Source organism: Idiomarina sp. (assembly GCF_048260185.1).
Lineage (GTDB): Bacteria > Pseudomonadota > Gammaproteobacteria > Enterobacterales > Alteromonadaceae > Idiomarina.
Genome location: NZ_JBLXHB010000001.1, coordinates 1093428 through 1150252 on the forward strand (window position 1 = coordinate 1093428; position 56825 = coordinate 1150252).

Below are 56825 nucleotides of genomic sequence, written 5' to 3' on the forward strand. Positions count from 1 at the left end.
GAAACCAAAGCCAGCACTTGCTTATTATTGTGCGTAGTACTGTAAATAATCATACTGCCATTTGGCGCCACGCTAGGCGACTCATCTAATGCCGTTTTCGTTAAAACTTGCATATTTCCACGTGGAAACTCTTGCTTAGCTATATGATAGTTACCCCGTGTACGGTTCACTAAAATCATATCTTCGCCAGACGGTAATAAGGTACCACCTAAATTCTGTTCACCATCAAAGGTTAACCGACGAACCTGACCTGATGATAAATTTACGCTATATAGTTGCGGTCTGCCACCTCTTTCTGAGGTAAACACTAAAGATTCACCATCTGGTGTCCAATTCGGCTCTGTATCAATCGTACGATTACGAGTAACACGTTGCAAGTCCTTAGTTTTAATATCAAAGACATAAAGCTCAGGATTTCCATCCTTAGATAAAACCATAGCTAACTTTTTACCATCTGGCGAGAAAACCGGACTACCATTTATCCCCGGGAAGGACGTAAGCTTCTCACGGCGGGTGGTATAAATATCCTGCATGAATATTTCTGCCGTTTTATTCTCGAAACTAACGTAAGCCAATTTATTACCATCTGGAGACCAGGCCGGAGACATCAGTGGCTCTGGTGAACGTAACAATATTTTCTCGTTCGCTCCGTCATAATCGGCAACCGCAAGTTTATAGGGATAACGGTCATCGTGGTTTACCGTGACATAAGCGATTTTTGTCATGAAAGCACCACGCTCGCCGGTTAATGCTTCATACGCCACGTCAGAAATTCGGTGTGCATAAGAGCGAAATTGATCACCATCAATAACACTGGAGCGTGAATCAAGAACATGGTCATTACTCTGCACCAACTCACCGTTGCGTAACATCTGCGAGTTACCACCGGTAATTTGTCCCCGGAGCACATCAATAATTTCAAACTTAACCATATAGCGGTCGACTGAATACGGTTCTATTGAGCCAACCAAAATGGCTTCTACGCCCATTTTTGCCCAGGCCGAATAATCGATCTCATCATCAGCAGCCGGACGTTGCGGCATAGCACTTGTGGGAATCGGATTAAATTTACCGCTACGCATAAGATCTGCAGCAATAACATCGGTAATTTCGCTTGGCGCCTCTCCTTCCCCTTTCCACTGAAAAGGCACAACAGCAATCGGCCGCGCGGTATCAATACCTTCCGTGATGACGATTTCCAGTACCCCGGCACGCGCAAAAGCGGTTAGCGCAACAAAGAGTAAAATGCTTTTAATTAATAGATTTTTCATCGGTCACCTTGTTACAACTGCGGTTTTACAGTCAGTTTAATTGTACTCATTTGTTCGTAAATTTCCGGATCTTCAGAAACCGGCAGCGTTGTAGCTTTTAATACGGCATTTTGAGCTGAACGACAAACGTTCGCATCGCCACTGCCGGTGTCTACTGACTTAACGAATCCGCTTGGAGCTACTCGTATGGTTAACTCACATGACTTGCCACGCATTGAGTCATCAACATTCCAGTTTCGCTGAATAGTTTGCTGAATAAGCGCCTGATACTTTTCAACTTCACTGAGTACCTGTTGACGGCGAGCTGCCTGCCGGCGTGCACGCTCTTCTTCCATTTCTTTTTGCAGCTGAGCTTCTCGTTCCGCAGCTTTACGTTCCGCTTCTTCACGCTTACGGCGTTCTTCTTCGCGTTTTCTGCGCTCCTCTTCAGCACGCCGCTCGGCTTCTTCGGCTTCGCGTTTACGACGTTCGGCTTCTTTCGCTGCCGCTTCGGCTTTAGCCCGTTCTTCAGCTAAACGTTCCGCCTCTCTTTTCTCTTGTTGAGCTTGTTTACGTGCTTCTTCGGCTTGCTGCTTTTCAAGCTCCTGTTGACGTTCAATTTCTTTCTTGCGCTGTTCTTCTCTTTCTCTCGCTTTACGCGCTTCGGCAGCTCTTTGCTCAAGTCTTTCAATACGGCGCTGTTCGGCCGCCTCTTGCTCAGCTTTCTTTTGACGAATTTTATCCGCCTGTTGCTGAACTTTGGATTTATCAACGGTGACCGCGCTAACAATCTCTTCTGACATATCCAGTTCGCTCTGATCTAAATTCACCTCCATCGCCTCCGGCGTTGAGGGGGTAAATTCAAAGCTAATCAATAACACACCTGCAATCGCAGCGTGTATGACAATCGAATATATCAGCGGTAAGGTTAAGCTATCTGATTTTGCCACAACTAATTATCCGACGAATCTGTCATTAAACCGACTGAAGGCACACCCGCTCGTTGCAGTAACACCATCAGTTGCACAATTTGATTATAAGACACCGCTCCATCACCATTGACCATAACAGGAGTATCTGGTTCAACTTGCAAGTGAGCAGCAACCAGAGTTGCGAGTTCATCAGCCTGCATGGGCGTATCCTGAGAATCTCCCTGATTTAAATAGTAACGCCCTTCAGCATCAACCGATGCAACCAAAGGTGGTTTACTCTCTTCAGCAAGAGGCTCGGCCGTTGCTTCCGGTAAGTCAACTTTAACCCCCTGAGTGATTAAAGGAGCTGTTACCATAAAGATGATCAGCAGAACCAGCATCACGTCGATGTAAGGTACTACGTTAATTTCCGCAACCGGCTTACGACGCTTGCGCGGCATTACCATCATACCGTTTCGCCCTCTACTTTACTTTTGCCAGCCTGAGCCGACGACTGTCGCTGTAAAATCGAGATGAATTCATCAATAAAGTTCATGTATTGATTATCAACTTTTTCCACACTGGTGGTGAATCGGTTGTAAGCAATAACAGCCGGTATCGCTGCGAAAAGACCCATCGCAGTTGCAATCAGTGCTTCGGCGATACCCGGTGCAACCATAGCCAGCGTAGCCTGTTGCACGGCACCTAAAGCGATAAAGGCATTCATTATTCCCCATACCGTTCCAAACAAACCAATATAAGGGCTTATAGAACCAATAGTGGCCAAAATACCTAAGTTGTTATCCAGCTTTTCGGTTTCTCTAGCGTGCGCCACGCGCATTGCACGAAAGGCGCCTTCAAGCATAGTTTGTGTATTTGTTGTTGAGTGGTTACGCAGCCGGGCATACTCTTTAAAGCCAGCGTGAAACAGTAACTCCATTCCCCGCGCATTCTTGGCGCGAGCAGAAATTTCCTGATAAAGACGTGCAAGATCAACGCCTGACCAGAATCTATCTTCAAATTTTAGCGCGTCATTTCGAGCCTGCTTCAACACTTTTTTGCGCTGAAAAATTAACACCCAGCCCCATACCGACATCGCCAGTAACATAACCATCACCAGCTTGACCAAGAAACTGGCTTGCATGAATAAATCAATAAACGATAGTTCTGCTTCCACGCTTTAAACCCCTGACTGAATACGCGATATTATCGGTTCCGGAATAGCGACAGCTTTCATCGCCTGATTATCAACACAGGCTGCTAACACTGTTGCCTGGCAATGCACACTGCCATCCTTCGCCAAAACTTGTTGTTCGAAAGCCAAAGAGGCTTTCTTAATCTTTGTAACTTTGACAGTAACTCTTAGTTCAGCATTAAACTTAGCCGCCTGCCGTAAATCCAGTTCTACCTTGCGAACCACAAAGGCTATATTGTGAGCTAACCAGGTATCCTGTTCAATCCCTAATGATCTTAACCACTCGGTTCGTGCTCTTTCAATGAACTTGAGATAATTAGCATAATAAACAATACCACCTGCATCCGTGTCTTCGTAGTAAACCCGGATAGGCCATTTAAATTCATAATGAGACATTACCACCTCAAGTAAAGTTCCGAAAAGTTACCTTTGTGTAATATTTTGTAAAGAAGCCCTTAAAACCACAACTGATTACTTTATCAGCAGACTTTTTTTTATAACAGGACGAAAAAAACAAAATATCAAAACCATGATTTTTAGAGCTTTTTCTTTTTTGTTACAAATATGTTGCGCTTTTTTTGTACAAAGAACACAACTTCCAGATTAGTTATTATAATGCGAACATCTAATTTTTCTTGTTTGATCAGAATCAGATTAACTTTATAATACCCAGCATATCAAAGACGAAGAGATTGGTTGTCACTTTTTCTGAGATTGTTTATTCAGCAATAGTTCCCTGGATTTAACTTCCTTCTTGTTGTTCTGTTTGCCCGCACATTGTGCGGGCTTTTTTTTACCTATTTTTCGGGCTTTAAGCCAAAATGCTGATAAGCTCTGGGAGTCGCTATACGTCCTCGCGGCGTGCGTTGTAAAAAGCCCTGCTGAATCAAATAAGGTTCCAGAACATCCTCAATGGTATCTTTTTCTTCGCCTATGGCTGCTGCCAGGTTATCTAACCCCACAGGCCCACCCATGAACTTTTCCATAATGGCTAATAACAGCTTCCGGTCCATATAATCAAAACCAGCCTGATCAACATCCACCATGGTCAACGCTGCATTGGCTGTTGCTTCGTCAACGTCGCCATTGCCTCTGACTTCGGCGTAGTCGCGTACCCGACGCAATAAACGGTTAGCTATGCGTGGCGTTCCTCTTGAGCGGCGTGCTATTTCCCGGGCTCCACCGTCAAGCATCCGGACATTCATAAAGTGAGCCGACCGCGCCACAATGTCGGTTAATTCGTTAACATCGTAAAATTCAAGACGCTGCACAATACCAAAGCGGTCACGTAGCGGTGACGTCAGCGCGCCAGCACGGGTGGTGGCTCCAATAAGAGTAAAAGGTGGTAAGTCTAATTTAATCGAACGCGCGGCCGGACCCTCACCAATCATAATATCCAGTTGATAGTCTTCCATAGCCGGATAAAGAATTTCTTCGACAACCGGGCTCAAACGATGAATTTCATCAATAAATAAAACATCGTGTGCTTCAAGGTTAGTCAGCAATGCCGCTAAGTCACCGGCTTTTTCCAGAACCGGACCGGAAGTTGTTTTAATACTCACATCCAGCTCATTCGCCACAATGTTCGCCAGCGTCGTTTTACCCAACCCCGGAGGACCAAAAATTAAAAGATGATCCAGGGCTTCCTGACGTTTACGCGCGGCCTCAATGAAAATTCCCATCTGTTCAACGACATGCTTCTGCCCAGTATAATCCGCCAGAGTTTTAGGCCGTATGGCACGATCAACAGCCTCATCTTCACCCTGTACGTCGGGTTCAATGAGCCGTTGAGTTGGTATTTGATCGGCTTCTATCATGGGGTTTCCTTACGACAGCTGTTTTAGTGCCAGTCGAATCAAGGTCTCACTGTTATGTTCTGCAGAGTACACTTTTTGCAAGGCTTTTTCAGCTTGATTTTCTTTATAGCCAAGTGACTGCAAGGCGCTAATAGCATCGGTTCTTGCATCGGCCGGATGCTCTCCCGCATCCATACCCTGACTATCCAACGGTGCCCGGTCAGTAAATGGCGTAGACGACTGCCAGTCCTTGAGACGGTCACGCATTTCAATCACCAGGCGTTCTGCGGTCTTTTTGCCTACACCCGGTAATTTTACCAAACGAGTAACGTCGTTTTGATTCACCGCCATGACAAACTCATCTGCTGACATGCCGGATAAAATAGCCAAAGCCAGTTTCGGGCCAACTCCCTGAGTTTTCAGTAGTAGTCGGAACAGCGAACGTTCTGAAGCAGAAATAAAACCATACAATAGTTGCGCATCTTCGCGCACCACAAAATGCGTGATTAACTTAATGGTTTCCCCTATCGGCGGCAATTGATAGAAGCAGGTCATTGGCAACTGAATTTCATAACCAATGCCCTGTACATCTAATACCACTTCCGGCGGTTGCTTGCTGGTAAGTACGCCCTGAATATGACCTATCACTTTTTTACTCCATTAACGCAAACGGCCGCGCACAGTTTTACGCGCGGCGCCTGCCATTTTAATCAGGTTTTGTGAACTGTGAGCATGACATAAGGCAATAGCAAGTGCATCTGCGGCATCTTCCTGAGGGCAACGCTGCAAATTCAGTAAAGCCATCACCATATGCTGAACCTGAGACTTTTCTGCCCCGCCGTTACCCACCACAGATTGTTTAATTTGGCGCGCTGAATATTCTGCTACCGGAAGCTCTGCACACGCCGCAGCCACAATCGCCGCTCCACGCGCCTGCCCAAGCTTTAAGGCAGAATCCGGGTTCTTTGCCATAAACACTTGCTCTATTGCAAATTCGTTTGGCTTAAACTGAGTAATGAGTTCACTGACGCTGTCATGAATGCGACGCAGTTTTTCCGCCAGGGTCAAAGGCTCTTTAGTGGTACCAATAACCTTTATACAGCCACTACCAAGGTAATTCAGTTGCCGTCCGCGCTGCTCTATAACGCCGTAGCCGGTCAGTCTCGAACCCGGGTCGATACCCAGAATAATCGCCACTTAGTCGTCCAGTCGCGCAATGATCTCATCAGAGATATCGGCATTGTGATAAACGTTTTGCACGTCATCTAAGTCTTCCAGCGCATCCAGCAGTTTTAAAAAGGTTCGTGCGGATTCCTCGTCCAAATCAACCCGGGTATCAGGCACCTGGGTCACTTCCGCGTTTCCGGCTTCCAACCCTTTTGCATCCAGAGCATCTTTAACGGCACCGAAGTTCTCCGGCGATGTGATGACATCGATACTCCCTTCATCATAAGCAAGAATATCTTCCGCGCCGGCTTCCAGCGCCGGTTCCATAACCTGCTCTTCGGTCACACCGTCAGCATAGCTAATAACGCCCTTCTTATTAAATAAGTAGGCAACAGAGCCGTCGGTACCTAAGTTACCACCTAACTTACTGAACGCGTGGCGAACATCGGACACCGTCCGGTTACGGTTATCGGTCATGCATTCCAGCAAGACAGCCACCCCGTTGGGGCCATAACCTTCATAAGTCAGTTCATCAACATTATCGCCTTCGAGATCACCCGAGCCGCGTTTGACCGCAGTATCTATGGTGTCGCGCTTCATATTATTGGATAAGGCTTTATCGATAGCCGCACGTAAACGCGGGTTGGTTTCAGGGTCTCCGCCACCTTCGCGGGCAGAGACCGTTATTTCACGAATTAACTTGGTAAAGATTTTGCCGCGCTTAGCGTCCTGCGCGGCTTTCCGGTGCTTAATATTAGACCATTTGGAATGACCAGCCATTTTTCACCTCTGTTGATTACTCGTCTTCCTTCACAATACTTTTTACGCCCAGCTCTTGCAATGCTGCCGGGTTCGCTGCACCCGGCGCGTCGGTCAGAACACAAGCCGCAGTGGTTGTTTTCGGGAAGGCAATAACGTCGCGAATGGAGCTTGCGCCAACCATTAGCATTACCAGGCGGTCTAAACCAAAAGCTAAACCAGCATGTGGCGGCGTGCCGTACTTCAATGCTTCAAGCAGGAAGCCGAATTTTTCCTGCGCTTCGTCTTTTTCAATACCTAAAACTTCAAACACCGCCTGCTGCATTGCGTTTTCGTGGATACGAACCGAACCACCACCTAACTCTACACCATTCAACACCATATCGTAGGCGTTTGAAATAGCAGCTGCCGGGTTAGCTTTTAGCTCCTCAGGAGTCACATTGACCGGCGCGGTGAACGGGTGGTGTAACGCGGCCAGACTTCCGTCGTCTGCAACTTCGAACATTGGGAAGTCGACAACCCATAGCGGTTTCCACTCGTTACTGACCAGTTCAAAGTCTTTACCTAACTTCAGGCGTAAAGCCCCCAGAGCTTCAGCAACAACGTTCGCTTTATCGGCACCAAAGAACAGAACATCGCCCGTTTGCGCTTCAGTGCGCTCTAACAATGGCTCAATCACTTCGTCCGGCAGGAACTTAAGAACAGGTGACTGCAACCCTTCCCTGCCTGCACTGCGGTCGTTTACTTTGATCCAGGCTAAACCTTTTGCGCCATAAATGCTGACAAATTGTGTGTATTCGTCAATCATCTTGCGTGAAACGTTTTCAGCCTGCCCCGGTAAACGAATAGCAGCAACACGGCCTTCTTCGTCATTCGCCGGGCCTGAAAATACTTTGAACTCAACATCTTTTAAGACGTCGGCAACATCTACCAACTCCAACGGGTTACGCAGGTCAGGCTTGTCACTGCCAAAGCGGCGCATGGCTTCATGCCAGGTCATGCTCGGGAATTCACCCAGGTCCACATCAAGTAGCTGCTTGAAGAGGTCACGAGCCATTTGCTCGGTAATTTGCATGACCTGTTCAGCAGTCATAAAAGAGGTTTCAATATCTATCTGAGTAAATTCAGGTTGACGGTCAGCACGTAAGTCTTCGTCGCGGAAGCACTTAACAATTTGATAGTAACGGTCAAAGCCCGACATCATCAGCAACTGTTTAAACAGCTGAGGACTTTGTGGCAACGCGAAAAAGCGACCTTTGTGGGTACGGCTTGGCACCAGATAATCACGCGCACCTTCCGGCGTTGCGCGGGTCAGCATTGGCGTTTCAATATCGAGGAAACCGCTGTCATCCAGAAAACGACGTACCGCGCTGGTTACTTTAGCGCGGAACTGAAGTTTTTCGTTCATTTGCGGACGACGTAAATCAAGGTAGCGATAACGCAGTCGCGCTTCTTCGCTCACTTGCTGATTAAAGTCGATTGGAAGCGGTTCTGAACGACTTAGAATTTCTAAATCGGTTGCCAGCAGTTCGACTTCGCCGGTTGCCATGTTTTTGTTTACCTGACTTTCCGGACGACGATTAACCTTGCCGCTTAAGCGTACGCAGAATTCCTGACGCAGACTGTTTGCTGTCTCAAATAACGCTTTTTGATCCGGGTCGAAAACGACCTGCAGCATCCCTTCACGGTCACGCAGATCAATAAAAATTAAGCCGCCTAAGTCCCGGCGTTTATTGACCCAACCACATAGCGTGACTTCTTGTCCCGCCAATTCAGCATTTATTTGTCCACAGTAATGAGTTCGCATGCGCGTTAATCCTGCCAGCTGTTGCAATGAATGTTTTTACGAAGCGCAACATTATAGCGGACTGACGCCGAATGTCATCCGTCGTCTCCCGCCAGACGCACATCATTTTTACCAGCGGCTTTTGCCCGGTACATGGCTTTGTCCGCAGAGCGCAGTAGCTCCTCTGCGTTTACCCCATGTTTTGGGTAAATAGCAATACCAATAGATACGCTAATTTCTAGCGATTTCTTTTTAATTTTATATGGCTTTGCTAACTGCACCACCAGCTTGCGGGATACCGCTAGTGCAGAGCCAACGTTATTTGCTGTCGGCAATATAATTACAAACTCGTCGCCGCCATGACGACAGACAGTGTCTGAACGGCGCAACAGGCTGCCCATTCTGTGAGCTGCATGTATTAAGAGCTCATCACCATAATTGTGACCATGGTCGTCATTTATTTTTTTAAAACCATCTAAATCAAGAAACAGAACGGCAAAAGGTTTCCCCGCTCTTTCGTTCTGACTCAAGACCTGCTCCAGGCGATCCTGCATTAAATTTCGATTAGGTAGTCCTGTCAGTTCGTCGTGGGTCGCAATATGCCGAATTCGTCTCTCCGCGGCCTTACGTAACTTAATTTCTTTTCTCAGTCGACTGTTCCATATAACGAAACCAACAATAATAAGCAGCACGATAGAACCAGCTTTGGCCAGAACCCCAAGTAACTCCTCGTTACTCCAGCCTCGCTCCAACTCAAATCCATACCACTTATTTTTAAGCTTATTGCGTTCACTAACCGTAACTGAATCAATACCACGATTCAGCGCCGTGACTAAAGGCTGCCAGTCATCTCGTACGGCAAGGTATAAAGCTTCGCCTTCAGCCTTATCAATAACGGATAAACTAGAGCCGGGAACCGGGCGTATCTGCAGCTCATTAACCAATACAGGCAAGCTGTCGACATAATAATCAATAACGCCATTTCTCAATAAGTTCATCCCCTCCCGGATATTATTAACCGGTAAGGTATGTATGCTGCTGAGTTGTGACAATTCAGGTTCAATACTATAACCTTTTACTACACCAACTTTGCTATTATTCAATTGCTCTAACGCAACGCTACCATCACTTTTTCGCATATTATCCAGCGAAACAACGGCCCATGGCATAGACCAGTAGCTTTGGGTAAAATCCATAAACTGGTTACGTTCAACCGAATAAGAAACGCTGGTTAAGACATCAATATCTTTATTCTTTAACGCATCAAGGCATTCCTGCCAATGACCACAAGGCTTCCAGACAACATCAATAGATAATCCCCGGGTAAATTGATTCACTAAGTCGACGTCCAGTCCTTTAGCTTTATCTCCCTCTATAGAAACTAAAGGTTCCAGTTGCTCAGGCACACCTACACGTATCTTGTCATAGTCTTCAAGCCAGCCTTCCGGCTGACTTGCGTAACTACAAGATAAAAAGGCAGAATAAACAGCAAAAATAACACTTGCTATACCCAAAGCTCGTTTCAATGTTTTACCCTCCACAGCAATAGCGCGGATTTTAGTCGAATATTGCCTGTGCGTCAGTAGCATTTATCGGTAAAATGCCCATTAATCTGAACTCTTATCGAATAAAAGTAGCTTCTATGACGCAACATGACACGATATTTTCAAAGCCTTTGCCCAGCATCTCTGACTTCTGTTTTGACCAGCAGGTTGTCGAAGTATTCCCCGACATGATTAACCGGTCGGTTCCGGGCTACTCCAGTATCCTACAGACGTTGCCACAAATTGTTAGCCGCTATGTTCAGCCTAATAGTCACTTGTACGATTTGGGTTGTTCATTAGGAGCAGCGACGCTTGCTATGCGTAAAGGCTGCGAGCAGACAGAAAACTGCAAAATTATTGGAATAGACAACTCTCAACCCATGATAGAACGCGCGCAACTGCATCTGGATGGTTTCAAAAGCCAAATCCCGGTTGAGCTTCACTGTCAGGATCTAGCCGACACCAAAATTAAAAATGCGTCAGTGGTGGTGCTAAATTTCACTTTGCAATTTATTAGCCAGGATAAAAGAGACGCCGTTATACAGAACATTTTTAATGGTATGAATAAAGGTGCCGCGTTATTAGTCGCCGAAAAAGTACGTCATCCGGATGAATCTATGAATGACCTGCTCATTGAACTGCACCACAATTTTAAGCGAGCCAATGGTTACAGTGAACTTGAGATTAGCCAAAAGCGAGCGGCAATCGAAAACGTGATGAAAGTTGATACATTGCAGGCTCATCAACAGCGTTTTCAAAAAGCCGGTTTTCAGCACAGCTCGGTTTGGTTTCAGTGCTTTAACTTTGCCGCCATGCTGGCCGTTAAATAAGGGATATTATGGTTGATTTCAGTAAAGAACTTCGCGCACTTGTGCAAAGTCCGCACAGCCAGTGGCTGGATACTCTGGCGCCTCAACTTACGGCCTTTAAGAATAACCCTCACGGGAACTTAAAACGCTGGCAGCGGGTTCTAACACAATTGCCAGACTTGACCGCAAAACACGTTAAATTGTCCGATACCGTGCAGATAGGCGAAGCAGATGAGGCCTCTGATGCCGACAGGGCTCGCTTAACCGGCCTACTCCAGCAGTTACAGCCCTGGCGTAAAGGCCCCTTTGATTTATTCGGCGTTTTTATCGATACAGAATGGCGCTCTGACTGGAAATGGCAACGCGTAGCACCACATTTAGATGACCTAAACGGCCGTCAGGTGCTGGACGTTGGCTGTGGGAGCGGGTATCACTTATGGCGGATGCTGGAAGCCGGTGCTGAACACGTTTGGGGAATTGACCCGGGCGAGCTTTTTCTCATGCAATTCAGAGCCATTAGTCAGTTAATGCCTTTGTCCTGGCAGCAACGGGCACACTTTTTCCCGGTTGGTATTGAACATATGCCGGAACTTAAAAGCTTCGATACCGTATTCAGTATGGGTGTGCTTTATCATCGTCGTTCACCTGTTGAATTTTTACAGCAACTCAAGTCTTTAATCCGCCCGGGCGGTCAGTTGGTGTTAGAAACCATTGTTGTGGAAGGTGATGAAACCACCGTCATGATGCCTGGTGAGCGTTACGCGCAAATGCGTAACGTCTGGTTTTTGCCCAGCGCCAGTGCGTTGTCCGTCTGGTTAGAAAGATTAGGGTTCAAAGACATCTCTGTGGTTGACCATAATACTACCTCAATAGATGAACAACGGCGCACAGATTGGATGACCGGCGAGTCGTTAGCCGATTTTCTTGATCCAAATGACACAAATAAGACTATTGAAGGTTACCAGGCACCGATTCGAGCAGTGATTACCGCTCGGGTTTAGCCCCACCGGAGTGGAATCAAGATGAGTGTTTACCGACCGAAATCGACCATTGAGCAATGGCGTATCCTGCAGGCAGTTGTTGACTGTGGCGGTTACGCGCATGCGGCTGAAGCACTGAACAAGAGCCAGTCGTCGCTCAACCACGCTGTTGCCAAACTGCAACAAGTGGTAGGTGTACAGTTATTGGAAGTCAGAGGCCGAAAAGCTCACCTAACCGCGGCGGGTGAAGTTTTGCTTCGCCGCTCTCGTCAGTTAACCAATCTGACCGAAGAAATAGAGCAACTGGCGGATAACCTCGAGCAAGGCTGGGAGCCGGAAGTTAAACTTGCGTTAGAAATGGTATTTGACCGCAGTCTGCTAATTCCTGTGCTGGATGAATTCCAACAGCTTAGTCGGGGCAGTCGACTGATTATCAACGATACCGTGCTTACCGGCACCGTCGAGCAAATTCAGGAACAAACAGCTGATGTCGTTATTACACACCACCTGCCCCGCGGCTTTATCGGAGAGCCTATAGGTCAGTACAGTATGGATTTGGTTTGTCACCCTGAACACCCGTTGGCAAAGCTGGAACAACCTATTAACCAGAACGAGCTGTCTCAATATTTGCAAATAGTCATTCAGGATACCGGCAGCCAGCCGGTAGAAGACGAAGGCTGGTTAAAAGCCGAGCAACGCTGGACGGTAAGCCACTTTGATGAAGCTCTCAGACTCATTCGTAACGGATTAGGTTTTTGCTGGTTGCCAGGCTACATCGCTCAGGAAGATTTAGATTCTGGCAGACTGGCTAAAATAGAAGTTGAGGGAAGCAGTTCGCGCAAAGGCAGTTTGTATATGGTATTACCCAAAGCAGAACTAACCGGACCTTGTGCAAAAACTTTGTCGGAACTGATACTTAAGTACCAGTCCCGTTAAAAGACCTTTATTTCAGAGACTGAATGTAGGCTTTCATGTCGGCACCCAAGTCCGAGTGTCGCAAAGCATGTTCAACAAAAGCCTGAGCGTAGCCTAGTTTGTTGCCACAGTCGTGGCTCTTGCCTTTCATGTAATAAGCATTAACCGGTTGTTTTTCCAACAGCATTGCCATGGCATCAGTCAACTGAATTTCATTGCCTGCCCCCACCGGAGTCTTCTCCAACAGCGGCCATAAATCAGCTGAAAAGACATAGCGACCAACTACGGCTAAATCTGACGGTGCATCTTCAACTGACGGCTTTTCAACCAGTTGAGTAATACCAGCCTGTTCACCCGGACTCAACTCCGCGCCATTAATATCGGCTATGCCATACTTATTGACGTCTTGCTGCGGCACTTTTTCGACCATGACTTGTGAATGCCCGCTTGCTTCAAAGTTTTTCACCATTTCAGCTAAGTTATCGCGATTCAGTTTACAACTGGCTTCATCAACCAGGACGTCAGGTAATACGACGGCAAAAGGCTCATCTCCAATTAATGGACGCGCGCACAGAACGGCATGCCCCAGACCTTTTGCAACACCCTGACGAACATGCATAATTGTGGTTTTTTCAGGACAAATAGCTTTTACTTCAGCCAGCAATTGGCGCTTTACCCTCTGCTCCAGAGTCGTTTCCAGCTCAAAGCTGGTGTCAAAGTGGTTTTCTATCGAGTTCTTACTTGAGTGAGTGACCAGAATGACATCGGTCAAACCTGCAGCGGCGCATTCCTCAACAATGTATTGAATAAGGGGGCGATCGACCAACGGCAACATTTCTTTGGGAATGGCTTTGGTAGCAGGTAACATCCGAGTTCCGAGCCCGGCTACTGGAATAACGACTTTTTTGACCATAACAGCTGTCCTTAAATTCTGTTCACTTCAGAAGCGCAAGTTTATAACCTTTTCCCATGTTATAATGCAACCCAATTAACAAAATTCAAATGAAAGACTGACTATGGCTTTATATTTTTCTTCGCGTCACATTCCGCAACTGTCTAACTACAGCTTTACTCAGCGAGCTATGATTTTATCAATGGCACAGGAAAAAATGCCGGTGCCGCGCCGCCTCATTTGTAATATGGCTAAATTGGTGCCTATTTGTCTTATTTTCTTCTTTATTGTAGAAGTCGAAGGTTGGTGGAAAGTTCCGGCTTTACTAGCGGCAGGTATTGGTTACCCACTATTTACACAACCCATTAATTTGAATATGTCACTGCCATACCTTGATAAAGCCATCAAACAGTTTGAGGCACAGCAGTCACAGTAAGCTCCGTGTTCTCGTGCCCGCAATGCAACTTATGTAAATGTTCTATTCGGTGCTCACGAAAATTGGCGTGCTGCCAGATACCTAACGCCAGGTCGGGTTTTGCTCCCGGCTCTGGCTCAAATTTATCTCCAGCCTGAGCCCATAGCCAACTATGCTTAGTCGTATCCACAATGCCCACCAGAGCATCAAAAGCGGTTCTCACCTGTGAATGACAAAGCTCGTGATTCAAATGCTGTAATAACAACCCAGGTGCAAGCAAGGTATTATCGTGTCCGGACAAATGCTGGCGAATAAGCGGGTCAATAAGAGTTTTTAATACCAGTAAGGGCAGCAGATTCTGCTCAGTAGCATTTTGCGCAGCAGCCATAATGACTAAAACTCTTCCCTCGGTTAAAGGCCGATAGTCAATCCAGATGGGAGCCTTTTCAGAGTCATTAATCGAACAATTAAATTGGTAGCCATTAAGGTTTAATGGCCCGTCCGGCAGCAACTCCTCAACCAGCCGCCCAATGATAACGTCGTCCTGATACAAAATATCAATATGTGCGTCCAGCTCCCACACATCGTGCAGGTAAGTTTCTTCCAATTGGTAACGTTGCAGACAATTCTCGATAGCGTTTTCAATCACACTAAGGTCTTGCACAGGTTTAACCAAATAATCCCAGGCACCAAGGCGAACCGCCTCACGGATATCGGACATCTTTTCAGACGCGGAGATGACAATAATTGGAATTTGAGTACAAACTTTAAGCAGTTGCTCAATGACTTCAAGGCCATCAATGTCGGGTAGTTTTAAATCGCACAGCACAATGTCCGGGCATTCTTCCTGACAAAGCTTAATACCTTGCTTACCATCATCAGCACAACACACATCATAACCGCTATTTACCAGATACTGTCTGACGACAGACTGAAATACCGGATCGTCTTCAATTAATGCGATGTGTGCTCGGGGCATTGTCACTTCTTAGTTATGACTCATGCCCTAAGCATTGTTCAGGAATGGCTAATCGTCAATAAGACTCGTCGACTCATTCGTCGTAATCATCGAAGTCTTCGTCGAAGTCATCGTCAAAGTCATCAAAGTTTTCTTCTTCAATCGGCGGGTTACCATCAAACACTTGATCCTGCCAGCGCTGATAATAAACGTCTTTAACAAAAGAGTAAGGGTCGAGAGAGTTTTCCAGTACTTGTTCCTGATCACGCAGGCGCAAGCGTGTTTCCAGACCTTTTATTGCGTAACGAGCCACGTCTACCGGCCAGCTCAACAGTGGGTACGGAAAATACTGACCGTCGGCATAGTCACCACCCCGGTCTACCACAACGGTTGGGCCTAAAAGCGGCAACATTAAATAAGGGCCTTCAGGCACGCCCCATACCGCTAATGTCTGACCAAAGCTTTCTTCACGTCTGGTGAGACCCATTGGGGTTGCTACATCAAACAGACCGACCAGGCCAACCGTCGAGTTAACCACAAACCGTCCCAGTGAAATGCCGGCATCGGCCACTTTCCATTGCAACAGATTGTTTACAAAAGACGAGGGTTCATCGAGGTTCTCTACTGCATTGTATAACGATGAACGAATTGGCTGAGGAATATATTCGTAAGTTTCAGCGGCTGGTTTTAGCACCGCTTTATCAACATCGCGGTTAAATTCCCACATATCACGGTTAAAATCTTCAAACGGGTCACGTGGATCGGCATAAGGGTCTTCAGGTGTCGATGAACACCCAACCATAAACAGGGAAAGTAGTATTAAAAAACCATATTTTTTCATTCGTCAATCCGGGTCGATAAAGTCAAAGTTAATTCAGTTGATCCTTCAGCTTGTATAGCGACAGTCTCAGCTTCCAGATCACCCACCTGGCGATCGATTTTCTCATCTTGCGAAATACGCGCATGCACCAACCACTCGTCGAGGTCACTCAACTTGTAGTCCGGTAACATAGCATTATTATTCGATAAGGTTACCGTAATGGGGAACTCACTGACAGGCTGGCGTACAACCGCCGCCGGCATGGGCTGTTCAGAACCTGTGACATAAACAAAAACTGTACCGTCAGCAGGTAAATGATGGCGCATATTGTCACTTATTTCGACAGTAATCTGTAATTGAATCTCAGCATTTTCCTGCTGGCTTTTTGCGTTTTCCAGTGCATTAACAACCGCCTGGTATCTACTGGAACTTTCCGGTAAACGCTCTTTTAATAATTGCCACGCATTAATAGCCTGCTCCCAGTCCTGACGCTCGAAGGCCACAAACCCCAGTAATGACAAGGCTTCGATATTGTCAGGTTCCTGCTGCAGTGCATGGGCTAGCATGCGAGCCGCTTTAGGCTGCCCGCCTTCTGTTCCGGACATTAATAAAAACCGGCTGTAACTGACTAAGGTGTTTACTCTGTCAGGCTCAAGCTCCAGGGCTTTTTGAAAAGCTTCATCGGCGTCTTCAGCGGCTCCCAGATCAACCATTAATCCAGCATAAATCCACCAGGCAACTGCGTCATCTGGTTCCCGCATCAGCTTTTGCCGTAAACCCAACGCAAAGGTATTTAAGTCTTCGCGGCTGGCCTGCTGGTTCTGTTGCTGCAAAAGGGTTTTTCCTAACTCCGGCAACTGTTTGCGCGCATCTTCCGCCTGCAGTTGCAGCTGCCAGCTACCAAAAGCCCAATAAAGCCCTGCTGACATCACCACCAATAATACAATTGGCACAATAAGCGGGGCCCGACGCCAGGTAACGCTTTCTTCAACGTCCTGACTGTCATTCAGAAAGGTCTTATCCAGCTCCTGCTTTGCATGCTGATAATCTTCTTCCGGCAGCCCATGTTGAGAACGCTCATCTTCAAGCTCTGAAAGGCGTTGTTCATACCAGCGCTGATTCTCATCCTGACGTCTCTGATAACGGCGCTGCTTTCCTGTAGCCAAAAATACGAATACCACAGCAACGAGCAACATCAACACCATTAGTAACCATAAACTACTCATCGCCCGACTTCCTCAATTGCTGTAAACGTTCACGTTCTTCCGGTGTTAATTCAACTGCCGCTTTTTTCTTGCGGGTTAAGCCAATGGCAACGCCAATACCAATAACAACAATCAGCAAAGGCCCCCACCAAAGAACACTGGTGACCGTTGTAAAAGGTGGCTGGTAATGCACAAAATCACCATAACGGGCGACCATAAACTGGATAATTTCTTCCCGTGACTTGCCCTCTTTTAGCATCTGATAGCTACGGTCCCGCATATCTTCAGCTAAAGGCGCATTAGAGTCAGCAATATTTTGATTCTGACACTTAGGGCAACGCAGCTCTTTGGTCAGCTGTTGGTAGGTTGCACGCTGTTGTTCATTATCAAACTGATAACTGTTTTCATTTTCTGCCGACGCTGCAGAAATCAATACAAACACAGCGGCAACAGTCACTAGCAATGAGCGGATCATTCGGCCTCCTCCAGCAATTGCTGGTATATGCCTTGCAGTTTATTTGACCAGTTGCGTTCATTCACGTCACCCACATGGCGGTAACGTACTACCCCTTTATGGTCAATAAAATAGGTTTCTGGTGCGCCATAAACACCAAATTCAAACGCAACCTCGCCTTTCGGGTCGAATAAATTAACGATATAGGGGTCACCCAGCGTATTCAGCCAGTTAACGGCCTTTTCCCGGGAGTCGTCTTTATAATTGAGACCCACAATAGGCACATCTCTTGATGCTAACTCATTGAGAAACTCGTGCTCGGCGCGGCAGGTAGGACACCAGGTCGCCCATACGTTAAGCAGCAGCGGGCCCTCGTGTAACACCGACTGGTCGTAAGTTACCTCGGTTTCGTACAAATCGCGTGCCTTAAACTGGGGTACGGGCTCATTTATCAGTGCTGAATCCAGCTCGGTCGGATCGCTGCCAAGGCCTTTAAGTAAAAAGACCACCAAACCAGCGAATAAAACCAGCGGACCAAATAGGATCAACCAACGAAACTTAGTCATTGGTTATCTCCTTTTTACCGCGCTTCCGATACCGTTTGTCGGCCAATGCCATAGCACCACCTATTGCCATAATAATAGCCCCCAGCCAAATCCAGCGGACAAAAGGCTTGATATAGAAACGAATGGCCCAGGTTTCATCATCCAGCGGCTCGCCCATAGCAATATAGATATCGCGCAGTAAGCTCGCATCCAGTCCTACTTCCGTCATACTGGTGCGTTGTACCCGGTAAAAACGTTTCTCGCTGGTTAACTGCGTTACTTTCTGCCCGTCTTTGTAAACCGTAAATAATCCCTCGTCGGCATCGTAGTTAGGTCCTTCCCGATGCTGCAGGCTTTCGAACGCCACTTTATAACCGATAACTTCAACCGATTGCCCCGGAGCAAGCGCAATATCACGTTCCTGTTCATAATTTGAAACCAGCGTAATACCAATGAGCGTTACAGCAAAACCTAAATGCCCCAGAACCATTCCCCAGTGGCTACCCGATATTTTGGTCAGCCCGGCCCAGCCCTGTTTCTGTTGTTTTACTGTTTGCTGCACTTCGGTCAATGTAGCCAGAGCCACCCAAAATGCCAGAAACAGAGCGATAACCACTAATGCAGGTAATTCGTCTGCCCAAATCTTAGGAAGGGTGTAAGCCAGAATCAGCGCCAAAGAAAGCGCTAAGGCCAGTGGCTTCAGAAGTGGTTTCATAGCTTGTCTGCGCCAACGCATTAAAGGACCAAGGCCCAGCATTAATGCAAACGGGATAACCAGCCAGCTATAAATTCCATTGAAGAAGGGTTCACCAATAGAAATGGTACCCAGACCGATCTCTTTATGAACCAGAGGTAACATGGTTCCCAGGAACACAACCACCATGGCAGCCATTAATAAGACATTGTTACCCAGCAGCATAACTTCTCGTGACAGCAGTTCATAACGGCTGTAACTTTGCATTTTGCCTGCACGCAGGCCATACAAAATAAGCGAGCCACCGACAACCAGCCCCAGCAGTATCAGAATAAACAAGCCGCGGGTGGGGTCGGATGCAAACGCGTGCACCGAAACCAAAACACCAGAACGCACCAAAAAGGTGCCCAACAAGCTTAAACTGAAAGCTGATATAGCCAGCAATACTGTCCAGGACTTAAAACTGCCCCGTTTTTCGGTTACGGCAAGGGAATGCAGTAATGCCGTTCCTACCAGCCATGGCATAAAGCTCGCGTTTTCAACCGGGTCCCAGAACCACCAGCCACCCCAGCCAAGTTCGTAATATGCCCACCAGCTACCAATGGCTATACCCAGGGTCAGGAAAATCCATGCAGCGAGAGTCCAGGGCCGCGACCAGCGTGCCCAGGCAGCATCAAGCTTGCCGGACAATAAAGCAGCAATAGCAAAAGCGAAAGCGACGGAGAACCCGACGTAGCCCATATACAGCAACGGCGGATGAATGATCATGCCGGGATCTTGCAGTAGTGGATTAAGGTCGCGCCCGTCCACCGGTATTAACGGCAAGCTCCGGTCAAACGGATTCGAAACCGTTAGCATAAACAAATAGAAGCCAATACTGACCAGGCCCAGAATAGCAAGTACTCGGGCTATCATCGGCAATGGCATTGAGCGGGAGAATATCGCGACTGCCGCTATCCAACCTGCCTGCATTAGCATCCATAGAAGAAAAGAGCCTTCATGTGAGCCCCAGACAGCCGTCACCCTATACGCAACTGGCAGCTGAGTATTCGAGTTTGCCGCAACATAAGCGATACTAAAGTCGTTGCTGACAAAGCCCCAGACTAATAAAGCAAAAGCAATAGCAGTAAAGAAAAACTGCCCGTAAGCAAACGGCCGGGCTAATGCCATCATGCCGCCGTTGCCTTTTGCCGCACCCCATAAAGGATAAACCGCCAGTAGTACAGAAAAAGCCAGCGCAATGGCTATGGCAAGATGTCCTGCTTCAGCAATCATTGCCCTTCACCTTCTTCAACTGTATTTGGGTTTACATGTTTGATGCCTTTCATCTGCTCTGCCAATTCCGGCGGCATATATTCTTCGTCGTGCTTAGCCAGAACTTCACTGGCTTTTAACACGGTAGGCTCAATCAGTTCACCCTGAGCGACAATGCCTTGCCCCTCGCGGAATAAGTCCGGCAAAATCCCCTGATATAACACGGTAACTTCAGGCCCGATATCTGTGACTTTAAAAGAAACTTCCAGAGTTTCTCTGTTGCGCTCTACTGAACCTTCAACCACCATGCCGCCAACTCGCATTCGCTGGCCAACCTGAGGCTTTTGTTTATCCTTGCCCTTACCTTCAACCAGCTCAGAGGGGGTATAAAACAGATCGATACTTTGGCTTAATGCATACAACATCAGTCCCGTTGCTACCGAAACCCCAATCACTAAAATAGCGACCCAGGTTAAGCGTTGTTTACGTCTTGGGTTCATTACCGTCTCCTACTGCTGCACGGTTGGCTGTGCGTCTGGCTAAGCGCTGTTGACGCTGTTGTAACTGCCGGCTTTTCTTAACCAACTGTCGTTTTGCCAATAAAGTTTCTAACGCAACTCCGGCAAGAACAACAAAACTCAAAAAGAATGACAACCAAACATAAAGTCCGTAACCACCCATAGCGACGAAGTCAGTAAAACTATCAAAAGCCATTAGTCTTGCTCCAGCCGTTGCTGTGCCCAGGGGCGGTGTAATTCGTGTCTTAGTATCTCATTTTTTAACCGCATCATCACTAAGGATACGGTTAAAAACGCAAAGCCGGCCAAACAGATTAATAACGGAATTAACATACTGGTTGCTATCGAAGGTCGTTCAAACTTGGTAATGGTCGCGCCCTGATGCAGAGTGTTCCACCATTCCACCGAAAAATGGATGATGGGCAAATTGATAACCCCCACTAAAGATAAAATAGCCGCGGCCTTGGCACCGGTTCTGGCGTCATCGAAAGCAAAATACAAAGCCATAACGCCGACATAAAGAAACAACAAAATCAGTTCAGAGGTCAGTCTTGCATCCCACACCCACCAGGTGCCCCACATGGGTTTGCCCCAAATAGCCCCGGTTAATAAGGCAACAATGGTTAGTGCCGCCCCGACAGGCGCAATTGCTGGAATAGCCCATTCCGCTGTTTTTATCTGCCAGATGAGCGCAATGCCTCCCATAATGGCCATGCCCATATAAGCACCCATAGAAAAAATTGCCGCCGGTACATGCAGGAAAATAATTCGGTAACTGTCGCCCTGCTGATAATCTCCCGGAGCAAATGCCAGTCCCCAAATTACGCCGGTAATAAGGGTTACAAGTGTTAATGCCACAAACCATGGCAGCAGCTTTTGCAACAGATTATAAGTTGCTTCGGGTTTTGCGTAAGGATGTAACCATCGCCACATATCAATTCACACTCATTCTAATGCCAGCTGCTACAGCCAGCGGAGCCAATGTTACGGTTAAAACTGAAATTGCCGCCAGTATCGCTAACTGACCATGAACTGCAAGCCCCATTGAGGCATTTTCGACTGCTGCCGTGGCAAATATCAATAAGGGAATAAAAAGCGGGATTAAAATTAAACTGACCAGCGAACTTCCACGCTGAACCTGCAGAGTTAATGCCGCACCAATAGCTCCCAACGCACTTAATGCCGGAGTTCCCAGCAACAAAGTTAGCGCCAGTGCCCACCACCCCTGTAACGGTAAACTCAACAGCAAAGCCAGAACGGGCGACAGAATAACCAGCGGTAAACCACTTAACAGCCAGTGCGCCGTCATTTTCGCCGTAACCGTAAAGGCCAGAGGCTGCGGCAATAAACACAGCTGCTCCAGGGTGCCGTCCTGAAAATCATCGCGAAACAAACGTTCAAGCCCCAGCAAGCTGGCAAGTAAAGCGGCTACCCAAATAATTCCGGGGGCAATACGAGCCAAAATATCGGGACCAGGGCCAATGCCTAGCGGAAACAACGTCACAACCATTAATAAAAAGAGCAAAGGGTTTAAGGCATCGCTGCGTCGCCGTGCGGCTATTCTAAGATCCCGCTTCAGCAGAGTTAACCAGGTTTGTCTGTTGGAAAGTTGGCTCATAGCGCCTCGCCCCGGTATTCCAGAGACAGTTTTTCAGGCGTTAAACCTGACAAAGTCAGTGACTGATGCGAGGTAAAAATAATGGTGCCACCTGCATCTAAATGCTCGACAAAGCGTTGTTGTAATAAAGCGATTCCCTGTACATCCAACGCGGTAAAGGGCTCGTCTAATATCCACAGCGAAGCCTGCGTCGCCCATAACCGAGTTAATGCAACTCGGCGTTGCTGCCCGGCAGACAGTCGCGTGGTTAATTCGTCTTCTAAACCCAGCAACCCAAGCTTCTCGAGCAAGTCCCAGGCATCAACGTCTTGCACAGAGGATAACTGTTGCTGCCAGTGAAAGTTCTCCAGCGCACTTAGCTCGCCTTTAACCGCGGCTTTGTGCCCGATAAATAGTAACTGCTGACAATACTCTGACCAATTTTGGTTGAGCGGCTGACCGTCAAAATATACGACGCCGTTGGAGGGTCCCAACAATCCGGTGAGAATTCGCAGTAACGACGATTTTCCGGCACCATTAGGCCCGCTAACCTGCCACAGCTGGCCCGCACTCACTGAAAAGTCGAGATTTTCAAATAATACTCGCCCGCCACGGATTGAGCTTAGCTGCTCTGCGTGCAATAGTGGGCTGTTGGTGGAAGCAACTTGTGTCATGCGGATTTTACAACCGGAACCTTACTGGTAAGCTGACGCAAATGCCCAAGATTCTACCATAAAAATTAGGTAAAGCGCATGGCTGATATTAAGCAACTGTTACAACAAATGATGGCTTCTCCGGAACGAACTTTAGCTCGTGCCGAGCAGCAGCAATTGTCCAGTCTAATGCGTATTTTCAGCGGCTCAGCCTCTAGTGGCAATTCAGCCGCAGCCACAACTCAGGCTCCACAACAGAGCAATATTCCGACGCCCTCGATAAATGCAGGCTCGCTTAATCAGGCAAATACAACCCGGTTACTCGCCCAATTATTGGTTCAGATCAGTTTACCGGTAACTTTTGAGCCCGCGAAAGGCCAGCAACCACCTCGTATTCAGGGTAACAACTGGCAATGGCCTAACCCGCCCAAAAGTATTCAGCCGCCACTAACGGTGGCAACGAAATTGCAACTGACAATAACTCAGCCAGATCCCAAACAGCCGATAGTTCGTGTAGCCCTTAGCACTGGTGCAACAAAACCAGTGGCTGTTGCAGAGGTGCCGGTAACCCAACTGCCACATAAGTTGATTAAAGCCTTTGTTGAGCAAGGTCGGGTTGCTACGGTGCAACCGACACCGCAACAGCCGCTAACAGCAAAGCCAGGTACCCAGCCAGTTAACCCGCCAGTGAGTCAACCAAACACCGCTGCCCAGCCCTCGCCAGCGCAAAAAGTGTCGATACCCACGGCAACCGGGTTAGCAATAAAACAGGCTCAGCAAATAACACCCAAACAATTTCAACAGGCATTGCAGAACTTTATACCGCAAAGCCTGCGGCCTTCGCCCTCCTCAACGAGCACGACTGAAAGCGTTCAGCAGCCGACGGCCCGATTGTCAGCGGAAGCAGCAAGAGAAGCAGTTCAGTCGCCACCTAAGGCTTTACAACAGCTTTTAGTCAGAGTACTTCAGCAAATGCCAACACCGGATTCCATGCAGCGCCCCCAGGCCTTGCAGAGCTGGGTCAGCGACTGGTTTGCGGCGCGCCCGGTCAGCGCTCAACCCAGTCAGCAAATGGGAGGATTAGGGCAAATGCTAATGACGCTGCTGGGCCTTGCAATGCAGCAGCAACCGGAAACGACCAGCAGTAGTAGTGCTGCAAGAACCTCACCAAATCAGTTTACTCAGGCCTTTATTCAGCAGGTGCTTAACCCTGCCCCTGAAAATGCAGGCGAAGTGCGCGAGCGCATTAATGCCCTGTTGCAACAATTACCGCAACAACAGTTGCAGCGACTATTACAGCTCTTTACCGGCATCCTCAACTCGGCGCAAAGCAGTCAGGCCAGATTGCAGGATTCACCTCCTCAACAACCGGAATATTACATTCTGCTACCCGCTGATACACAAAAACCACAGCAGCATGAACTGCTTATTCGCAGTGAGCGCGAAAGCAGCAATAAAGAGAGTAACGGTCGCACCTTATGGTTATTTACTCTGCGCTTTGAACTGGAAAGTACCGGGCCTTTGCTGGTTAAAGGTCGCTATCACCCACAAGGGTCATCGGTTGACTTCTACACCGAAACGAAGGCGGCGCAAAAAGTGGTTGAGAGTAATGTCGAAAAGCTTGAAAAAAGGCTTGCCGAACTGGAGGTTAACAGCGTTAAGCTTCGGGTGCAGCAAGGCAAAATTCCGGACAATCTGGCACAGCAGCATAGCGGTATTATTCGGGTGACAGTATGAGTGACAAGAAAGAAAAACAAGCGATAGGTTTATCTTACGACGGCTTTAATGCGCCCAAAGTCATAGCCCGGGGATTTGACGAACTTGCTGAAGAAATTATTGCCGTTGCAAAAGAGCATGGCGTTTTAGTCCATGAAGATCCTCTGCTGTCCGATTCGCTGGCCAAACTGAATGTGGGTGATGAAATTCCACGGGAGCTCTACATTATTATTGCGGAAATTATCGCTTTCGCATACTTACTGGATGGCAAGTTCCCAAGACAATGGGAGGAGGGTTAAACTGGTTTATGCGCCTTTCTTGTGCAACGAGGTTAATAACTCAGCCTCAGCCTGCGGCAGGTCGCATTCCTGCATCAGTTCTTCAACACTGGCTCCGCTCGCCACTAACTTAGCTGCGCGCTGATAAAGCTTACTACCAGGGTCCTGCTCCGCAACCTCTTGCAACCTTTGCTGTAACTGCTGTTGTTCCTCGTTTAGCTGCACAACTTGCTGCTGCAACTGAGCTACCACGTGTTGCTGAGCAAAGTCAGTTTTTGGGGGTGCTTCAGAGGGTTGTTTGAACTGTTCTCGTAGCGACAACACTTCACTGGCAGTTTCTGTCAGCATAAGCAAACGTTGCTGCTGACGCTCAATGAGCTCAGCTTGCCGCCGCGAGGTAATAACCACCGCGACTAAAGCAATAAGCGCCAGCCCGAGAGCCAGCGCTGAAATAGCAAATAACCAGTTCGTCATCATTTAGCTCAGACGGGAAATTTCATCCCACTCTTCATCGGTGAGCATTTTATCCAGGTCAACCAGAATCAAGAGTTCGTCATCGCGGTTACTTACACCCTGAATAAAGCGAGCACTCTCGTCAGTACCCACATTCGGAGCGCTATCAATTTCAGAAGTTTTCAGATAAACCACCTCGGCAACACTATCGACCAGTATGCCAATAACCTGCTGTTCAGACTCAATGATCACAATACGTGAATTGTCAGTGACTTCGGTTGTCTGCAAGCCAAAGCGAAGGCGCGTATCAATAACTGTAACCACGTTACCGCGCAAATTGATAATACCTAATACATAACTGGGTGCGCCGGGTACGGGAGCAATTTCGCTGTAGCGCAGCACTTCCTGAACCTGCATTACATTGATACCGTAAGTTTCCTGTTCCAGCTGGAAAGTTACCCACTGCAGAACTTCGTCATTCCCATCAACGTCAGTTTCATTCTTGATAGCGCGATTATCTTTACTCATCTCTTACTCCGCCATGCGTTATTAATCTTGCTGGATATGTCCCAGACCTTTATCCAGAAGTGTAATCAATGCGTTAACATCCAGCAATGCACACATTCTGTCACGGACAACCCCGGCAAGCCAGGGTCGCTTATTATTTGATTCCTTACGCCACTGAATCGATTGTGGCTGCAAAGGTTCACTGGTCACTAATTCCTCACACAACAGTCCCCATGGGCTGTCATTCAAAGTAATTAGATACTGATAATCTAAACTCTCTTCCAGCTCCGGCGTACATTTTTCCGGCATGACCCAACGAGCCGTATCAACCACCTGCAATTTATTGTCACGCTCGGTCATAATACCGCGGAACCACTTAGGTTTTCCCATCAGCGGACTAATTTTGCCCAGTTGATGGATGCCCCCCAAGCTTTTTAGCGGCACGGCCAGAGTTAAACCTGCCACTTTAAAAAATAATGCCTGAAAGTCCTGTTCCATATACTCTGACATCGCATCGGGAAGTGGCTCCGCTGGAGGTTCAGAAACCTCAAAAACTTCAGTCTCCACTTCTGTTTCGGTGTCAGTATGTACTTCCGTATCAATGTCTGTCTCAGTGGTTGTCAGGTCAACAGTTTCTGCTTCAACTTCTGTTACCGTTTCAACCTCTGGTTCTTTATAGCTATCGTCCGCTTTTGCAGAAACTAAAGGTAATAAATCCTGTTCACGGTTTAAGCTAACCGTTTCTTCCTCAGCAACCGCCTGAATTTTCGGTGCCGCTTGCTCTAACAACCGTTTAACCGGTTCATTGTCAAACTCAACCGTTTCTTCCTCAAGCAGTAAAGCGTTGAGGTATTCTGCCATAGCGGCTTCACTGTTATCGCGTTTAGTTGTCATAAATCAACGCTCTTCCAGCTGCTTCAAATTAGTTAATAGTGACTGGTAAGCCAACACCCCTCGCGATTTCGGTGCATAAGCAGAAGGCGTGAGCTGCTCATTAGAGGCATCGCGGAATTTCGTATCTATTGGGATCATGCCATTCCAGACCGAGCGACCATAACGTGCAATGAGCTTCTTATACGTTTGCAAAGATGCATTGGTTCGTTTGTCATAAAGTGTTGGGATAATCGTATAAGCGTAATTCTCGCCGCGAGACTTATGAACTAGTGTCAAGGTTCGCATCATGCGCTCTAACCCTTTTAGCGCTAAAAACTCGGTTTGAACTGGAATCAATACTCTCTGGCAACAGGCAAGTGCGTTGACCATAAGAACACCCAGCACCGGCGGCACATCAATAAGCACATAGTCGAAATCGTCAGCGATCATTGCCAGGCCACGTTTTAAGACCAGTCCCATGCCGTCCTGAGTACCAAGTTTACGATCCAGCGTAGCCAGGGCCATAGTGGCAGGCATAACACTCAGATGCTTAAACTGGGTAGACAAAATACTGCGGCGCATCAAATCTGCGGTTACAACTTTGCCTGCGCTGAAGACATCGAAGGAGCCGGACTCCAACGATTCTGAATCAATGCCAAAATAATAGGTTAATGACGCATGGGGATCAGTATCAATACAAAGGACTCGCTTACCCTGTTCAGCCAATAGGCCTGCCAGCGCAACGGTTGTGGTGGTCTTTCCGACCCCACCTTTTTGATTAGCTACCGTCCATACGATCATTCACTCATCCTGCTATAAGCCGCTGTAACCGACTTCTTTCATAATAGCCTTTGCCATTCCTTCGAGACTGATACTGCGGGTTGAAATGCCCGCTTGGGCTACCGCTTGTGGCATCCCGTATACAACGCAGCTAGCCTGATCCTGAGCCCAAATAGTCGCGCCCTGGTCTTTCAGCATAAGTGAGCCATCACGCCCGTCTGCTCCCATGCCGGTTAAAATCACGCCCAGCACTTTGCCCATATAGGTTTTCGATAAGCTGGCAAAGGTTAAATCGACACTCGGCTTATAAGTAATGCGCCCGCTAGTGTCATCTTTTATTCTTAGTCTTGCGCTACCCGGGCGGCCTTCAACCATCATCTGTTTGCCACCTGGCGCTAAATACGCGGTTCCGGCTTTTAGCACATCACCGTCTTCGGCTTCTTTAACATGCACCTGACACAGACCATCCAGACGCTGTGAAAAGGCCTTGGTAAAAGCCGCAGGCATGTGTTGAACCATAACAATAGGGTAAGGAAAATTGCCGGGCAATTGGGTGAGTATTTTTTGCAATGCAACAGGGCCACCGGTTGAGGTTCCTATCGCCAGTAATTGATAAGCCCGGTTTATTGTTAATGCGCCAGCCGATGTCGCTGTCCGCGCATCACTTTCGCGCTGACTTTGCAGCTCATTATTACGTTGCCGAATACGATCCAGCGCTGTAGTGGGCTCTGACGGACGTTCCGGTTGCTTGGCAACAGGCGGCGGTGTTGATGGCCGCGCAGACGTTCGACTTACCGGCTGCCTCGCAATCGCTAAAACGCGATCCTGCAGAGTTTTTACTGCCTCGTCGCGGTTACGGGCGATATCTTCAAATTTCTTCGGCAGAAAGTCCGCGGCTCCCGCCTCGAGTGCGTTCAGCGTTGCTGTCGCTCCCTCATGAGTCAGCGAACTGAACATCAAAATAGGACAAGGATTGCTGCTCATAATGGCTTTAACAGCATCAATACCGTTCATTACCGGCATCTCAATATCCATGGTGATAACGTCCGGCTTAAGGATCCGGCTTTGTTCTACCGCTTCTTCGCCATTATTCGCACTACCAATCACTTTAATGTTGGTATTGTCTTCTAAAATCTCAGTTACCCGGCGCCTGAAAAACGCCGAGTCGTCTACCACGAGAACTTTTACAGTCATGAACGGTTTATCCCGTTATCTTTTGGCGTAATACTTAAGCATGCTGGGCACATCAACTATCAGAGCAATACCACCATCGCTGGTAATTGTTGCTCCGGCCATTCCTGGCGTACCCTGCAGTAACTTATCTAAGGGTTTAATAACCACTTCTTCCTGACCAATCAGTGCGTTCACCACAAAGCCAACTTGTTGGTTACCAATTTGCACAACCACTACATGGCCTTGTTCTTTACGACTTGAACCATCATGGTTACGGACTAGCCATTTTTCCAGGAAGAACAACGGAATCGCCCGGTTACGTACAATGAGAGTCAACTGACCGTCTACGGTATTAGTGCGTTTCATATCCAGGTCGATAATTTCGCTGACAACAGCAAGCGGCAAAGCAAAAGTCTGATCTTTTACGGCGACCATTAGCGTCGGCAATATTGCCAGAGTCAGTGGCACTTTAATCAAGAGCTCAGTACCTTTACCTAACTCTGAATTAATTTTAACGCTACCGTTGAGCTGACTGATTTTGGTCTTAACCACATCCATGCCAACACCACGACCGGAAATATCCGAAACTTGTTCTTTGGTCGAGAAACCGGCGGCGAAAATCAAGTTATAAGCATCTTCATCGCTTAAACGTGCAGCGGAGTCTGCGTCCATAATGCCTTTCTTAACGGCAATGCCTCTCAGTTTTTCAGCGTCCATACCGGCACCATCGTCTTTAATCGACAGCATAATATGGTCGCCTTCCTGAGATGCCGACAAAGTAACGGTTCCTGAGCGCGACTTACCATTCGCTTCACGCTCATCCGGCATTTCGATACCATGGTCAACAGAGTTACGAACCAAATGCACCAAAGGATCGGCCAACGCCTCAACTAAGTTCTTATCTAAATCGGTTTCTTCACCGTACATCTCAAGATTAATTTCTTTCTTCAGGCTACGAGCCAGGTCACGGACAACCCGGGGGAAACGACCAAACACTTTCTTAATTGGCTGCATCCGGGTTTTCATCACTGCGCCCTGCAAGTCACCAGTGACAACATCCAGGTTTGAAATAGCTTTGCCCATTTCAGCACTGTCTGACTCGTCAGAATTACTCAGGCTCAACAGACGGTTTCTGACCAGTACCAGCTCGCCGACCATGTTCATAATTTCATCTAAGCGCTTGGTATCAACCCGCACAGTAGTTTCAACCGGAGCAGGCGCTGGTGCAGCTGGTTTTTTATCTACCGGCTGAGCCGCTGCTGGTTTCGCTTTAGGCTCTGATTTCGGCTCAGGCTTAGCTTCTGGCTTAGATGCTGGTTTTGCCGCAGGTTTTGGCTGCGCTTTGGGTTCAGGCTTTTTCGGCGCAGGCTCGTTAGCCGGCTTATCACCTTTCGGCGTCGGCGCTTTGCCACTGCCATGCAACTCGTCCAGCAAGGATTCAAATTCGTCGTCTGTTATTTCGTCGTCTTTTGCGGGCTCTTTCTGCTTTTCTTGTTTTTTCTCAGCACTTTGAGGCGCTTTGCCGCTCCCATGAAGTTCGTCCAGCAATGACTCAAATTCGTCATCTGAAATCTCATCACTGTCTTCATTTACCTTGGGTTTGGACGCCGCTGGCTTATCTTCTTTTCCGGGACCTTTGCCTTCACCGTGTAACTCATCCAGCAACGCTTCAAACTCATCGTCCTGAATTTCGTCAATGCTCTCGCTGCTGCTTTCTTCTGCTGCAGGTTCTGGTTCCGGATCTGTTTCCTCGGCGGGTTCGTCTTTTGGAACCTCTATAGGTTCTTCGTCCTCAGACTCTGGTTCACTTAACTTATGCAATAATTCCAGTAACTCTGGTGAAGCTGCTTCAGGCTCTTCTTTAGCGCGCACCTGCGCAAACTGAGTATTGATAGTATCCAAAGACTGAAGAATCACGTCCATCAAGTCGGAAGTGACAGTACGTTGACCATTACGCAGGGTATCGAATACGTTTTCCGCACCATGACAGGTATCAACCAGAGCTCCCAACGACAGGAATCCGGCGCCACCTTTAACCGTATGAAAGCCACGGAAAATAGCATTCAACAGGTCTTTGTTTTGCGGGTCATTTTCCAGTTCAACTAGCTGTTCAGACAGTTGTTCGAGGATCTCTCCAGCCTCGATCAAAAAATCCTGCAGAATGTCTTCGTCCATATCAAAGCTCATGCGACTGATGCTCCTAGAAACCTAAACTGGACAACAAATCGTCCACTTCGTCTTGTCCGCCAACCACGTCATCGCGTTGATCAGCATCGATAATTGGGCCTTCGGCATGGGCTGCATCTTTTTTAGGCGCAGGCCCTGCTTTTTCCGCGTTACGACGTTCTTCTTCTTTACCAAATATCTTCAGCAATTCAATCAGGTTCTTTTCAACGTCTTCGACCAATTGAATAACCCGACGAATAACTTGCCCGGTAATATCCTGAAAATCTTGCGCCATAAGCACTTCAGTCATTAACCCATGCACTTGAGGCATATTTTCACCACAGCGCTTAAGTACGTCATCGACCTCATGACATAAAGACTTGAATTCATTTAACTGAATATCGTTGCTCATTAACCGGTTCCAGGCCGGCATCACTTTCTCGACACGATTATGCATGTCGTCTGCAAGTGGCAGACAGGCTTCTACAGCATCCATGGTGCGATTCGCGGCGTCTTCAGTTTTTTCAATGACATATAGCAGTCGATTTTGCGCGTCCGGAAGATCATCCTGCGTCATTTGCACGATGCGAGGGTCAACCTGAAAGTCCTGGAGCGCTTCGTGGAGGTCTCTTGTTAACTGGCCTACAGAGGTAAACAACTTGTCATTACGACGGTTGTAAACATCTTCCAGTAATTGGTTAGCCTGCTGCTGTTTCCCGTCTTCCAGCAAGGCTACTAATTCCTTGGCTTGCTCCAGAGAAATATCATGGGCGTTATCAGACATAGTCGTTCGCCCTTTAGCTGATTCGTTCGAAAATCTTGTCGAGCTTTTCTTTCAACGTTACGGCTGTAAATGGTTTTACAATGTAACCATTTACTCCAGCTTGAGCTGCCATAATGATCTGCTCTCGTTTGGCTTCCGCCGTTACCATTAACACCGGTAAATGAGCCAGATTATCGTCTTTGCGAATTTCACGCAGCAAGTCGATTCCCTGCATACCCGGCATATTCCAGTCGGTTACGACAAAGTCGAAATCACCGTTCTGCAACATGGGCAATGCGGTATTACCGTCATCGGCTTCCTGTATATTGGTAAAGCCAAGATCACGAAGTAAGTTCTTAATGATTCGTCTCATTGTAGAGAAGTCGTCCACAACGAGAATTTTCATATTTTTATCCAAAGCACCCTCCACTGAGGCTCTCGATTACAACCAAAGTTTATTCAACCCAATTTTGCATTCGCGACTTCAGTCGCAACATTGCCTGACTGTGAATTTGACTGACTCGTGATTCACTCACGCTCAGCACTTCACCTATCTCTTTTAAATTCAATTCTTCGTCATAATACAACGAAAGCACCAAAGCTTCACGTTCTGGTAACGAAGATATTGTCGAAACCAACGCTTTATGAAACGCAGCATTCTCAACATCTTTTTGCGGTTCATAAGCTGAACCCGTTACCTGCTCTGGCATGATAGCATCTTCTGATACACCAAGATCTTCAATACCAACGATTCGTCCCGTGCTGACATCCCGCAAAATATGATGATATTCATCCATACCCATATTCAGCTTTGCGGCCACTTCCGTGTCTTTTGCATCGCGTCCGGTTTCATTTTCAACCTGACGAATGGCTTCCAGTACGCGTCGATGATTACGATGAACCGAGCGCGGAGCCCAGTCACCACGACGAATTTCGTCCAACATAGCACCACGAATACGAATGCCGGCAAAGGTTTCGAAACTGGCGCCTTTACTGTTATCAAAGTTACGCGCAGCTTCTAATAAGCCAATCATGCCTGCCTGGATCAAATCATCCACTTGCACACTGGCTGGAAGTCTAGCCATCATATGGTGTGCAATACGCTTAACCAGCCCGGTATGCTGTTCAATAATAGCATTTCGGTTGTCAGCAGTGGCGGCATAAACGGCAGCTTTATTCATTGGCAACATCCCGCTTACTCTCGTTATCGGCAGAAGTTATCAATTGTTCAAGAAAAAATTCTAAATGCCCGCCGGCTTGAGCCGGAACAGGCCAGTCAATGGCTTTCTTAGCCAAAGCTTTTATCGCTAAAGAAGCCGGCGATTTTGGGTAAGCCAGTACCATAGGTTGTTGTTTTCTAACGGCTAAACGCAAGTTGTCATCAAAAGGTATAATCGCGGCAAGCTCTAAAGCAACGTCTAAAAACCGATCGGTTACTTTAGTTAATTTATTGAACAATACTTGTCCGTCGCGCAGATTTCGTACCATATTGGCAACCACCTTGAATTTAAACAGGCCCTGCTCCCGGCTCAATACTTTTATCAGTGCATATGCATCAGTAATTGATGTGGGTTCATCACAAACCACTAATAAAACATCCTGTGATGCTCTGGCAAAGCTGACAACGGTATTACCAATACCCGCTGCAGTATCGACAATTAATACGTCATAGTTCCCCTGAAGCTGGCTGAAGGCTCTAATTAACCCGGCGTGTTCAGATTCGCTCAAGTCCACCATAGAGCGCGTTCCCGATGTTGCCGGAACAATTTTGATTCCCGCCGGGCCTTCAATCAGAATATCCTCTAACTCGCACTGCCCACTCAACACATGAGACAGGTTGCGCTCAACCCGCAGGCCTAACATAACATCGACGTTAGCCAGACCTAAGTCGGCATCCAGCACTAATACTCGTTTGCCCTGCTTTGCCATTGCGATAGCCATATTCAGCGACACGTTGGTTTTCCCAACGCCGCCTTTACCACCAGTTACCGCAATAACTTTTACTTTCGATTGTTTCATTCTTCGCAGACCGCTTGCTTGATCCATCGGGCGTATCTCTTTTCTGACTAGATTGATAACAGCTTCATATTATATTGACTCATTCAGCGAGAAAACGCCTCATTCCAGTACGATTTTGGCACGTCTGACACTGAGGAACAAATGCTTTTATCAAGCAGGCGCTCGGCCTCGGCAACCATAAAGTTCGCATCCGCTACCCGAATGTCTTCAGGCACTTGCTGGCCATTTGTTAAATAACCAACCGGTAAGCCATGTTCTATAGCTACGCTGATACTCTCACCTAAACTTAAGCATTCGTCCAACTTAGTGAAAATACAGCCAGACAAAGGCAGTGCTTTAAATTGCTTAACAGCATCCATCAGCACCTGGCTTTGTGATGTTGCAGACAACACCAGGTAAGGACGAATCCGCAATCGTGAATTCTGAATAAGCTGGCTTAACTGTTCGTTCAAACGCTTGTCGCGTTGACCCATGCCTGCCGTATCAATCAAAATAAGACTTTTTTGACGTAGCGCAAGTAATGCATCTGCCAGTTCCTGTGCATTTTTTGCCACTTTGACCGGACACCCTATGATACGACCATAGGTTTGTAATTGTTCACTGGCACCAATACGAAAGGTGTCGGTGGTAATTAAAGCCACTTTATCGGCACCATGGCGTTGCGCATAACGAGCGGCTAACTTCGCAATGGTCGTGGTTTTACCGACACCGGTAGGGCCGACTAACGCAACCGCTCCACCGCGCGTCAAAATGTCGTCAGAGGTCGTATTCAGCTGACCTTCTAATAAATGCAGAGTCTGTTCCCAGGCTTCATCATCTGATCCCCCTTCAGGAATAAAACAGGCAATCTGGTCGGCAACTCGCTCGCTCAAGCCCATATCCATTAAGCGGTTCATCAGCATAGAGCGGGTTGGTTCTTCACGATCCATTTCTTGTTTCATCAAGCCGCTTAACTGGTGTTCCAGCAACTGACGAATTCCATTGACCTGAGAGCGAAGTTCAGCAATGGCCTGGGAGTCGTCTGCTGCCGGTGCGTTTACTTGTTCAGGAAAAATATCGTCGCTGAGTTGAGAAGCGTTAAATTCTTGTGGCTCGGCTTTCGGTTCTGGCCGTTTTGACGCTTCAGTAACCGCTTGCGCAGCGGTGCGTTGTGCGGGCTGTTCAGCCTGAGCCTGACGTTGCAACAACTCTTGCAAAGACTCAGCCGGTACTTCCGGTGTCTTTGACGCAGCCGGCTCATTCGGCGCTTGTTCAGCCAATGGCTGTGACTGTTGCGCATCAGGGTCAATGGCTGCAACCAGCTCAATACCACCGTTTACTTTCTTATTGGACAGGATAATCGCATCCGGACCTAAGGTTTCTTTAACCTGTTGCAATCCACGGCGCATATCTTCGGCAAAAAAGCGTTTAATCTTCACAAGCGACTCCCGTTACTCTTGTGTGGCGGTTTGTTCACCACCGTTTTGTTGTCCACCAATTGAGCTGACAATGCGAATTTGTTTATCATCCGGTACTTCCTGATAGGACAACACGCGCATACCATCGGTAGCGTGACGCGCAAAACGCGCCATGGTTGACCGTAAAAGCCCTGAGGTCAGCAGTACTGAAGGTTCCCCGTTCATTTCCTGCTGCTGATGCACTTCGCGTAATGACTGTTGCAGGCGTTCGGCCAAACCAGGTTCGATTCCGGCGCCTTGCTGATTTCCGTCATTACCAGCCATTTGCAGTGACTGATGCAACATCTGTTCCAACTCTGGTGCCAAAGTTATGACGGGCAATTCCGCCGCCCCTTCAGCAATGTCCTGAACAATTAACCGGCGCAGTGAAATTCTGACTGCAGCCGTCAGTACTTCTGGGTCCTGGCTACGTCCTGCATACTCAACCAAAGTTTGTACAATGGTGCGCATATCCCGAATCGCGATGCCTTCGTCCAGTAAGTTCTGCAGTACTTTCACAAAGTTGCCCAGTGACAATAGATCCGGAATCAGCCCCTCAACCAGCTTAGGATGAGTACGCCCCAGACGATCCAGCAATTCTTGTGCTTCTTCGTGGCCCAGCAGCTGAGATGCATGGTTGGTTACAATCTGACTTAAGTGAGTAGCGACTACAGTTGCAGCGTCAACCACGGTATAACCCAGAGTTTGAGCGTGCTCGCGTTGCTCAGGACGGATCCAGACAGCATCCAGGCCAAAGGCCGGATCTTTTGTCTTCTCACCGTCCAGCTCACCGAATACCTGACCCGGGTTAATCGCCATCTCCCAGTCATGACGAATTTCAGCTTCACCCATGGTCACACCCATAAGAGTAATGCGGTAACTGTTGGGGCCTAAATCGAGGTTGTCCCGAATATGTACGGCCGGAACAAGAAAACCAAACTCTTGAGATTGCTTCTTACGTACACCTTTAATGCGTGACAGCAATTCACCGCCCTGCTGCTTATCCACCAAAGGAATTAAGCGATAACCAACTTCCAGACCTATAGTGTCAACGTGGCGTACGTCATCCCAGCTGAGCTCTTTTTGTTGCGCCTGCTGAACTTGCTGCTCCTGTTCTTTTTCAACCAGTTCGCCTTCTTCAGTCTTGGTTTTCTTAAGTTTAAAGTAAGCCGCGCCGGCTAACACCGCAGACATGCTTAAAAAGGCAAAATGCGGCATACCGGGAATAACCCCCATGGCAAACAATACCGCGCTGGTAATGACCAAAACCTTAGGGTTATCGAGCAATTGCAGAACAACTGCATCGCCCATGTCCTGGCTGTTATTTTCACGAGTAATGATAATGGCTGTCGCAACTGACAGTAACAATGACGGAATTTGTGCTACCAGGCCATCACCAATGGTTAACAGCGTATAAACTTCCACTGCCTCATTGAAGGTCAGACCGTACTGGATCATACCAATGAGCAGACCGCCGATAATGTTAATAAAGAGAATAAGGATACCGGCTATGGCATCCCCTTTTACGAACTTACTGGCACCATCCATGGAGCCGTAGAAGTCAGCCTCACGGGTTACATCGCTGCGTCGTGCTTTGGCTTCTTCCTGGTTAATTAGGCCCGCGTTAAGGTCAGCGTCAATGGCCATTTGTTTACCAGGCATAGCGTCAAGGGTGAAGCGAGCGGTTACTTCTGAAATACGGCCGGCACCTTTGGTGATAACCACAAAGTTGATAATAACCAGGATGGCGAACACCACCAGGCCGACAGTGTAGTTACCACCTATGACCACGCTACCAAAAGCTTCAATAACAGAGCCTGCAGCACCTGGCCCGTTATGCCCTTCTAATAAAACAATACGCGTAGAGGCAACGTTAAGGCTTAAGCGTAGTACCGTAGCAATAAGCAAAACGGTAGGAAAAGCGGCGAAATCCAGCGGACGTTGGGTATAAACCGCCACCAGCATAACTACCAGTGACAAAGTAATTGAAAATGAAAAGAGAACATCCAGCACCACAGCCGGAATTGGCAAAACAATCATCGCCAGAATGGCCATAATGGCCAACGGCGTTCCAAAACCTTTGATCAGATGCGCATTGTTCTGCGTGAAATTTCTAAAATTTACTAACTTTTCGGCACCGCCCGCCATACGTCTTCCTGTTGCGTCAAAAAGTTGAACCTGCAGTATTTTATTCAAGAATCGAGCCAGCTTTCGTTTTATTCGGAGGTTATCTTACATTCGTTTCAGTTGGGGCTTACAGACAAAGCTTAAACAGCTTCTATACTCGTTGCTCTTCTTCAAAATAATGTGTTTTTATGCGCGGTTACTCTCTTATGGAATTGGTCGTGGCATTGGCTGTCAGTGCGGTGCTTGGTGCTTCTGCCCTGCCAATATTTACTCAACAGACAGAGTCTTTGTTGCTTCAAAAAGAGGCCAGCCGCTGGCTGTCTTATTTGCAGCTGGTAAAAGCCAGGTCCATAGCAAATAAGGGATCTATCGAAGTTGACTTAGTTACATTTAACCGTGACTCGCAAACCTCAGGCATTCAAACCGAATACACTTACAGTTCTTCCGCGTCGCTTACTTTTCTTGGAGAGTCAGCTGCCGCGACACCCGGACATATCAAACTAATAGGTAAAAGCCGACAAATAAAAGTCATCATCAGCAGTGTCGCTCGTATTCGTTTGTGCTTAAGTGAAGGTGACTCACTTCCGGGAATCCCCCCATGTTAATAGTTTCTGAGCGCGGCAGTAGTTTAGTAGAAGTTCTTATAGCTTCGGCTATTGGCGCGATAGTTGTTCTGGCAGCACAGCAGCAAATGCAATGGCAAACAGGAGTGCAACACCGTAAGCTAATGCGGGTCAATTTACTATTAAGTGCTCAGTCAGTCGCAAATCAGTTTTTTGAAACCTTAAAAAATACCGCCGCAACGCAAATTTCAAACCCTCAGAGCAATTGCTATTTATTTCCTCAAAAAAATGGAGGCTCGGTCGGCTTCAGGGTCAGGAATGAGCAGCTACAGCATAACTCGATGACTCTCGATTGCGCCGGGTATGGCTGGCAATCCCTAACCGATAAGTCTCAATTCAAAGTCACGCAATTTACTGCTGACTCTTACGCTCCGGAATCTGGTAGTGGGTTATCAAAACTCGTTGTAACTTTTACCGTTACTCACAATGCTCAGGCACATGTTTTCAAACGAACAATCACTCCTCTGGTTAACTGAATGGAGCTTACTATGAACGCGAAAGGATTCGCTCTGATACTCACCTTAGTAACACTTATAAGTTTAAGCTCGGCCAGTTTAGCTGCACTGCTTTTCTACGCGCAAATGACAGAAGCTCAGCAACATCATCAATGGCTACAGCTTTCTCAACAACTTCAGCAAGATTTCGAAGCAGAGCGCAGGGCTTATGAACTGGCACAAGAATAAAGGCTTTTCTCTGGTTGAAGTGTTGGTCGGAGCTGCACTAGTAGCTCTTTGGTCCGTCAGTAGCCTGCGGCTTTTACAGGTTGGATTATCGGCGATTGACCATGCCCACACAAAAGCGAAGGCTGTGGAGGTTTTGATGACTTATTTAAGTGAGGCTCAACAAACGTGGACTCAAGGCAATAATCCAAAACTATCAAAGGAAACAGGGCAGCTTCATTTAACAGCAGAGTTAACCCCTATAGATCAGTTCAACGCGACCATCGAGGTAACAGTTTACTGGGGAAACGACAACGAGCTCGCCCAGACATTCTGGCTTTCCCGATAACCAGTTTAACCTACCGGGTGCGGCCTTAGCTCTGGTGGAATTGAAAAGGTAATATTCTCTTCGCGCCCGCTTAGTTCTACTGCGGTTTTACCGCCCCATTCCTGTAGCTTAGCAATCACTTCTTTGACCAGAACTTCAGGTGCAGAAGCGCCAGCGGTGACTGCGACCTTCTCATGCCCTTCTAACCAGGCTTTATCAATACAGCTGGCGTCATCAATTAGGTATGCCGGGGTTCCCATTTTCTCGGAAAGCTCGCGTAAGCGGTTTGAGTTTGAGCTGTTGCGCGCGCCCACCACCAACATGACATCAGCGTCGCTGGCTAATTCGCGTACCGCATCCTGACGGTTTTGAGTGGCATAGCATATATCGTCTTTGCGTGGCCCGTTTATCTCTGGGAACTTTTGACGCAAGGCATCTATTACGTCGGCCGTGTCATCAACCGATAAGGTGGTCTGGCTCATGTAATGCAGGTTACCGGGATCTTTCACTTCCAGCTTGGCAACATCTTCCGGCGACTCCACCAAATAAATGCCACCCTCAGAATTATTATATTGGCCCATAGTCCCTTCAACCTCAGGGTGTCCTGCGTGACCAATTAAAATGCATTCATGCCCTTTACGGCTAGCACGGGTAACTTCCATATGGACTTTAGTCACCAATGGGCAAGTCGCGTCAAATACTCGCAAGCCGCGATCTTTGGCTTCTTGTCTTACCGCCTGAGAAACGCCATGGGCGCTAAAAATAACAATTTGGTCGTCTGGTACTTCGTGCAATTCTTCAACAAAGACCGCACCGGCCTCGCGCAGTTTACTGACAACATATTTGTTGTGAACCACTTCGTGACGCACGTAAATTGGCGGCTCAAATATTTCCAAAGCCCGCTCAACAATAGTTATAGCGCGATCAACTCCGGCACAAAAACCTCGTGGGTTCGCTAACAAAATTTGCATCAGTTCCTCCTGCGTTCAGCCCGGTTCATTAACCCATTATGGCTCAACGCTAATAATCTCTACTTCAAAAATCACCGTTTGTCCGGCCAACGGGTGATTAAAATCGATGGTGACTGTTGGACCTTCAACCTTACGAACAATTCCCGGTAAATCGGTACCATCCGGTTGAGTAAAAGCCAAAATGGCTCCAACTTCCGGTTTGGTTTCATCGTTAAATTTTGCCGAATCAACATAATAATAGTTGTCCGGGTTCGGTTCACCAAAGGCGTCTTTAGGCTCCAAAGTGAACTCACGCTCGGCACCTTCGCGCAACCCTACCAGACACGCTTCAAAGTTTTCGGTCAGGTTGCCATCACCCATCCGGAACCTGGCTGGCTTACCTGACATTTTTGTGCTGTCTGCAACCGAGCCATCGGCCAGTTTAATGGTGAAGTGCATAACCACTTCCCGTCCGTGCTCTATAGGTAAACGACTCAAATGAGACTCCTTACTGCCCGTGACCGTTCTCGGCTTTGTCCCGGCGGTTATCAAAAAAGGCTTCCAACAACATGAGTGCGGCACCAATAGTAATGGCCATGTCGGCTACGTTAAAGGCAGGCCAGTGCCACCCCTGATAATGAACATCAAAAAAGTCGATGACATAACCATACATTAAACGGTCAGCTACATTACCAATAGCCCCGGCCATAATCAGGGAAAAAGCTAAATTCTGGCGCCATAAACCCACTGGGTTGCGGCGCATCCAAATTAGCAGCACCACACTGATAGCAATAGCAATGGCGGTAAAGAACCAACGTTGCCAACCGCCACCGTCACTTAAAAAGCTAAAGGCCGCACCGTAATTGTGTACATAAGTTAAGTTGAATAGCCCGTCAATTAAAACTCGGCTTTCATAAAGCTCAAACTCACCAGCCACCCAAATTTTAGTAATTTGATCAATAACCACCAGCAACAAGGTCAGCCACAAAAAACGCAGCCCGGTCGCACGGTTAGTCTGGTTAGAAAAATCAGGCAAAACGACGCTCCTCACCTTCACCTTCAATATTGGTTACGCAGCGCTGGCATAAATCAGGGTGGCTCTCTAACGTCCCCACCTCTTCACGATGATGCCAGCAACGCTCGCACTTCTTGTATTCAGATTTTGTCACACTAACGGCCAAAGCCATTTTTTCCGCTTTAACTGCGTCAGCAGGAGCATCACTAATGGAGGCAACTTGCGCTTCCGATGTCAGCAGTGCAAAACGCAACTCTTCGCCTAAGCGATTCAAAGCTGTCGCCAGTTTATCATCGGCGTACAATGTGACTTCGGCCTGTAACGAACCACCAATAACATCGTCGCGGCGTGACTGTTCCAGCGCCTGGTTAACAACATCACGAATTTCCAGTAACTGCATCCAGAACTCGTTTTCAGCGTCTTTAACACCAGAAAACTCATCAAAACCCTGATACCAGCTTTCAGTAAAGACATACTGGCTGCGTTCGGTTGGCAACAAGTCCCAGATTTCCTGAGCGGTAAAACTGCAAATTGGTGCCATCCAGCGCACTAAAGCCTCGGCAATATGATACAGCGCCGTCTGGCACGAACGCCGCGCTAAACCTTCCGATTTTGCGGTGTACTGGCGGTCTTTAATAATATCCAGATAAAAGCTGCCCAGTTCGATGGAGCAGAAATGCATGAGTTTTTGCACCACACTGTGGAACTGGTAGTTATTGTAGGCTTCCAGCAATTCATTTTGTAAGTCTGCCGCCCGCCCGACAATCCAGCGATCCAGTTCAACCATATCTTCCTTGGCAACCAAATCCTGCTTAGGGTCAAAGCCGCTTAAGTTCGCCAGCAAAAAGCGCGAGGTATTACGAATACGACGATACGCATCAGCTGAACGCTTAAGGATTTCATCAGAAACCGTCATTTCGCCAGAATAGTCTGCCGAGGCGACCCATAAGCGCAGAATGTCACCGCCCAGCTTATTCATCACGTCCTGCGGAGCAACCACGTTACCAATAGACTTCGACATCTTCCGGCCCTGGGCATCCACAGTAAAACCGTGCGTTAATACCTGGTGATACGGCGCTTCCTCATACATTGCAACCCCAGTAACCAGCGAGCTCTGGAACCAGCCGCGATGCTGATCCGAGCCTTCAAGGTATAAATCTGCAGGCCAGCGTAAACCGTCAAACTCACGCAATACACAATGGTGCGTCACACCAGAATCAAACCAGACATCTAAAGTGTCGGTAACTTTGCGGTACTTGTCAGCTTCTTCACCCAGCAGCGTTTCAGGTTCTAAGTCGAACCAGGCCTGAACGCCTTCTTTTTCAATCAGCTGAGCGACTTTTTCCATCAGCTCCAGTGTATTTGGGTGGAGTTCATCAGTTTCGCGATTGACGAAAATGGCAATGGGGTTACCCCAGGTACGCTGACGAGAAATACACCAGTCAGGGCGCCCTTCTACCATCGACTCTATGCGGCTTTGCCCCCACTCAGGGAACCATCCCACTTTCTTAATTTGCTCTAACGCGCCTGCGCGCAAACCTTTCTTGTCCATGCTGATAAACCACTGCGGCGTCGCACGGAAAATAATGGGCGTTTTATGGCGCCAGCAATGCGGGTACGAGTGACGGTAGCTTTCGGCATGCATCAAGTTGCCCACTTCGCGTAGCTTATCAACAATAGGTTCGTTCGCTTTAAACACATGCTGTCCGGCGAACAGTGGCGTATCGTCTTTGTACACGCCGTTATCACCCACCGGGTTGTAAACTTCAATCCCGTATTTCTGACCCACTAAGAAGTCGTCAACACCATGGCCCGGCGCCGTATGCACACAACCGGTACCACTTTCGGTAGTTACGTGATCACCTAAAATAACCGGAACTTGCAGTTCAAACAACGGATGCTGCAATTGCAGGCCTTCCAAATCTTTACCTTTGCAGAAACCCAGCTTGTGGTAGTGAGTGATGTTCCAGCGCTCCATGCAGTCATTAACCAGATCATCGGCTAAAATCACACGCTCGGCAGGTTGATCATCGCTGGCTTCAACTTGTACTAGAGTATACTCGAGTCCTTCGGCCAGAGTCACCGCACGGTTAGCAGGAATGGTCCACGGCGTGGTGGTCCAGATAACCATGCTGACATTACCTTCACCCACATGCCCTTCCGGCGTGCTAAAACGGTCAACCGTTTCAGCCGTAGCTGCAACCGGCATACGCACATCAATAGCAGGCGAGTTTTTATCCTGATATTCAACTTCCGCTTCCGCCAGCGCGGAGCCACAGTCTGTACACCAGTGAACCGGTTTAAAGCCCTGATGCATATGACCATTATCGATAATTTTTGCCAGCGCCCGAACGCTGTCAGCTTCCTGCTTAAAGTTCATAGTCAGGTAGGGGTTGTCCCAGTCGCCAAGCACGCCCAGACGTTTAAAGTCGGTGCGTTGCTGGTCAATTTGGGTCATAGCGTATTCACGACACTTTTCGCGGAACTCAGCCAGGTTCAGTTTTTTACCCGGCTTGCCGTGTTTTTTCTCTACCTGCAGTTCAATTGGCAGGCCGTGACAGTCCCAGCCCGGTACGTAAGGCGCGTCGAAGTCGCTTAAGGTTTTTGCCTTAACAATAACGTCTTTTAAAATTTTATTTACGGCGTGACCAATGTGAATTTGCCCGTTCGCATACGGAGGGCCGTCGTGCAGAATAAATTTTGGCTTGCCTGCTTTGGCTTCACGAATTTGACCGTACAGGTCAGTTTCATACCACTGCTCCAGCATCTTTGGCTCGCGCTGAGCCAGGTTACCGCGCATTGGAAATGCTGTTTCTGGCAAGTTTAAGGTGTGTTTGTAATCACTCATGGGTCACTGTTTCCATTTCCGCATAGTTACTGACTCCGGCACGCTAATGCATCGCGTGCGCGGGCGGCATCTTTTTCAATTTGTTCTTGTAAATGCTGCAACGACGCAAAACGTTGCTCGTTACGCAATTTGGCCACTGGTGTGACCGTCATCTGCTGACCGTACAGATTGCCTGAAAACTCAAACAAATGCACCTCCAGCTGTACTTCGTCGCCATTTAATGTTGGCCGGGTTCCCAGGTTGGCAACGCCGGAATGTATTTCTTCGTCTTTACCAAACTGAGCTGTTACTGCAAACACCCCATGTAACGGGCTTTTTAAACGTTTTAACGGCACATTTGCGGTAGGAAAACCAATAGTTCGGCCATTTTTGCGTCCGTGTACGACCTTTCCACATATTTGATAAGGCCGCCCGAGCATTTGTTCCGCCTGTTCAAAGTCGCCATCATCTAGTGCCTGACGAATAGCGGTACTGCTAACGCGTTGTTGTTGCTGACGGTAACTGCGGGTATCGACCACCTCAAACCCTAGTTCTTTACCGGCTTTTTGCAGCAACTCGAAGTCACCTTCTCGTTTATAGCCAAAACGAAAGTCATCGCCCACGACCAAAAACTTAACGCCTAACTTACCCACCAGAGTCTGTTCAATGAACTCACGCGCTGGCTGGCTGGCAAACTTCTTATTAAATTCAATAACAATATGCCGGTCGACATTTTGTGCCTGTAAGGCGAGATATTTTTCACGCCAGTTAGTTAACCGTGCAGGCGCTTTTTCAGGCTGGAAAAGCTCTTGCGGTTGAGGCTCAAAGGTCATAACCGCGGAAGGCACACCCAACTGCTGAGCTTTTTCCCGAACCTGACTCAGCACCGCCTGATGCCCCAGATGAACACCATCGAAATTACCTATGGTCAATACGCAACCACAATGTTCAGCTCTGAGATTATGAGTACCGCGAATCAGTTCCATGCCCGCACAATCTTAATGTTTTCCGGAAAAGACGCGATTATAACTGATACCGAGGCGATAATCAGTACTCGCGGGCACGGAAATGTCTCGGTCTCATGCCAGTGATAACCAACACACCAATATAAATGGCGGCGCCGAATCCTATCACCTGAGCCAAAAGCCAGGGGCGCTCAACCAACGAGCTGGTACGCCAGGCACTAATGTCCGGGCTCAACCACAGTACACCGGCTATCATCGCCGTTGCAGCAAACAGCACTTGTAGTATAAAACGCCCTGTGCCGGGTTGTTTTTTTAGCACGCCTTCACGCCATAACGTAACGCCCAACAACCCGGCGTTAATAGCCGCAGACGCCGCCGTGGCCAGTGCCAGGCCGACGTAGCTGAATGGAATAGCCAAGGCAATGTTAAACACCATGTTCGCCGCCATAGCAATAATGCCGTATTTCACCGGGCGCTTAGTGTCCTGGCGTGAGTAAAAGCCCGTTGCCAGAACTTTTACCATCATAAAACTTAGCAACCCGGTGGAATAGGCCATAAGACTGTAAGACGCCATACGCGCATCGTCCGGGCTGAAGGCGCCGTGCATGAACAACACCATAAGCATGGGCTCCGCTAATACAAAAAGCCCCGCCATGGCCGGTACACCCAGTAATAGCACCATGCGAATACCCCAATCCAGCGTAGCACTGAAGTTCTCAGTCGATTTATCCACATGACGTGATGAAAGCGCAGGCAAAATAACCGTTGCAATGGCAATGCCAAATAGCCCAAGTGGGAATTCCAGCAATCGGTCGGAGTAGTAAAGCCAGCTAATGGAGCCGGTCATTAAAAAGCTGGCAATAAGGGTATCCAGAAGTAAGTTGATTTGGCTAACCGATACCCCAAAAATAGCCGGCAGCATCAGTTTGCGAATTTTGGTAACGCCCGGATCTTTCCAGCCCCACTGTGGTTTAACCAATAGTCCCGCTTTTTTCAGAAAGGGCAACTGAAATAACAGCTGGATAAAACCACCGAAAAATACACCCCAGGCCAGTGCATATTCCGGTTCTTCAAGCTGGGGAGCCAACCAGATAGCCGCCGCAATAATAGCTACATTCAAAAATACCGGTGTAAAAGCGGCTACCGCAAACTTGCCCAGCGTATTGAGTATGGCTCCGGCCATAGCGGCGAAACTGATAAACCATAAATAAGGAAAGGTAATGCGGAGCAAGTCGCTGGCGAGTACAAACTTTTGTCCCTGCGGACCGTCATTCCACCAGTCTAAAAACCACCCCATACCAAAAAGCGCCGCCACAACCGGGGAAGCTACCACACCGAAAATGGTGACCACAGTCACAATAGTACCTAAGGTGCCCGAAACCCGGGCAATAAGTAATTGCTGATCGGGCAGTTCTTTGCCCTGCTTGTACTCAGTGAGCACCGGCACAAACGCCTGAGCAAATGCGCCCTCGGCAAATAACCGACGTAAAAAATTGGGGATCTTATTCGCAAAAAAGAACACATCTGCCGCAGCGCCGGCTCCCATCAGGTTGGCAATAACCACATCGCGCACTAAACCCAATACGCGCGAGATCAGGGTCATCGCACTGACGATAAAACCTGAGCGGAGTAAAGCTTTTGACACGAGAGATCCTTTCGGCTGACAGCTAAGTTTCTGTTTTTGATTGTAACTGAGACCAATGACGGATGCTATTTTATCAAGACCTCAGTTAAAGCACCGAGTTTTTCCCTTTTCACTGTTGACTTTTACAGCAGAAAAGGCATAATCTGCGGCCTTTATAAGAGAAGCGTTCTGTTAATGAATTTAGGAGTTCACCTTGGCTAACATTAAGTCTGCTAAAAAGCGTGCGATCCAGGCCGAGAAAAATCGCCGCCACAATGCAAGCCGTCGTTCAATGATGCGTACTTACCTTAAACGTGTAAACGCAGCTATTGAGACAAAAGACAAAGAAGCAGCAAACACTGCAATGAAAGACGTAGCTCCAATGCTGGATCGCTACGCGACTAAAGGTCTTATCAGCAAAAACAAAGCGGCACGCCATAAGAGCCGTTTAAATGCTAAGATCAAAGCACTGTAAGAAGAATTACTGACCTGGGCCTAGGCGCAGGAACGAAAAAACCGGCTCATATGCCGGTTTTTTTATATCTGTCGTAACAGCCTGTTTTGCTAGTTACTTTAATTTTACTCAGTGTAGGCCTTAACGCCTTTTTTACTTTTTGTAATTTTACTCATCGCAGACCGGGCTTTTTCCTGCTCGGCTTCCAGTATTGGCTGAATTTCAGTCAAGTAATTATCTGCTTCAGCAACCACAGTTACCCACTGTTGAGACTCTTGCCAATTATCAGGAAGATTATTGAGGCTTGTAATCAGTTCGGCCAACGTAGTGTTAGCAGATTCAAATTCTGAATCCGCTATCTGTTGCTTAAGCTGGTCGTTTAACTTTGTTAACTTCTCAGGTTGCATTTTATCTTTCAAACTTAAGCGCCTGAAGCTTGTTGCATTTGGTTCATAGCAACATCACGCTGTTCCATTGGAATTTGGTCCCACGCACTTTTAATGTCCAGCATTAAACGCGCGACCTCATTAATAATGTCAACATCCAGCTCAATAGATGCATCAGCAATACGGGTGCTCATATACATGTAAAGTTCACGTAAGTTACCGGCGGCGTCAGAACCTGCAGTGTCATCCAGGCTATAGCGCAAAGAGTCAACAATGGCCTGAGCTTTACTTAGATAGTGGCTTTTCTTTTCTAAGTCTTTTCGCTGAATAGCACCTTTGGCGTAATTCAGGTTTTCCAGCACGCCAGCCATCAACATCTGTACCAGTTGATAAGGGTCAGCTCCCGCAACGCGAGTCTGAAGAGAACCTTTAGTGTAGCCTTTTAACTTGGCATTCATACGATATTACCTCTAATTAATCATTGTCTCTAGTAAAGCCAGGGAGGTTAGCAAGCTGAGCACTGACCGAGTTTCCACGACTTTGCAGCTGACCAACCAAGGAGTCCAAAGCCTGATATTTTGAGCGCAGGGTTTCTTCCATAGACTCCATACGAAGCTTAAGATCTTCACGGCTTTCCTTTACACGATCCAGACTTTCGTTAATCGTGTCTTTGCGCAGCTCTAACGAACCACCACCGCTAACGTAATCCTCTAAAAAACTGTCCATACGGGAAGCCAAACCATTTTCACCACCGAATACAGACTCTAATGCTGCAGGATTGTCTTTCAACACTTCACTAAAACTGGTGACAGGGTTTTCCGACTCAAGCTTACCGTCTTCACCTAGGCCAAAGCCCAAGTCAAACAAAGTTTGTCCGCCCTCACCAAATGTTGACGTCAACACATTATTTAACTGACCTTTTAAATTACGAACTGTTGCATCGCCCTGAAGCATACTATTCTCGCCACCAATTTCATTTAAAGAGGAGACGGCACCGTTATAAGCTTTTACAAAAGCATCAATTGACTTCTTAACACCGTCTTCATCACGTGCAATCGATAGTTTGGCTGTTTCAGCATCTTCGCTTTCTTTAACCGCAGTAATGGTTGAGCCTTGAATAACGTCTTCAAACGTATTGGTATCGTTTCTGGCTTGAATACCATCAATCTCAATAATAGCATCCGTCGCTTTGTCCGCATCAGCAATAGACATACCACCTGCACCGCCACCATTAGCCTGCGTAGAAATCGCATCAAACTCTGCATTATCATTGGTAACAGTTAAATCATTGCCATCACCGCTTACATTTGAGCGAAAAACGAGCTTAGCTTCGGTTCCGGTATTAATAATATCAGCAGTTACACCAAAATTATCCTGAGAAGAATTCACAGCTTTACGAATATCTTCCAGACTTGAGCCTGCTTCGATATTGAGAGTGAAGCTTTCGTCACCCGCCCCAAAAGTCAAAGAACCGGCATTAGTGTTTACTTCATCTTCTGAATTAACAAAAGCACCGTCGGCAGAAACCGCACGGCTTCCTTTAGCTAATTGAGTCACTGAAATATCGAAGTTACCCACTCCAGCATCTTCTGTACTTTCAACCGTTATCACATCGCCTGACTCAGGTTGTTTTACTGACGCTTTCATTGCACTGAATAAATCGCCACTCGACAGTTTCTCTGCGGCTTCCTGAAGCTTCGATAGTACCGATTTCATTTCACCAACCGCAGACAACTCTACTTGCAACCGCCCTTCTTGCTGGTCAAGCCGATTCGTTTTTGGAACGCGTTCTGCTTCCAGTGTCGCACTAAGGATGCCCTCCAGATCCAAACCTGAACGAGCACCTAATGATGAAACTAATGGCATATCGTCACCTCTTTAAATTTCGTTATCGAACAACAATCCTGCCCGACTTTCTTGGTTATCGGCCATTTCTTCTATAGCTTTAGCTAACTTGACTGCAAGCTCAGAAGGTATTTGCCGAATTTTTTCACCGCTTTCAGTGTCCATAACCTTAACAACAGGAGGATCACCTTTTTCATCAAAAACAAATTGCAGAGTGGTATTACGAATAGTCGGGGACTTATTTATCTGCTCGACCATTTCCCCAACACTGAGTTCTTCTGGTTGCTGGTTTGACTGAGCTTTCTCTACACGTTCAGCTACCTTGTCCTGTACCTCACTAACGGCATCGAGCACATCCTGATTTTCAGGCTTCTGTGTCTGTACCGCTCCTTTCCCTGTTGAGAGGAGGCTGAAATCGCGGGTATCCATTGATATATCCGCCATAATAATCACCTGTTCCCTATCAAAAACATTAATTAAGTTTTTAACGGACTAAAAAAACATCTGTCCTTGTATGTTATCGGTATAGAGTACTATAAACTTTAGCTTTTATTTGAAGTTTTTTTAACCAGCTCATTTTAGCGCAAAAGTTTTATTTTAGGCATAAAAAAACGGAGCCGAAGCTCCGTTTTTATAATGAGATGTTTGTAAGGTAATTATTAACCTAACAGTGACAACGCTGCCTGTGGACGCTGATTAGCCTGCGCCAGAATAGTCTGTGATGCCTGCTGCAGAATCTGAGACTGAGTCAGTTTTGCAGTTTCAGCAGCAAAGTCTGCATCTTTGATTCGAGACTTCGCACCTTCCAGGTTTTCAGCAATGTTAGACTGGTTACGAATCGTTGACTGGAAACGGTTCTGAACCGCACCTAAGTCAGCACGTTGCGCATCGATCTGAGCAATCGCTGCATCAATTGTACCCAAAGCGTCTTGCGAACCATCGTAAGTACTGATATCAATTTGGCCAACTTGACTTAGAGTTGAAGCGCTAGCACCAAATATTTCAGTTTCATCAGCTGTTCCATCGTTAGTGATAGAAAATGCGTCACGTGATTCAAGCTGTACTTCAGCATCAACAATAACGCTTCCAGTGCCTGCATCATCAACAACTACACCTGCACCTGTCGCTCCAGCTAATGTAACTGTGTTACCGGCTACGCCACCCGTAATCTGAACACCGTTAACATCTTGTGCATTAATGGTTAGCTCACCATTATCAACCGTTGCGTCAATACCTGCCTTACCTAAGTCTTCTGACAACTTAGTCAATGAGCCGTTGTATTTAGCCAGGTCAAAGCTATCATCACCAATGCTTAACGTACCAACGTCGGTGCTCTGGAAGTTAGTAATTTTAGCTTCAACTTCTGTAGAAGCCGTAACACCTGTACCAGCAGCATTAACTTTACTAACAATATCCATTGCTTTATCAGTAGCCGTTACGCCGATAACAGCATTACCATCAGGCCCACCTAAAGTGATATCACCAGCAGTCAAACCTACAGTGAAATCAGCTCGATCTGTCGCTGTTTGTGTTCCCAGAGTACCACCAGCACCAGTAACTTTATTGTTACCAATAGCGTTTGAGCCTACGTCGCGAAGGCTAACAGAGATAGTTTCGTTTGCGTTAGCACCTACTTGGTATTTTTCAGTACCGAAGCTACCGTCAAGCAAGTTTTTACCACCAAAGCTGGTAGTTTCTGCAATACGAGTAAGCTCTTGTTGCAGGTTACCAATTTCTTTTTGCAGCGCGCCACGGTCAACATCTGAGTTAGAGCCGTTTGCTGACTGAATAGACAGTGTACGCATACGTTGCAAGATAGTTGTTGATTCGTCCAGTGCACCTTCAGCAGTCTGCGCCATAGAGATAGCGTCGTTTGCGTTACGGTTACCCTGGTTCAAGCCGTTAACCTGAGAGCTTAAACGGTTTGAAATTTGCAAGCCTGCAGCATCATCTGCAGCGCTGTTGATACGGAAGCCTGACGACAAACGTTGAAATGCTTGGTCAAGCGAGTTACCTGAGCCCATCAGCTGACGCTGTGCGTTCAATGAGCTGACGTTAGTGTTTACATATAATGGCATAATAATGCTCCTCAGTTTCTGGCCTAAGCTTGGATTCATTCGTTGTTGCCAAGCTGGAGGAAGTGTTCGGCTTCGTGTTTCGCCTGGTTAAAGTTTCCTCTCACAAAGGGTATCGGCCGGGGTTTGGGGAGCTTTAGGATTTTTTTGAAAAATTTTAAATTTTTTTATGTGGGGTAGATATTTGTTGCGTAGCCTGACGTTTACGTCAGGATGGATATATGACCTGACATAAATGTCAGGCTACATACACCGGGTTTAATCTCACCTGACATGAATGTCAGGCTACGCAACATTGGTCAGATATAATCAAACAGGCTCAAGCGACTGACACGAGTAAATATCTGCTGAGCGGCTGAATAAATGGTTTCGTTTTTTACTAAATCGGTCATCGCTTCAGAGTAATCTACGTCAGAAATATCCGATCGCGCTTTTTTATTCACAATTTCAATATCAGCGTTACTGAGTTTTGCGTTATCCATAACATTCAAACGGGCACCCACCGATGCCTGAGTATCAGTCAGGTCACCTATAACGGTATTAAAGTCGTCCAAAGCAAAGGCAATTTCGCTTTCATGAAAACCTTTACTTTCTGGTCCTGATGCTTCCAGAGCATCGGCAAGATCACCAATTTGCGTCAGTAAATTACGGGAGACAGGCTCGCCTATGCTGTAGCTAAAAGAATCCCCAGCTACTGGCATGTTATCTTTATCCAGCTCCAGGCTCATACCGTTATATTCGACTTTACCATCAGTCACAGTACCGGCAACAACAGGGTTTACACCATCATCAATTTCATAAGTATCAGGCCCGGTAAAGTTAACGGTAAAGTCTGTCGGGTCACCAGCGCCAATACGCGTTTCGGTATCGGCAATTAAAGCATCACGGTCTGTTACTTCCACTTTTTCAATAAAGTCATTACCACCAGTCAATTCAAAATCAACTCGCTTAGATACATTTGAGAACGCCTTGTTACCCGGGTCATTGGCCGGCAAATAGAGCGTTGGTGACAGTTGAATAGTACGTTGCCCCTGATCACCGACATACTGATACGACTGAGTCGCATCATCAAATTCCATCGGCTGGGTCCGATTCTGGTAACCGGCGAAGATGTACTCACCCGACTCATCCTGAGCATTAGTCAAATCAAAAATAGAACTTTCTATATTCCGTAACTCGGAAGCAATCGCTTTTCGGTTTGTCTGATCATAACTGGCATTGCCCGACTGCACAGCCAGGGTACGCGCTTTCTGAATTGCTTCGGTAATACTGTTTAAGACACTTTCCTCGCGGCGCAAGTTGTTTTCTAAGGTTACCGAGTTACGATCAAACTGCTCGTTCTGGCCAATTTTTTCATTCAGTGCCAACACTTGCGAGTTACCAATCGGGTCGTCGGCAGGGCTTAATATCTTAGTTTGCTTAGTCAGCATCAGCTGAATTTTATCCAACTGACTTTGAGAGGTTTGTAAGCTGTCCAGCCCACGCTGGAAAAATAAGTTTGTACTTAAACGCATAGTTATTACCTCAAGGACGTCAGCAACGTATCAAAAATGGTTTGCGACGTTGTAATGATTCTGGCAGACGCAGTATAAGCTTGCTGATACTGAATAAGATTGGCAGCTTCTTCTTCCAAATTCACTCCCGATTGCGATTCATAAAGCGCCTCAGTTTGTGACTTTATCGCTTCGGCTGAGTCCCGCAATACACGGTTTTGACTCACCCGACTCCCCACGTCGGACACCAGACGCCCATAACTTTCGTTAAAAGTCATAGTAGGTTCTGCTTCTTCCCCACCGGAACGACGAACTAACTGTTGACGCTGCAAGTCGGCCATGGACTGCCCGTTACTATTATCATCAAAGCCGTTGGTGTTATATTCAATAGTGTACTCGTCGCCAACAGCCGGCTCGCCGTTAATATCGACCTCATAGTCCGGGTCAGCTAAACCTGCCTGCTCCAAAATACCATTAAGATCGGTAGTTCCGGTAATAGTACCTATGCTGTTACCGTCTTTATCAAAAACTTCCAGGTCATAAGCATTACCTGTCTGGCCAGTGACTTCTATGCGAGCAGGAGCACTGCCAAGCAAGGTGTTATTTGCCGTATCATAGTAGTCGTCCGGCGTATTAATTGAATTAATTTCGATAGCCGCTGCGCCTTGATTATCCAGCCCGTCTTTTACCCGAATAGGATTGGCCAGAGCAATATCTTCTGGTCTTCTTATCGCTAAACTGATTTCAGAGGCCGCACCTTCAGCTGGCTTTGCCAGAAACTGGTCACCAGCGTTCGCAGCCCCGGAAAGGTCTAAAGAAATACCCAACTCAACAATATCTACTGAGCCGGGTGATGCCTGAGTAACAGTGATGGTATCAGCACCGCTGACCACTGTACCGTCGCTGTTCACCGGAACTATCTCATATTCGTCCGGGTTACCTGTTTTAGTAATACGTAGGTTTTCAGATGGAAACGACTTACTGTTTCCCTCTAATACACTAACAATAACTTCACCAGTACCAGTATTCTCAGAATAGGGCACTGCTTGCGACTCGGTTTTTGCTAAATCGAAAATTTTACTGCCTAACTGATTATCCAGATCCATGCCTTTCTGGTTCTGGGTATTTAGTGAGTCCGCAATACGCACGGCCAGCTGCCCCAAACGTTTTTGCGTGGGCATTAACACTTCATCGCGATATTCCAGATAACCACCGACAGAACCACCGACTTCATCGGTTGGCACATAAAACTCACTGACGCTTCCGCCGCTGTGCTCTTTTTTAAGAACCATCTCTAAGCGCTCAGTATCCGGATTGCTTTTCACTGCAACCGCATTAAAACGGCCATTTTCCAGAACTAATGGCTGACCATTTTTCAGGTTAACCGCGATAGCACCGTTCTTTTGTTCTACGGTACTAAACTCCACTAGCTCGGCAAGCTCCCGCAGCTGCTCGTCACGCTTATTCAATAAGGCGTTAATATCACCGTTACTACTATTTTTACCGGCCGATGACTGAATTTTTGAGTTCAGTTCGGCTAAATTTTCTGATATTGAATTAATACGGTCAGTCGACAGCTTAAGCCTGTCGTTAATAATGCTTTTTTGGTCATCAAGGTAACTGGAAAAGTCGTTAAACTTCGTTACCATAGCGTCGGCTTCGGCAAGAACTAACTGCCGGGCAGTAACTGACCCGGGGTCATTATTGGCGTCCTGCAAGGTATTAAAAAAGCTCTCTACAGAGGAAGCCACGTTAGTGGTGCTGTCACCAAGTAAAGTGTCTAATTGCTCAGCCTGCTGGAGGTTCGCTTCATAATAGTTGACCTTTGAAATATCGGTACGCAACTGGCGGTTGGCAAACTGATCAATCATCCGCTGCACGCGCACACGCTCCAGCCCACCGTATGAAGACTCGAAGTATTCGGTGCGCTCGCGAACGTAACTGTCCGTGTTCGTATTATTAATGTTCTTACCGGTGGTTTGCAGGCTTTGCTGATGCGCTAATATGCCGTTCTTACCGATATTTAATAAGTCAAAACTCATCAATGACTCTCCAGTTACTCTGTGACCGTTATCGGCACCTAGCGAATATTATTTAGTTTGAACGGCAATTTTTTGCCGCCTGCGGCACCACTAAATTTCTTTATCAACAAAAGCCGGATTGTTTAATACCGACTGAATCTTCTGTGCATACTGAGGATCTGTCGCGTAACCCGCATTTTGCAAAGCTTCCACGTACTGCGCCGGATCATCAGCTACTTGTACAGCCTGCTGGTAACGCGGATGCTCTTTAATAAAGTCGACGTAGTCTTGCAAGCTCTGTTCCACATTGGCATAAGAGCGAAACGCTGCGCGCTCTTTACGGGCAACTTCGCCGTCAAACTCCAGCGTACTCACATGAGACTTATCGCCATCCCAACGCGTATCGGCTTTTATATTGAATAAATTATTGCTGGAGCCACCGTGTCGTCCGGGCACTAAACGTTTACCCCAGCCGGTTTCCAACGCAGCCTGCGCCATTAAAACGTCAGGGTTCAAGCCGGCCTCTTTCGCAATTCGTTCAGCATGAGGTTTTAATGCAGCAATAAAACTCTGCGGTGAGTCAAAAGTAGCGTTCCCGTCACTTAGCTTCGCGGTATTAACTCGCTGATTCCCATAATATAAACCTGCGTCAATACCTCCTTGATCACTCAGTTGAGTGCTCATGTCGGCACGGTTCTTCATGCGCGGGTCATCAAGGTTCGCGCCGCTACGGTTCATAGACGACGGAACGTAGCTATCGTCACCACCCAGCTGTTTTACCATCAGCTCAGCCAGGCCCAGACTTCCCTGATTAGACAACTCTGAGGTTAATTGCTGATCGTACATATCGCGGTACATATTGGTATAGCGGTTATCCAGCATATTGTCTTCCTCAAACACCGCATTGGCTTTGCGCATACTACCCATGACCATGTTCAGGAATATAGCTTCAAACTGCTGCGCGGCTTCCATCAGCGCTTCTTTGTCATCGGGTTTAAACGCACGCTTCCGCAGCCCGTCCAGGCTGTGGGTATCCATAGCGTGTTGCGCTTGTTTTAGATGAGAGTCTGAAACCGTCATATTATTAACTGCCGTTAAATAACAATGAGTTCACCGGATAACGCACCGGCCTGTTTCAATGCTTCCAGCACAGCGATCATGTCACCCGGGGCTGCACCAATTTGATTCACCGCTCGCACTAAGTCATTCAAAGTAGTTCCGGGCTGGAACACAAACATCCGCGCATCTTCCTGATTTACGTCAATAATGCTCTGAGGAGTAATCGCTGTTTCGCCATCGGCGAATGGATTCGGCTGATCGACATTGACATTTTCCGCGATAGTCACCTGCATATTACCGTGCGCTACGGCTGCTGGTCTCAGTTCAACATTCTGACCAACCACAATAGTTCCGGTGCGCGAATTCACAATAATTTTTGCGGCTGCAGAAGCCTGCTGCACTTCCAGGTTCTCCAGTGTGGACATATAGCTTACCCGCTGACTTAAATCCCGGGGCGCCCTTACCCGTACTGAAGTTGCATCTACCGCCTGAGCAGCACCGTCACCAACTAAATTATTGATGGTCTCAGCCATGCGCTTAGCAGTTGTAAAGTCGGACTGGTGCAAATTAAAGGTGAAGTAGTCAGACGAACCGAAACCGGAAAGTACCTCACGCTCAACCACACCGCCGCCGGGAATACGGCCTACCGTCGGCGTATTAATAACAATACGAGAGCCGTCGTTACCCTCAGCCCCCAGACCACCTACAATTAAACTGCCCTGTGCAACCGCGTAAACTTCACCATTAGCCCCTTTCAAAAAGGTTTGCAGCAAAGTACCGCCGGTCAGGCTGTCGGCACTACCGACGGAAGACACCGTCACATCAATTTTTTGTCCGGGTTTTGCAAAGGCAGGTAAATCGGCGTGTACGGCAACCGCCGCAACGTTATCAATTTTAGGGCGCTCATTCGCCGGAATATTAATGCCGAAGTTACCCAACATGGTACGAAAAGTCTGGTCAGTAAAAGGCGTTTGCTCACCGGTTCCGGGTAAGCCTACTACCAGGCCGTATCCAATCAATTGGTTATCGCGAATACCCTGCACCGAGGCAATGTCTTTTATCCGTGAAGCCTGAACAGGAGCAGCCAGCATAG

At 47.5% G+C, this 56825-nt stretch carries 61 protein-coding genes and 1 pseudogene (2 of these 62 cut by a window edge); 11 read left to right on the plus strand and 51 right to left on the minus strand.

Features of this window, described 5'->3' with window-relative positions; translation table 11 throughout:
* From tolB to ACN0RF_RS05380, 11 genes are all read right to left on the minus strand, one after another.
* On the minus strand, window positions 1–1271 hold the 5' portion of the coding sequence (gene tolB, locus ACN0RF_RS05330) for a Tol-Pal system beta propeller repeat protein TolB (protein ID WP_417438274.1). The gene continues 79 nt to the left of window position 1, outside the view; the window shows 1271 of its 1350 coding nt (coding positions 1–1271); its start codon is at window positions 1269–1271; its stop codon lies beyond the left edge, outside the window.
* An 11-nt stretch (window positions 1272–1282) separates the two neighbouring features.
* Window positions 1283–2200 (minus strand): cell envelope integrity protein TolA, encoded by a 918-nt coding sequence (gene tolA, locus ACN0RF_RS05335; protein ID WP_417438275.1) that lies wholly within the window; start codon window positions 2198–2200, stop codon window positions 1283–1285.
* A gap of 2 nt (window positions 2201–2202) precedes the next feature.
* On the minus strand, window positions 2203–2631 hold the full coding sequence (gene tolR / locus ACN0RF_RS05340) for a protein TolR (protein WP_286823460.1): 429 nt from the start codon (window positions 2629–2631) through the stop codon (window positions 2203–2205).
* Window positions 2628–3338, minus strand: a complete 711-nt coding sequence (gene tolQ, locus ACN0RF_RS05345; protein ID WP_034819846.1) for a protein TolQ — start codon at window positions 3336–3338, stop codon at window positions 2628–2630. Before tolQ ends, tolR begins: the two co-directional genes overlap by 4 nt.
* 3 nt (window positions 3339–3341) lie before the next feature.
* Window positions 3342–3752: a tol-pal system-associated acyl-CoA thioesterase gene (gene ybgC / locus ACN0RF_RS05350; protein WP_417438276.1), complete on the minus strand. Its 411-nt coding sequence runs from the start codon at window positions 3750–3752 to the stop codon at window positions 3342–3344.
* 401 nt (window positions 3753–4153) lie between these two features.
* On the minus strand, window positions 4154–5173 hold the full coding sequence (gene ruvB, locus ACN0RF_RS05355) for a Holliday junction branch migration DNA helicase RuvB (RefSeq protein ID WP_034819840.1): 1020 nt from the start codon (window positions 5171–5173) through the stop codon (window positions 4154–4156).
* Between the two features lie 9 nt (window positions 5174–5182).
* Window positions 5183–5800 carry a Holliday junction branch migration protein RuvA gene (gene ruvA, locus ACN0RF_RS05360; RefSeq protein ID WP_417438277.1) on the minus strand — a complete coding sequence of 206 codons (618 nt, stop codon included), beginning with the start codon at window positions 5798–5800 and terminating at the stop codon, window positions 5183–5185.
* Between the two features lie 12 nt (window positions 5801–5812).
* Window positions 5813–6349 (minus strand): crossover junction endodeoxyribonuclease RuvC, encoded by a 537-nt coding sequence (gene ruvC, locus ACN0RF_RS05365; RefSeq protein ID WP_417438278.1) that lies wholly within the window; start codon window positions 6347–6349, stop codon window positions 5813–5815.
* Entirely contained in the window at window positions 6350–7099 is a 750-nt protein-coding gene (locus ACN0RF_RS05370; protein WP_417438279.1) for a YebC/PmpR family DNA-binding transcriptional regulator, read from the minus strand. It lies immediately after the preceding gene.
* 16 nt (window positions 7100–7115) lie between these two features.
* The gene (aspS, locus tag ACN0RF_RS05375) at window positions 7116–8885 is read right to left on the minus strand and encodes an aspartate--tRNA ligase (protein WP_417438280.1); all 1770 of its coding nucleotides are present in this window, start codon (window positions 8883–8885) and stop codon (window positions 7116–7118) included.
* A 74-nt stretch (window positions 8886–8959) separates the two neighbouring features.
* Complete coding sequence (locus ACN0RF_RS05380; protein ID WP_417438281.1) at window positions 8960–10453, minus strand: diguanylate cyclase domain-containing protein; 1494 nt, start codon at window positions 10451–10453, stop codon at window positions 8960–8962.
* Between the two features lie 53 nt (window positions 10454–10506).
* On the opposite strand from ACN0RF_RS05380, the gene cmoA reads away from it, so the two are divergent.
* Genes cmoA through ACN0RF_RS05395 form a run of 3 tightly spaced genes read left to right on the plus strand, consistent with a single transcriptional unit; the run spans window position 10507 to window position 13133 of the window.
* Window positions 10507–11238, plus strand: a complete 732-nt coding sequence (cmoA, locus tag ACN0RF_RS05385) for a carboxy-S-adenosyl-L-methionine synthase CmoA (RefSeq protein WP_417438282.1) — start codon at window positions 10507–10509, stop codon at window positions 11236–11238.
* 8 nt (window positions 11239–11246) lie between these two features.
* Window positions 11247–12218, plus strand: coding sequence for a tRNA 5-methoxyuridine(34)/uridine 5-oxyacetic acid(34) synthase CmoB (gene cmoB, locus ACN0RF_RS05390; RefSeq protein WP_110012736.1), 972 nt, complete (start codon window positions 11247–11249; stop codon window positions 12216–12218).
* A gap of 21 nt (window positions 12219–12239) precedes the next feature.
* Window positions 12240–13133, plus strand: a complete 894-nt coding sequence (locus ACN0RF_RS05395; RefSeq protein WP_034819822.1) for a LysR family transcriptional regulator — start codon at window positions 12240–12242, stop codon at window positions 13131–13133.
* Between the two features lie 7 nt (window positions 13134–13140).
* Here ACN0RF_RS05395 and galU read toward each other — a convergent pair whose 3' ends face one another.
* Window positions 13141–14025: a UTP--glucose-1-phosphate uridylyltransferase GalU gene (galU, locus tag ACN0RF_RS05400; protein ID WP_110012737.1), complete on the minus strand. Its 885-nt coding sequence runs from the start codon at window positions 14023–14025 to the stop codon at window positions 13141–13143.
* 103 nt (window positions 14026–14128) lie between these two features.
* On the opposite strand from galU, the gene ACN0RF_RS05405 reads away from it, so the two are divergent.
* The gene (locus tag ACN0RF_RS05405) at window positions 14129–14440 is read left to right on the plus strand and encodes a DUF6170 family protein (RefSeq protein WP_011234346.1); all 312 of its coding nucleotides are present in this window, start codon (window positions 14129–14131) and stop codon (window positions 14438–14440) included.
* On the opposite strand, the gene ACN0RF_RS05410 is transcribed toward ACN0RF_RS05405, so the two are convergent.
* The 11 genes from ACN0RF_RS05410 to ccmA all read right to left on the minus strand — a co-directional run bounded on the left by ACN0RF_RS05410 (window position 14409) and on the right by ccmA (window position 23138).
* The gene (locus tag ACN0RF_RS05410; RefSeq protein ID WP_417438283.1) at window positions 14409–15398 is read right to left on the minus strand and encodes a response regulator; all 990 of its coding nucleotides are present in this window, start codon (window positions 15396–15398) and stop codon (window positions 14409–14411) included. The genes ACN0RF_RS05405 and ACN0RF_RS05410 overlap by 32 nt on opposite strands.
* A gap of 73 nt (window positions 15399–15471) precedes the next feature.
* On the minus strand, window positions 15472–16218 hold the full coding sequence (locus ACN0RF_RS05415; RefSeq protein ID WP_417438284.1) for a VacJ family lipoprotein: 747 nt from the start codon (window positions 16216–16218) through the stop codon (window positions 15472–15474).
* A complete protein-coding gene (gene ccmI, locus ACN0RF_RS05420; RefSeq protein WP_417438285.1) occupies window positions 16215–17423 on the minus strand; it encodes a c-type cytochrome biogenesis protein CcmI in 1209 nt (402 codons plus the stop codon). The genes ACN0RF_RS05415 and ccmI overlap by 4 nt, the downstream gene beginning before the upstream one ends.
* On the minus strand, window positions 17416–17877 hold the full coding sequence (locus ACN0RF_RS05425; protein WP_034819809.1) for a cytochrome c-type biogenesis protein: 462 nt from the start codon (window positions 17875–17877) through the stop codon (window positions 17416–17418). The genes ccmI and ACN0RF_RS05425 overlap by 8 nt, the downstream gene beginning before the upstream one ends.
* Window positions 17874–18422, minus strand: a complete 549-nt coding sequence (locus ACN0RF_RS05430; RefSeq protein WP_417438286.1) for a DsbE family thiol:disulfide interchange protein — start codon at window positions 18420–18422, stop codon at window positions 17874–17876. Before ACN0RF_RS05430 ends, ACN0RF_RS05425 begins: the two co-directional genes overlap by 4 nt.
* Window positions 18415–20370, minus strand: a complete 1956-nt coding sequence (locus tag ACN0RF_RS05435; RefSeq protein ID WP_417438287.1) for a heme lyase CcmF/NrfE family subunit — start codon at window positions 20368–20370, stop codon at window positions 18415–18417. The genes ACN0RF_RS05430 and ACN0RF_RS05435 overlap by 8 nt, the downstream gene beginning before the upstream one ends.
* Window positions 20367–20849 (minus strand): cytochrome c maturation protein CcmE, encoded by a 483-nt coding sequence (gene ccmE / locus ACN0RF_RS05440; RefSeq protein ID WP_417438288.1) that lies wholly within the window; start codon window positions 20847–20849, stop codon window positions 20367–20369. The genes ACN0RF_RS05435 and ccmE overlap by 4 nt, the downstream gene beginning before the upstream one ends.
* Complete coding sequence (ccmD, locus tag ACN0RF_RS05445) at window positions 20833–21063, minus strand: heme exporter protein CcmD (protein ID WP_011234354.1); 231 nt, start codon at window positions 21061–21063, stop codon at window positions 20833–20835. Before ccmD ends, ccmE begins: the two co-directional genes overlap by 17 nt.
* Complete coding sequence (locus ACN0RF_RS05450; protein ID WP_417438289.1) at window positions 21063–21800, minus strand: heme ABC transporter permease; 738 nt, start codon at window positions 21798–21800, stop codon at window positions 21063–21065. The genes ccmD and ACN0RF_RS05450 overlap by 1 nt, the downstream gene beginning before the upstream one ends.
* Before the next feature lies 1 nt (window position 21801).
* On the minus strand, window positions 21802–22485 hold the full coding sequence (gene ccmB / locus ACN0RF_RS05455; protein WP_011234356.1) for a heme exporter protein CcmB: 684 nt from the start codon (window positions 22483–22485) through the stop codon (window positions 21802–21804).
* Window positions 22482–23138: a cytochrome c biogenesis heme-transporting ATPase CcmA gene (gene ccmA / locus ACN0RF_RS05460; protein WP_417438290.1), complete on the minus strand. Its 657-nt coding sequence runs from the start codon at window positions 23136–23138 to the stop codon at window positions 22482–22484. Before ccmA ends, ccmB begins: the two co-directional genes overlap by 4 nt.
* Before the next feature lie 78 nt (window positions 23139–23216).
* On the opposite strand from ccmA, the gene ACN0RF_RS05465 reads away from it, so the two are divergent.
* Both ACN0RF_RS05465 and ACN0RF_RS05470 read left to right on the plus strand, forming a co-directional pair.
* Window positions 23217–24854, plus strand: coding sequence for a flagellar hook-length control protein FliK (locus ACN0RF_RS05465; protein WP_417438291.1), 1638 nt, complete (start codon window positions 23217–23219; stop codon window positions 24852–24854).
* Window positions 24851–25132: an EscU/YscU/HrcU family type III secretion system export apparatus switch protein gene (locus ACN0RF_RS05470; RefSeq protein ID WP_011234359.1), complete on the plus strand. Its 282-nt coding sequence runs from the start codon at window positions 24851–24853 to the stop codon at window positions 25130–25132. Before ACN0RF_RS05465 ends, ACN0RF_RS05470 begins: the two co-directional genes overlap by 4 nt.
* A gap of 6 nt (window positions 25133–25138) precedes the next feature.
* Here the strand turns inward: ACN0RF_RS05470 and ACN0RF_RS05475 are convergent, their stop codons facing one another.
* Genes ACN0RF_RS05475 through flhA form a run of 12 tightly spaced genes read right to left on the minus strand, consistent with a single transcriptional unit; the run spans window position 25139 to window position 37429 of the window.
* Window positions 25139–25588 carry a DUF2802 domain-containing protein gene (locus tag ACN0RF_RS05475; protein ID WP_417438292.1) on the minus strand — a complete coding sequence of 150 codons (450 nt, stop codon included), beginning with the start codon at window positions 25586–25588 and terminating at the stop codon, window positions 25139–25141.
* Window positions 25589–26092: a chemotaxis protein CheW gene (locus ACN0RF_RS05480; RefSeq protein WP_011234361.1), complete on the minus strand. Its 504-nt coding sequence runs from the start codon at window positions 26090–26092 to the stop codon at window positions 25589–25591. It abuts the gene before it with no gap.
* 21 nt (window positions 26093–26113) lie between these two features.
* The gene (locus tag ACN0RF_RS05485; RefSeq protein ID WP_417438293.1) at window positions 26114–26965 is read right to left on the minus strand and encodes a chemotaxis protein CheW; all 852 of its coding nucleotides are present in this window, start codon (window positions 26963–26965) and stop codon (window positions 26114–26116) included.
* A gap of 3 nt (window positions 26966–26968) precedes the next feature.
* Window positions 26969–27745, minus strand: a complete 777-nt coding sequence (locus ACN0RF_RS05490; protein ID WP_414018544.1) for a ParA family protein — start codon at window positions 27743–27745, stop codon at window positions 26969–26971.
* A gap of 12 nt (window positions 27746–27757) precedes the next feature.
* A complete protein-coding gene (locus ACN0RF_RS05495) occupies window positions 27758–28918 on the minus strand; it encodes a protein-glutamate methylesterase/protein-glutamine glutaminase (RefSeq protein WP_417438294.1) in 1161 nt (386 codons plus the stop codon).
* 15 nt (window positions 28919–28933) lie between these two features.
* Entirely contained in the window at window positions 28934–31084 is a 2151-nt protein-coding gene (locus ACN0RF_RS05500) for a chemotaxis protein CheW (RefSeq protein WP_417438295.1), read from the minus strand.
* 13 nt (window positions 31085–31097) lie between these two features.
* A complete protein-coding gene (locus ACN0RF_RS05505) occupies window positions 31098–31847 on the minus strand; it encodes a protein phosphatase CheZ (RefSeq protein ID WP_110012748.1) in 750 nt (249 codons plus the stop codon).
* 13 nt (window positions 31848–31860) lie between these two features.
* Complete coding sequence (gene cheY / locus ACN0RF_RS05510) at window positions 31861–32244, minus strand: chemotaxis response regulator CheY (protein ID WP_016341317.1); 384 nt, start codon at window positions 32242–32244, stop codon at window positions 31861–31863.
* A 37-nt stretch (window positions 32245–32281) separates the two neighbouring features.
* The gene (locus ACN0RF_RS05515) at window positions 32282–33007 is read right to left on the minus strand and encodes an RNA polymerase sigma factor FliA (RefSeq protein WP_011234368.1); all 726 of its coding nucleotides are present in this window, start codon (window positions 33005–33007) and stop codon (window positions 32282–32284) included.
* Complete coding sequence (locus tag ACN0RF_RS05520) at window positions 33000–33872, minus strand: MinD/ParA family protein (protein ID WP_011234369.1); 873 nt, start codon at window positions 33870–33872, stop codon at window positions 33000–33002. Before ACN0RF_RS05520 ends, ACN0RF_RS05515 begins: the two co-directional genes overlap by 8 nt.
* Window positions 33873–33928: 56 nt before the next feature.
* On the minus strand, window positions 33929–35263 hold the full coding sequence (flhF, locus tag ACN0RF_RS05525; protein ID WP_417438297.1) for a flagellar biosynthesis protein FlhF: 1335 nt from the start codon (window positions 35261–35263) through the stop codon (window positions 33929–33931).
* Between the two features lie 12 nt (window positions 35264–35275).
* Window positions 35276–37429 carry a flagellar biosynthesis protein FlhA gene (flhA, locus tag ACN0RF_RS05530; RefSeq protein ID WP_011234371.1) on the minus strand — a complete coding sequence of 718 codons (2154 nt, stop codon included), beginning with the start codon at window positions 37427–37429 and terminating at the stop codon, window positions 35276–35278.
* A gap of 167 nt (window positions 37430–37596) precedes the next feature.
* Here flhA and ACN0RF_RS05535 point away from each other — a divergent pair, with 167 nt between their 5' ends.
* From ACN0RF_RS05535 to ACN0RF_RS05550, 4 genes are read left to right on the plus strand one after another with little or no spacing between them, the layout of a single operon-like run.
* Window positions 37597–38013, plus strand: coding sequence for a prepilin-type N-terminal cleavage/methylation domain-containing protein (locus ACN0RF_RS05535; RefSeq protein WP_417438298.1), 417 nt, complete (start codon window positions 37597–37599; stop codon window positions 38011–38013).
* Window positions 38007–38507: a prepilin-type N-terminal cleavage/methylation domain-containing protein gene (locus ACN0RF_RS05540; protein WP_273024822.1), complete on the plus strand. Its 501-nt coding sequence runs from the start codon at window positions 38007–38009 to the stop codon at window positions 38505–38507. The genes ACN0RF_RS05535 and ACN0RF_RS05540 overlap by 7 nt, the downstream gene beginning before the upstream one ends.
* 12 nt (window positions 38508–38519) lie before the next feature.
* Complete coding sequence (locus ACN0RF_RS05545) at window positions 38520–38714, plus strand: Type II secretion pathway-like protein (RefSeq protein WP_273024821.1); 195 nt, start codon at window positions 38520–38522, stop codon at window positions 38712–38714.
* Complete coding sequence (locus ACN0RF_RS05550) at window positions 38695–39039, plus strand: PulJ/GspJ family protein (RefSeq protein WP_273024820.1); 345 nt, start codon at window positions 38695–38697, stop codon at window positions 39037–39039. Before ACN0RF_RS05545 ends, ACN0RF_RS05550 begins: the two co-directional genes overlap by 20 nt.
* A 5-nt stretch (window positions 39040–39044) precedes the next feature.
* On the opposite strand, the gene ispH is transcribed toward ACN0RF_RS05550, so the two are convergent.
* The 6 genes from ispH to murJ all read right to left on the minus strand — a co-directional run bounded on the left by ispH (window position 39045) and on the right by murJ (window position 46420).
* Window positions 39045–39989, minus strand: coding sequence for a 4-hydroxy-3-methylbut-2-enyl diphosphate reductase (gene ispH, locus ACN0RF_RS05555; RefSeq protein WP_114981608.1), 945 nt, complete (start codon window positions 39987–39989; stop codon window positions 39045–39047).
* Window positions 39990–40025: 36 nt separating this feature from the next.
* Window positions 40026–40466 (minus strand): FKBP-type peptidyl-prolyl cis-trans isomerase, encoded by a 441-nt coding sequence (gene fkpB / locus ACN0RF_RS05560; protein ID WP_034819709.1) that lies wholly within the window; start codon window positions 40464–40466, stop codon window positions 40026–40028.
* A gap of 10 nt (window positions 40467–40476) precedes the next feature.
* Complete coding sequence (lspA, locus tag ACN0RF_RS05565; RefSeq protein ID WP_253619815.1) at window positions 40477–41004, minus strand: signal peptidase II; 528 nt, start codon at window positions 41002–41004, stop codon at window positions 40477–40479.
* Window positions 40997–43831, minus strand: a complete 2835-nt coding sequence (gene ileS, locus ACN0RF_RS05570; protein WP_417438299.1) for an isoleucine--tRNA ligase — start codon at window positions 43829–43831, stop codon at window positions 40997–40999. Before ileS ends, lspA begins: the two co-directional genes overlap by 8 nt.
* A 26-nt stretch (window positions 43832–43857) precedes the next feature.
* Window positions 43858–44796, minus strand: a complete 939-nt coding sequence (gene ribF, locus ACN0RF_RS05575; RefSeq protein WP_417438300.1) for a bifunctional riboflavin kinase/FAD synthetase — start codon at window positions 44794–44796, stop codon at window positions 43858–43860.
* Window positions 44797–44857: 61 nt separating this feature from the next.
* A complete protein-coding gene (murJ, locus tag ACN0RF_RS05580; RefSeq protein ID WP_417438301.1) occupies window positions 44858–46420 on the minus strand; it encodes a murein biosynthesis integral membrane protein MurJ in 1563 nt (520 codons plus the stop codon).
* A 193-nt stretch (window positions 46421–46613) separates the two neighbouring features.
* Here murJ and rpsT point away from each other — a divergent pair, with 193 nt between their 5' ends.
* On the plus strand, window positions 46614–46874 hold the full coding sequence (rpsT, locus tag ACN0RF_RS05585) for a 30S ribosomal protein S20 (RefSeq protein ID WP_011234382.1): 261 nt from the start codon (window positions 46614–46616) through the stop codon (window positions 46872–46874).
* Between the two features lie 104 nt (window positions 46875–46978).
* Here the strand turns inward: rpsT and ACN0RF_RS05590 are convergent, their stop codons facing one another.
* From ACN0RF_RS05590 to ACN0RF_RS05635, 10 genes and pseudogenes are all read right to left on the minus strand, one after another.
* The gene (locus tag ACN0RF_RS05590; protein WP_417438302.1) at window positions 46979–47272 is read right to left on the minus strand and encodes a hypothetical protein; all 294 of its coding nucleotides are present in this window, start codon (window positions 47270–47272) and stop codon (window positions 46979–46981) included.
* Window positions 47273–47274: 2 nt separating this feature from the next.
* Window positions 47275–47697 (minus strand): flagellar export chaperone FliS, encoded by a 423-nt coding sequence (fliS, locus tag ACN0RF_RS05595; RefSeq protein ID WP_417438303.1) that lies wholly within the window; start codon window positions 47695–47697, stop codon window positions 47275–47277.
* A 16-nt stretch (window positions 47698–47713) separates the two neighbouring features.
* Entirely contained in the window at window positions 47714–49105 is a 1392-nt protein-coding gene (gene fliD, locus ACN0RF_RS05600; protein ID WP_417438304.1) for a flagellar filament capping protein FliD, read from the minus strand.
* Between the two features lie 12 nt (window positions 49106–49117).
* A complete protein-coding gene (locus ACN0RF_RS05605) occupies window positions 49118–49528 on the minus strand; it encodes a flagellar protein FlaG (protein WP_417438305.1) in 411 nt (136 codons plus the stop codon).
* A 215-nt stretch (window positions 49529–49743) separates the two neighbouring features.
* Window positions 49744–50502 carry a flagellin gene (locus tag ACN0RF_RS05610; protein WP_417438328.1) on the minus strand — a complete coding sequence of 253 codons (759 nt, stop codon included), beginning with the start codon at window positions 50500–50502 and terminating at the stop codon, window positions 49744–49746.
* 249 nt (window positions 50503–50751) lie between these two features.
* A pseudogene (locus tag ACN0RF_RS05615) lies at window positions 50752–51201 on the minus strand (flagellin); the annotation flags it as partial.
* 257 nt (window positions 51202–51458) lie between these two features.
* Window positions 51459–52673: a flagellar hook-associated protein FlgL gene (gene flgL, locus ACN0RF_RS05620; RefSeq protein ID WP_417438306.1), complete on the minus strand. Its 1215-nt coding sequence runs from the start codon at window positions 52671–52673 to the stop codon at window positions 51459–51461.
* A 5-nt stretch (window positions 52674–52678) separates the two neighbouring features.
* On the minus strand, window positions 52679–54694 hold the full coding sequence (gene flgK, locus ACN0RF_RS05625; protein WP_417438307.1) for a flagellar hook-associated protein FlgK: 2016 nt from the start codon (window positions 54692–54694) through the stop codon (window positions 52679–52681).
* Window positions 54695–54784: 90 nt separating this feature from the next.
* Window positions 54785–55753: a flagellar assembly peptidoglycan hydrolase FlgJ gene (flgJ, locus tag ACN0RF_RS05630; RefSeq protein ID WP_417438308.1), complete on the minus strand. Its 969-nt coding sequence runs from the start codon at window positions 55751–55753 to the stop codon at window positions 54785–54787.
* A 14-nt stretch (window positions 55754–55767) separates the two neighbouring features.
* Window positions 55768–56825 carry the 3' portion of a flagellar basal body P-ring protein FlgI gene (locus ACN0RF_RS05635; RefSeq protein WP_417438309.1) on the minus strand. 43 nt of this gene lie beyond the right edge of the window, so the window shows 1058 of its 1101 coding nt (coding positions 44–1101); its start codon lies off the right edge, out of view — the gene reads right to left on this strand; its stop codon occupies window positions 55768–55770.

Excerpts from the sequence above, each read along its gene's own strand:
- ACN0RF_RS05450 (WP_417438289.1), bottom strand. The coding sequence starts at position 21,800 with ATGTGGCGATGGTTACATCCTTACGCAAAACCCGAAGCAACTTATAAT.
- ACN0RF_RS05475 (WP_417438292.1), bottom strand. The coding sequence starts at position 25,588 with ATGATGACGAACTGGTTATTTGCTATTTCAGCGCTGGCTCTCGGGCTG.
- ACN0RF_RS05470 (WP_011234359.1), top strand. The coding sequence starts at position 24,851 with ATGAGTGACAAGAAAGAAAAACAAGCGATAGGTTTATCTTACGACGGC.
- cmoB (WP_110012736.1), top strand. The coding sequence starts at position 11,247 with ATGGTTGATTTCAGTAAAGAACTTCGCGCACTTGTGCAAAGTCCGCAC.
- ACN0RF_RS05485 (WP_417438293.1), bottom strand. The coding sequence starts at position 26,965 with ATGACAACTAAACGCGATAACAGTGAAGCCGCTATGGCAGAATACCTC.
- flhA (WP_011234371.1), bottom strand. The coding sequence starts at position 37,429 with ATGGCGGGCGGTGCCGAAAAGTTAGTAAATTTTAGAAATTTCACGCAG.
- ACN0RF_RS05395 (WP_034819822.1), top strand. The coding sequence starts at position 12,240 with ATGAGTGTTTACCGACCGAAATCGACCATTGAGCAATGGCGTATCCTG.
- fliS (WP_417438303.1), bottom strand. The coding sequence starts at position 47,697 with ATGAATGCCAAGTTAAAAGGCTACACTAAAGGTTCTCTTCAGACTCGC.
- cmoA (WP_417438282.1), top strand. The coding sequence starts at position 10,507 with ATGACGCAACATGACACGATATTTTCAAAGCCTTTGCCCAGCATCTCT.
- ACN0RF_RS05500 (WP_417438295.1), bottom strand. The coding sequence starts at position 31,084 with ATGAGCTTTGATATGGACGAAGACATTCTGCAGGATTTTTTGATCGAG.
- ACN0RF_RS05425 (WP_034819809.1), bottom strand. The coding sequence starts at position 17,877 with ATGATCCGCTCATTGCTAGTGACTGTTGCCGCTGTGTTTGTATTGATT.
- aspS (WP_417438280.1), bottom strand. The coding sequence starts at position 8,885 with ATGCGAACTCATTACTGTGGACAAATAAATGCTGAATTGGCGGGACAA.
- ACN0RF_RS05540 (WP_273024822.1), top strand. The coding sequence starts at position 38,007 with ATGTTAATAGTTTCTGAGCGCGGCAGTAGTTTAGTAGAAGTTCTTATA.
- flgJ (WP_417438308.1), bottom strand. The coding sequence starts at position 55,753 with ATGACGGTTTCAGACTCTCATCTAAAACAAGCGCAACACGCTATGGAT.
- ispH (WP_114981608.1), bottom strand. The coding sequence starts at position 39,989 with ATGCAAATTTTGTTAGCGAACCCACGAGGTTTTTGTGCCGGAGTTGAT.
- ACN0RF_RS05490 (WP_414018544.1), bottom strand. The coding sequence starts at position 27,745 with ATGATCGTATGGACGGTAGCTAATCAAAAAGGTGGGGTCGGAAAGACC.
- ACN0RF_RS05430 (WP_417438286.1), bottom strand. The coding sequence starts at position 18,422 with ATGACTAAGTTTCGTTGGTTGATCCTATTTGGTCCGCTGGTTTTATTC.
- ACN0RF_RS05515 (WP_011234368.1), bottom strand. The coding sequence starts at position 33,007 with ATGAATAAAGCTGCCGTTTATGCCGCCACTGCTGACAACCGAAATGCT.
- galU (WP_110012737.1), bottom strand. The coding sequence starts at position 14,025 with ATGGTCAAAAAAGTCGTTATTCCAGTAGCCGGGCTCGGAACTCGGATG.
- ACN0RF_RS05405 (WP_011234346.1), top strand. The coding sequence starts at position 14,129 with ATGGCTTTATATTTTTCTTCGCGTCACATTCCGCAACTGTCTAACTAC.
- ACN0RF_RS05545 (WP_273024821.1), top strand. The coding sequence starts at position 38,520 with ATGAACGCGAAAGGATTCGCTCTGATACTCACCTTAGTAACACTTATA.
- ACN0RF_RS05410 (WP_417438283.1), bottom strand. The coding sequence starts at position 15,398 with ATGCCCCGAGCACACATCGCATTAATTGAAGACGATCCGGTATTTCAG.
- ACN0RF_RS05505 (WP_110012748.1), bottom strand. The coding sequence starts at position 31,847 with ATGTCTGATAACGCCCATGATATTTCTCTGGAGCAAGCCAAGGAATTA.
- ybgC (WP_417438276.1), bottom strand. The coding sequence starts at position 3,752 with ATGTCTCATTATGAATTTAAATGGCCTATCCGGGTTTACTACGAAGAC.
- ileS (WP_417438299.1), bottom strand. The coding sequence starts at position 43,831 with ATGAGTGATTACAAACACACCTTAAACTTGCCAGAAACAGCATTTCCA.
- ACN0RF_RS05520 (WP_011234369.1), bottom strand. The coding sequence starts at position 33,872 with ATGGATCAAGCAAGCGGTCTGCGAAGAATGAAACAATCGAAAGTAAAA.
- ACN0RF_RS05435 (WP_417438287.1), bottom strand. The coding sequence starts at position 20,370 with ATGATTGCTGAAGCAGGACATCTTGCCATAGCCATTGCGCTGGCTTTT.
- flgK (WP_417438307.1), bottom strand. The coding sequence starts at position 54,694 with ATGAGTTTTGACTTATTAAATATCGGTAAGAACGGCATATTAGCGCAT.
- flgL (WP_417438306.1), bottom strand. The coding sequence starts at position 52,673 with ATGCGTTTAAGTACAAACTTATTTTTCCAGCGTGGGCTGGACAGCTTA.
- tolR (WP_286823460.1), bottom strand. The coding sequence starts at position 2,631 with ATGATGGTAATGCCGCGCAAGCGTCGTAAGCCGGTTGCGGAAATTAAC.
- ACN0RF_RS05380 (WP_417438281.1), bottom strand. The coding sequence starts at position 10,453 with ATGCTACTGACGCACAGGCAATATTCGACTAAAATCCGCGCTATTGCT.
- ACN0RF_RS05480 (WP_011234361.1), bottom strand. The coding sequence starts at position 26,092 with ATGAGTAAAGATAATCGCGCTATCAAGAATGAAACTGACGTTGATGGG.
- ACN0RF_RS05535 (WP_417438298.1), top strand. The coding sequence starts at position 37,597 with ATGCGCGGTTACTCTCTTATGGAATTGGTCGTGGCATTGGCTGTCAGT.
- ACN0RF_RS05465 (WP_417438291.1), top strand. The coding sequence starts at position 23,217 with ATGGCTGATATTAAGCAACTGTTACAACAAATGATGGCTTCTCCGGAA.
- ACN0RF_RS05605 (WP_417438305.1), bottom strand. The coding sequence starts at position 49,528 with ATGGCGGATATATCAATGGATACCCGCGATTTCAGCCTCCTCTCAACA.
- ACN0RF_RS05415 (WP_417438284.1), bottom strand. The coding sequence starts at position 16,218 with ATGAAAAAATATGGTTTTTTAATACTACTTTCCCTGTTTATGGTTGGG.
- ACN0RF_RS05370 (WP_417438279.1), bottom strand. The coding sequence starts at position 7,099 with ATGGCTGGTCATTCCAAATGGTCTAATATTAAGCACCGGAAAGCCGCG.
- ribF (WP_417438300.1), bottom strand. The coding sequence starts at position 44,796 with ATGGAACTGATTCGCGGTACTCATAATCTCAGAGCTGAACATTGTGGT.
- ACN0RF_RS05495 (WP_417438294.1), bottom strand. The coding sequence starts at position 28,918 with ATGACTGTAAAAGTTCTCGTGGTAGACGACTCGGCGTTTTTCAGGCGC.
- ccmI (WP_417438285.1), bottom strand. The coding sequence starts at position 17,423 with ATGAGTAGTTTATGGTTACTAATGGTGTTGATGTTGCTCGTTGCTGTG.
- ACN0RF_RS05610 (WP_417438328.1), bottom strand. The coding sequence starts at position 50,502 with ATGGATATTGTTAGTAAAGTTAATGCTGCTGGTACAGGTGTTACGGCT.
- ACN0RF_RS05550 (WP_273024820.1), top strand. The coding sequence starts at position 38,695 with ATGAACTGGCACAAGAATAAAGGCTTTTCTCTGGTTGAAGTGTTGGTC.
- ccmB (WP_011234356.1), bottom strand. The coding sequence starts at position 22,485 with ATGAGCCAACTTTCCAACAGACAAACCTGGTTAACTCTGCTGAAGCGG.
- ccmD (WP_011234354.1), bottom strand. The coding sequence starts at position 21,063 with ATGGCTTTTGATAGTTTTACTGACTTCGTCGCTATGGGTGGTTACGGA.
- fliD (WP_417438304.1), bottom strand. The coding sequence starts at position 49,105 with ATGCCATTAGTTTCATCATTAGGTGCTCGTTCAGGTTTGGATCTGGAG.
- ruvB (WP_034819840.1), bottom strand. The coding sequence starts at position 5,173 with ATGATAGAAGCCGATCAAATACCAACTCAACGGCTCATTGAACCCGAC.
- ccmE (WP_417438288.1), bottom strand. The coding sequence starts at position 20,849 with ATGAACCCAAGACGTAAACAACGCTTAACCTGGGTCGCTATTTTAGTG.
- ccmA (WP_417438290.1), bottom strand. The coding sequence starts at position 23,138 with ATGACACAAGTTGCTTCCACCAACAGCCCACTATTGCACGCAGAGCAG.